This is a genomic window from Hymenobacter gummosus, from assembly GCF_003970915.1.
Lineage (GTDB): Bacteria > Bacteroidota > Bacteroidia > Cytophagales > Hymenobacteraceae > Solirubrum > Solirubrum gummosum.
On record NZ_RXOF01000001.1, the window covers coordinates 226218 to 283888 of the forward strand.

Consider the following 57671-nt stretch of genomic DNA (forward strand, 5'->3'; position numbering starts at 1 on the left):
CGACGGGGGCGTGGAGTACGGCCTCATCGTGCCGGCCGACGTGCACCTGGGGGACCATTGGGACCTGGAAGGCCAGGTGGAAACCAAGCTCAACTACGACCGGGAAACCAGCAAGCACTACCTCGGCGTGGTGCCCTCCGTAGCCCTGGAGCACGACTTCAACGACTTGGTTTCCTTGATGGTGGAGGGCGTTTCGCGCTGGGATGCGCAGAAGCACGACTGGCGCAGCTCCATCAACGTGGCTCCGATTTTCAACGTGACGGAAAACCTGCAGTTCGACTTCGGCGCCCACTTCGCCCTGAACCGCGAAACCGACCGGGAGTTCTTCGTCGGCTTCACCTTCCGGCGCTAAGCTGGTAGCTGGTAGCGGGAAAAACTGCTGGGGGTCGGCGGCCTGCAACCGCGCCTGGAGCCCTGAGCTTTGACCCGAATACTTACGGCCCAGAAACAAAGCGGCCAGCCCTTTCGGGCTGGCCGCTTTTTCGTTGCATCAGTAGTCGGCAGCGTTAGTGCTGCACGCCGGTCATCATGCTGCGGGCATGGTCGCGGCCGCCGTCGTGGGCGTGGGTGCCGACGCCTTTCCAGTCGGTGATAAACCAGACGAGCAGGAACATGATACCCGAGCCAATGAACAGGTTGCGGGCTACGGGTTGGTCATCGGAGAAGCCGAACAGAAAGGGCAACACGATGAACACCAGGCCGCTGACCAGCTCGAAGGCCCCGTGCAGCGGGAACGGAATGACGCGCTTGAAGCTGAGCGGGTAGTCGGTGAGCAGGGCGATGAGCAGGTAGCCGGCGGCCAGCACGTAGAAGGCCGTGGAGTACGGCTGCGGCAGATCGAAGAGCACGGGAGCCATGGCAAAAACCACGACGGTGATGTAATCAAGGACGCCGTGAGCGGCGGGAGACAGGACTTTCATGGGGTGCAACAGGTTGGTTGAACATTGCATGCAGCCCCTTTGTACGCCCTGACAATCAGCGGGATATTGCCCAGCTGGCGTTTTCAGTATTTATACTAGGCCCACCAGCGGCGTCACGCCGGGGCTCAGTATCTGCTGATTATCAGCGCCCAGCCAGTCGTGCAGGATGCTGGCGTAGATGCTGCGAAAGTCCACCTGGTAGCGCAGGTCGCCGGCGTCGAGGTCGGCCAGATCGGGGGCGGCGTTGGCTACGCCGGGCTGGCGCAGCTTGCCGCCAAGCAGCAGCACGTTGTTGGCCGTGCCGTGGTCGGTGCCGTTACTGGCGTTCTGGCCCACGCGGCGGCCAAATTCCGAGAAAACCAGGATGAGCGTGGAGTCGAGGTTGCCGGCCTGCTGCAAGTCCTGCACGAAGGCGCCGAGGCCGTCGGAGAGGTCCTTGAGCAGCTTGCCCTGCTGCTCCTGCTGGCGCACGTGGGTGTCGAAGCCGCTGAGCGAGGCGTAGTACACGCGGGTATCGAGGCCGGAATTGATCAGCTCGGCCGTGGTGCGCAGGCTCTTGGCGAAGTCGGTGTTCGGGTACGGCTGCTTCGACTGGTAGACCTTGCTCTTTTCGTAGAGGTAATCGGCCGAGGAGGCGGTTTCGGCCAGGGTCTTGTAGAGGTAGTCCAGCTCGCCCAGCCCGGTGGCGGCCGGCTCCTGGCTGGCGGCGCGCAGCACGCGGTTGCGCGTCACCTCGCGCAGCTTCTGCGGATTCTTCAGCGCCAGGCCTTTCTTGTGCGCCCCCTTCATGGCCAGGCTCAGCGTATCGTCGACTTCGATGCCGGTGTGGCCGGTGGTGCAGCCTGCGCAGGCCGCGTCGAGGTAGCGGCCAAGCCAGCCGGTGGCCAGGTACTCATCGGCGGCCGAGCCGGTGTGCCAGATGTCCATGGAGCGGAAGTGCGAGCGGTCGGGGTTGGGGTAGCCCACCGAGTTGAGCACGGTGAGCTGGCCCTGGTCGTAGAGGCCCTTCAGCGCGGTCATGTTGGGGTTCAGCGCCAGATCTTTGTCGAGCAGCAGCAGGCCGCTTTGCTCACGCAGAGCCAGGGTGGGCCGGGCTTTATAGTACAAGTCGTTGCGGAAGGGCACGATGGTGTTCAGCCCGTCGTTGCCGCCGCCGAGCTGCACCACCACCAGCCGCCGGCCGCCGGCATCCTGCAGCGCGGGCAGGCTTTGGGCATCGAGCTTGTGCAGAAAGCGCGGCACGAACAGCAGGGTGCTGGCCAGCGCGGAAGTTTTCAGGAAGTCGCGGCGGGAAGTCATGGCGGAGGTGGTGTTGGATGGTAGCTGGCGCCGGTTTAGCAACTGAAAGTTGCGTAACCGGTGCCCGTAATCAGGCAGGCTTTCAGCCTGCGAGTAGCGCCCGGGCGGGCCAAGCCAGCTGGTAAACAACGTTCGACGCAGGTTGAAAACCTGCTTTATGACAGGCACCGGTTTCACTCGCTTTGCTCGCTAAACCGGCGCCAGCTTACATCAGCTGGTACTCGGGCAGGGACAGCAGCACGCCGACCTGCTGGCGCAAAGCCTGCTGGGGGCCGCCCCCAGCCGGGGCCGATTGGCGCAGCAAGGCCAGGTTTTCGGAACGGAGCGGGGCCTGCAGCAGGAAGCGAGCCAGCGTTTCGGGTTGCTGGTCGGCGGGCACTTTCTGCACCAGCGCGGCCACGGTAGCCAGGCTGACGGGCGCGTCTTTGTCTTCTTTGCGGCCGGTGCGCAGCAGCCGCTCGGCGCGCGGCAGCTGCGGGGCCAGGTCGTTTTCGTCTTCCTTCAGCGCCACGCTCACCTCGGCCTGCTTCAGCAGCACCTGCGGCAGCTGCAGGCGCAGCAAGAGCGAGGAAGAATCAATCCAGCTGCGGCCGCCGGGCCAGCCGGCCACGTTCGGGGGCTGAAACAGGGTCTGACCCAGAGCTTTCTGCCAGAACACCAGCTTCTGCCCGTCGGCGGGCGCGAGGCCGGCCTGACGCTGCAGCCCCACCAGCAGCTCCACCGGCGACTTAATGCGCGTGCCCACGTTGCGGGCGTCGTAAAACCAGTCGGCGGAGAACAGGCGCTCCATCAAGTCCTGCACGTCGTAGCCCGACTGGTAGAAGGCCTCGGCCAGCGGCTTGATGTGCTGCGGGTTCGGCTGCTCGTTGACGAAGAAGCGGTAGAGCTTGGTGGTCAGAAACAGGGCCGTTTCGCGGCGCTCGGTGAGCATACGCAGAATGTCCTCGCCTCCGAAGTTGCCGGTCTGGCCCAGAAAGGTCTTGGGTCCCTCATCGTGCTGGCGTGGGCGAAACTGGTACTGACCCTGGGCGTCGTAGCCCCAGCCGGTGAAGGCGCGGGCGGCCTCCTTCACGTCCTGCTCGGTGTAGGGCCCGCGGCCGAGGGTAAACAGCTCCATCACCTCCCGGGCGAAGTTTTCGTTAGGGCGCTGCTTGCGGTTCTGCTGGTTGTTGAGAAACTGCAGCATGGCCGGCTCCTTGGCCACGGCCAGCAGCAGATCCGGGAACTTGCCCAGGGCCAGGCGGCGGATGGTGTTATTGAGCTGCAGGGCGGCATCGGGGCGGCGCACGCGGCAGGCGAAGTGGCCGTGCCAGAAGAAGGTCAGCTTTTCGCGCAGCTGGGCCGGCGAGGTGGCCATGCGCTGCAGCCAGCCGGTGTTCATGGCGTAGAAAGCGTCCCGAATCTGCCGGTTCTGCGCCTTGCGCTGCTCCGCCGTCAGCTCCCCGCGCTTCAGGGCCGGCGCCTGGGGGTCCTGCTTGAGGTCCATCGTGGGCGCCGGGTTCGTCGCCAGCTCCTCGCGGTAGCGCATCTGCGGGCTGTCGAGCGGGGTGGCATCGGCCGAGTCGCGCAGCAGCTGCCGGAGCACTTTGCGCGGCGTGAGGCCCGCCGTGGCATCCTGGGGCCGGGGCCCGAAGCCGGCCCGCCAGAGCAGGTGCTGCACCTGTTGTTGCGTCGTCATGCTGGGTTGGACGGGATTGGGCGAGAAGGGTTTAAGCCGGGCCGGCTTAAAAGGTGAACCAACTCAATAGAACGTCACGCAGAGCGCGTCGACTGAACGACTTACCAGAACGGTCATGTCGAGCTTATCGAGACGTCTCGCGTGCTGATTGCAGGTAGTAAGTTCTTTGTTCAACGAGAAGATTAGCATCCGAGCGAGATGCCTCGGCCACGCCCGGCATGACGGCCTTTATCGTTCATTCAACGAAGCAGTGATAGTTCCCGCCACGACGCCCTGACGGCTCCGGCCCGGCAGCCTCCAAGCCCGACCGTGGCAAACAACCCGCCCCGCCGGCTGTTTTCGCAGCTACTTTCCGAATCCGATGTCAACGACCATAGATCAACTCCCCCTGTCCGTGCTGGAGCTGGCTCCCATCCTGGAGGGCGGCACGCCCGCCGATACTTTCCGCCGCAGCCTCGACCTGGCCCGGCACGTGGAGCAGTGGGGCTACCGCCGCTTCTGGCTGGCCGAGCACCACAACATGGCCAGCATTGCCTCCTCGGCCACGTCCGTGCTCATCGGCCACATTGCCGGCGGCACCTCCACCATCCGCGTGGGCTCGGGCGGCATCATGCTGCCCAACCACGCCCCGCTCATCGTGGCCGAGCAGTTCGGCACGCTGGCCTCGCTCTACCCCGGCCGCATCGACCTGGGCCTGGGCCGCGCCCCCGGCACCGACCAGCTGACCGCCCACGCCCTGCGCCGGGATTTGCAGGGCTCCGTCAACGACTTCCCGCAGAACGTGCAGGAGCTGCTGACCTACCTCTCGGCCGAAAACCGCGGCAGCCGGGTGCGGGCTATTCCCGGCGAAGGACTCGATATTCCGGTCTGGCTGCTGGGCTCCAGCACCTTCAGCGCCCAGCTGGCGGCTTACCTGGGTTTGCCCTTCGCCTTTGCCAGCCACTTCGCCCCGGCCCAGCTGCAGGCGGCGCTGCACCTGTACCGTGAGAATTTCCGCCCGTCCGAGTACCTGCAGCAGCCCTACGCCGCCGCCTGCGTCAACGTCATTGCCGCCGACACCAACGAGGAAGCCGAGCGGCTGGCCACCTCGTTTTTCCAGCTGGCCACCAACATCGTGCGCGGTACCTCCAAGCCTCTGCAGCCGCCCGTGGCCAGCATGGAGGGCCTGTGGAGCGACCTGGAAGAGGAGTCGGTGCGCATGATGATGGCCTACGCCTTTATCGGCAGCGCGGCCAAGGTGCGCAAGCAGGTAGAACAGTTCGTGCAGGCCACCCAGGTGGATGAGCTGCTGGTCGTCTCCCACATCTACGACCACGCGGCCCGGCTCCGCTCCTACGAGTTGCTCCACAACGCGCTGCGGGAGCCAGTAGGTTAGGAGGGAAAGAACGTCATCCTGAGCAACGCGAAGGACCTTCCTCCTGCCCTGTACCGCCGCTGCCTACGAAGTGCAGGCGTTCCGCAAAGGCGGTAAAAAAGAAGCGCAGCCACCAAGACCCGGACGATTGGGCGTTGGTGGCTGCGCTTTTCCGTTTGTGCGGGGTGCGAGGAAGGTCCTTCGGCTACGCCTCAGGATGACGTTCTGTTTGTTGCCGTTCTAATCAGAGCCTCGCTCCTACCACCACCGTCTTCTTGTACTCCTTTTTGCTCCCGCCGCCGGGCTTGTACAGCTCGATGAGCATCACGTAGTAGCCAATCGGCGCTTTGCGGCTGCTGTCGGTGAGGCCATCCCACTGGAAAAAGCCCGTGGTGGGCAGCGTCTCGTTGCGCACCAGGCGGCGGGTGAGGCGGCCCTGGGCGTCGTACACCGTCACGCTGGCGGCGTAGCCGGCCGCGTCGAGGTTGTAGCGCAGCGTCGTGTAGTCCTGCTGCCCGTCGTCGTCGGGAGTGAATACTTCGGGCTCCACCGCAAACTGCTGGCTGTTGGCCGACTCGGCCAGGAACTGCGAGTTGCGCCGCCCCGGCGTGGCGTAGCCCACGCTGCCGGCCGCCGAGTGGAAGTTAGCGCCGCGGCTGGGCCCGTCGGGGCGCAGGCGCTCCAGAGAGACGCCGTCCCGGGTGTCGAGCAGGGCCAGGTGCATGTCCTCCGAGTAGTCGAACCGGTCGATGCGCAGGCCCTGGGCGTTGCTGATGACCACGCTGCCCGCGTCGTCGGGGAAGGTGGGCAGGGTTAGGGCGGGCAGGAAGGCGGCCGGGTCATTGCTGCTCGGATACTGGGCCTGCACCACGTCGGGGCGGGAAGTCAGCACGGCCAGCTGCCCGGGGGCCAGCACGTAGGCGTCGGTAATGATAACCCGGGAGTCGAGGGTGCTGTCGGGCCGCACGCGGGTGATGGTCCAGCCCTGCAGGTCGATGTACTTGTCGGAGCGGTTGAGCAGCTCCACGAAGTCGACGGCCTCGGTGCGGGGGTTGAACAGGATTTCGTTGATAACCACGTCGCCGCGGGCGGCTACTGAGGGCAGGGCCAGCGTGCCCGAGGTGGCCGGGCCGGCGGCGTTGCCCACGCAGTCGGTGGCGCGCTGCACCGTCACGGTGTAGGGCTGATTCACCGTCAGCGGGGCGGCCAGCGTCAGCTCCACCGAGCGGAAGTCGAAGGGCACGGGCGAGGCGCGCTGCACGGCCGGGCCGCCGCTGCCCAGGCTGTACAGGGCGGGGTTGGCGGCCTGGGCGCTGTCGAGCTTTTCGGCGAACTGCAGACGGACAAGCGTGGGCGTGGCGGCCACGGCCCGCAGCAGCGCCGGCGCGGTGCGGTCGGGGTTCGAGGCCCGCACCGAGTTCTGCCGGCCGGGCGTGCCGCCGCTGGCATCGGTGCTGGCCAGCCAGTTGTCCATGCCGCCGCAGGGGTTGCCGGTATCCACCATTTCCAGCGTCCAGCCCCCGTCCTTTTTGCTGTTGTCGCGGTACCAGGTATCGGCGTAGTTCACTTCGAAAATCAGGCGCCCGTCGCGGCCACGCAGCAGCAGCTGGTCCCCGGCGTTGGTCAGGGAGGGGAAGTTGGTCAGGCCGAACACCTTGCCGAAGGCGGCAAACTGCGCCGTGCGGGTGCTGGCGCACACCACCGCGTACTCACCTGGAAGCAGCGTGGCCCCGGCCGCAAACACCGCCGCGGAGCTGGCCCCGGCCTTGGTCAGCCGCACTCCGGCCAGGTCCAGCGGGTTGGTGGCCGAGGGGTTATAGATTTCGATAAACTCCGAGGCCGGCAGCCCCACCTGCGGGGTTTCGTCGGCCAGGATTTCGGTGATGAGCAGCTGGTTCGGGCCGGGCTGAATGGGCGTGCCGCTGTAGCTGAACGTGGCCGTGAGCGGGCCGCTGGCCACGTTGCCGAAGAGGTCCACCACGTTGCGGGCTTCCAGGGTGCTCTGGCCCAGCGGGAAGGTGCCGGCGAAAGTCAGGTGCACCAGCCCGGGGTCGTTGGCGTCGCGCACGGCGCTGGTGGCCGTGGCCCCGCTGGCCAGCCGGAAGGCCGAGGCGGGCGTATTGGCCGCCACGGGCTCGTTGAAGAGCACGTCGAGCTGGGTGCCGCTCTGCGGAGTGGCACTGCTCAGCAGCGGGGCGTTGGTATCCGAAACGCGGAAGTCATCGAAGTAGAAGCTGCGGTTATTGGCCGAAGAATACGTCAGCAGCACGCCCACATACTGGCTGCGCTGGTAAGTGTTGTCGGTGGCAGTGCCCTCGCTCACGTAGGTGGTGCCGCCGGTCAGGTCGCGCTCCAGGTTCCACGCGCCGGCGGTGCTGCGCGTCACCCGCACCCGCACCAGGTTGTTGGTGCTGGAGGACAGCGTGAGGTCGGCGCCGTTGATGACGTAGGTGCCCGAGCCGGTGGCGTCCTTGCGGAACAGGGCCACCTCGTCGGGGGTGCCGCCCAGGCGCACGAAGTAGCCGCGGTTGCCGCTGGCCTTCAGGTCGGCCTGCTCCGAAATCAGCCACACGTCGGCCAGGTTGCCGCCCGAGGTAGCCAGGCGCAGGTTGGCCCAGAACTCCCACACGGTGCCCGTCACGGCCTGCACCGGCGTCACCAGCTGCAGCTGGGTGCCCGTCACGGCCGGGCCGTTGCTTTGCAGCTGCTGGGCCGTCACCTGGAAGGAGGTGGCGTCGCCGGTCCAGGCGGGGTTGGCGGTAAAGTCGCCGTCGGAGAAGTTGTCGGTGAGCTGGGCGGCGGCCGGCAGGGCCGCGAGCAGCGTCAGACCCAGCGCGCAGAGTACGCGTGTGAGCATAGGCAAGGCAGAGTAGTCCCGGAGAAGCGGTTTTGGGGCAGCTGATTCCGCCGGAATCCAATTGAATCCCGGTCGGAGCCTGTTGAACCGATACGCAAGCTAAGCCATTGCCTGCAATTCCGCGCGTTTTTCCCGATTTTTGCGGGCCGCTCCGTCCGGATGCGGTATAGCCCTGATACAGAAGATGAAAGTAGCCGTCGTTGGCGCCACCGGCCTGGTGGGTGGCGAAATGCTGAAAGTGCTCGAGGAGCGCGACTTCCCCGTAACCGAATTGCTGCCCGTGGCCTCCGAAAAATCGGTGGGCCAGCTGATTACTTTCAAGGGCAAACAGTACCCCGTGGTGAGCATGGATGCGGCCATCGAAGCCCGCCCGGCCGTGGCCATTTTCTCGGCCGGCGGCTCGGTGTCGAAGGAGCAGGCCCCGCGCTTCGCCGAAGCGGGCACGGTGGTTATCGACAACTCCTCGGCCTGGCGCATGGACCCGGCCAAGAAGCTGGTGGTACCCGAAGTCAACGCCGCCGCCCTCACGCCCGAGGATAAAATCATTGCCAACCCCAACTGCTCCACCATTCAGATGGTGGTGGCCCTGAGCCGCCTGCACGAAGCCTACAAGGTGGAGCGCGTGGTGGTCAGCACCTACCAGAGCGTGACGGGCACCGGCAAAAAGGCCGTCGACCAGCTTATGCAGGAGCGCGCCGGCCAGGAGCCCACCAATCCCGCCTACCCCCACCGCATCGACCTGAACGTGCTGCCCCACATCGACGTGTTCGAGGACAACGGCTACACCAAGGAGGAGATGAAGATGGTGAAGGAGACGAAGAAGATTATGGGCGACGAGAGCATCCGCGTGACGGCCACCACGGTGCGCATCCCGGTAATGGGCGGCCACTCCGAGTCGGTAAACGTGGAATTCGCCCGGGACTTCGACCTGGCGGAAGTGCGCCGCCTGCTGAGCGAGACGCCCGGCGTGGAGGTGGTCGACGACCCGGCCAACAACCGCTACCCCATGCCCAAGGACGCCCACGGCAAGGACGCCGTGCTGGTGGGCCGCCTGCGCCGCGACGAGTCGCAGCCCAACACCCTGAACATGTGGGTAGTAGCCGACAACCTGCGCAAGGGCGCCGCCACCAACGCCGTGCAGATTGCCGAGTACCTGCTCGGGCAGGGCTGGATTAAGTAAGCTGAGGCTAGAAGCTAGAGCTAGTTCCCCTCCTCAGCTGAGGAGGGGCTAGGGGCGGTTGGCCCTGCTTTAGAACATCATCTAGCGCTAGTATTTCTAACTCTAGTTTTTCAACCACCCCTAGCCCCTCCTCATCTGAGGAGGGGAACTAGCCCTAGCTTTGGCTTACTCCATTTAATCTTTCATTCCTACGCCGCTATTTCGATGCGTTTACCCCTGCTTCTCGGCGGCGCGCTGCTGCTCAGCCTGCCCCTGGCCGCCCAGACGACGCCCGCGCCGGCCCGGGCCGAGCCGATTTATACCTACGTGGAGCAGATGCCGGTGCCGGCGGGCGGGCTGGCCATTGCCCTGCAGCACATTCAGAACCACCTGCGTTACTCGGCCGAGGCCCAGCGGCTGGGCGTGCAGGGCAAGGTGTTCGTGAAGTTCGTGGTGGATGCGGCCGGCAAGGTGCAGCAGCCCACCGTGCTCAAAGGCCTGGGCGCGGGCTGCGACGAAGAAGCCCTGCGCCTCATCCGGGAGCTGGCCGACTGGACGCCCGGCAAGCAAAACGGGCAGACGGTGAGCGTGTACTACACCCTGCCGGTGGCCTTCACCCTGCCCGATAACGCGGCGCCCGTAGCGGCCGGCGCCCCGTCCACGGCCGACCGGGTGTATACCTACGCGGAGCAGATGCCCCAGCCGCCCGGCGGCATCCAGGGGCTGATTCAGTACCTGGGCCAGACGATTCGGTATCCGGACGAGGCGGTGCAGCAGCGCCTAGAGGGCAAGGTGTTCGTGAACTTCGTGGTGGACAGCCAGGGCCGCATTCAGGACGCCAAGGTGACCAAAGGTGTGCACCCGCTGCTCGATGCCGAGGCCCTGCGCGTAATCAGCCAGCTGCCGGCCTGGACGCCCGGGCGGCAGGAGGGCCAGCCGGTGAACGTGTCGTACACGCTGCCGCTGACCTTTGAGCTGCCGGCCGCACCCAAGTACCCCCACGACGTGCCGGCGGAATACCCGGGCGGCATGGATGCCATGCGGCGCGACTTGCGCACGGCCCTGCGCAAAGCCCACATCAAAGCCGAAGGCCGGGTGTTCGTGCAGTTCGTGGTCGACGCGACCGGGCAGGTGCAGGAGCCGAAGCTGCTCAAGAGCCTGGGCCCTGACCTGGACGCCGGCATCCTGCGGGCGGTGCAGACGCTGCGCACGTGGAAGCCCGCCCAGTACCAGGGCCGCCCGGTGCCCGTGGCGTTTACCATCCCCGTGGACTTCGGCCCCGCCGGCCAGTAGCGGGTAGTGGTATTGAGCCCAGGCAAACCAGCCGCGTAGCGGCGCCACGTCAATAGAAATTGGCAGGCAAGAACGTTTCGAGCTCCGCAGGAGCGGCACCTTGCCCGCGCGGTCAGGGTGCCGCTCCTGCGGAGCTCGGGTTCATTTCCTGCAGACGGATGCTATTGACGTGGCGCCGCTACGCGGCTGGGATACGGCAGCAGGCTGGCTGTCCAACCAACTTTAGGGGCTATAGCACGTCCCGCGGCTCGGGCGGCTTACTCTTCCGAGTTGAACACGCGGCCGGCGAAGTCGAGCACGGCGCGGCGCGTCACGGCGGGCTGCTCGAAGAAGCCCACGTGGCCCACGCCGTCGAGGATGAGCACGTGGCTTTCAGCGGGCAGGCTGATCTGCGGCAGCAGGCTGTCGACGGTGACGGCCACGTCGTCCTTGCCGATGATGAACTGCACGGGGTAGTCGGCCTTGCGCAGCACGGCGGTGCGGTCGGGGCGCTGCTTCATGGCCTTGAGGGCGCCGATGATGCTGGCCTCGGGCGTGGCCTTGCCGATTTCTTCGAGGAAGCAGCGCTCATCGACCAGCTTTTCGCGGTTGTCGGGAGCAAACAAGGGGCGCACGAAGGAGTCCATGAACTTCTCCACGCCGTGGCGCTGAATGAAGTCGATGTTTTTGTCGCGGTTGGCTTTGCGCTCCTCGGTGTCGGGCAGGGCGGTGCTGTGGAACAGGCTCAGGCCGGCCACCATGCTGGGGTAGCGCTCGGCAAAGGCCAGGGCCACGTAGCCGCCCATGCTGTGGCACACGAACACGGCCCGCTCGACGCCGCGCTGGCGCAGGTACTCGGCCAGGTAGCGGGCCTGGGCTTCCATCGAGTAGTCGCGGATGTCGTGCACGTTGGTGCCGAAGCCGAGCAGGTTGGGCGTGACGAGGCGGTAGTCATCGGGGAAGTCGCGGGTGAAGGCGGTCCAGACTTCGCGGCTTTCGGCAAAACCGTGCAGCAGCACGATGGTCGGTTGGGCGGTGCTCATGGCAGCGGGGCGTGAAGGGTGCGGGGAAGGCAAAGCTACGGGAGTTGGCCGGGTCTGCGGCGGGGTTGGGGGCTGGCCTCGCACGATGGCGGTGCGCGGGGGCTAGACCTAGGGCCATGAATCCGGCTGCGGGGCGGTATCGGGCGGAAGGCGCGGGTGGGTGCTCGGCACAGCCGAGCTACGTAGGGCTCACTCGGCAATAGCCGAGCGAGTGCGGCGATTGGTGGGTGAGCTGGCGTAGATGCGGGGAAGCCTTGCGGTTGTAGTGAGTGAGCTGGCGTAGATGGTCGGAACGGCAGCGAAGATGGTTGGTAGCGCAGCGCAGGTTCCGGGAAGCTGGCGAAGAGAGTCGGTAACCTGGCGAAGATGCCGGGAAGCTGGCGAAGACGGTCGGTAGCTTGGTGAAGGCTCCGGGAAGCCAGCGAAGATTGTTGGAAGGCTATCGGAAGCGCCGGAAACCGTGTCGGAAGGCCAGAGAAATGTTGCGTAAGGACCGAGTAGCGTGTCGGAAGCGCCGGAAACCGTGTTGGAAGGGTTGAGTGACGTGTCGGAAGCACTGAGTAGAATTTCGTAAGGGCAGAGTAGCTTGTCGAAAGGGCCGGGTAGCGTGTCGTAAATTATTAGCGAGGCGGCATGCCAGGCGGTAGCGGCCAGACGTTTCGGGCGGGAAGTGTAGCTTCGCTCGGGCTACTTGCGTATGCAGGCCGCTTATCTGCTCTCTATGAATCGACTTTTTCCCCGGCTGGGCTGCGGCCTGCTGCTCGTGACTGGTGCTTCTCCCCTGCTGGCCCAGACGGTAACCGATACCACGCGCGTACCCGCGGCGACGCCCGCGCCCGTAGCGGCCCCGGCGCCGGTGGTGGCCACGCCCCCGGTGGTGCAGCCCGCGGCGCCCGCCCCCGCCCGCATCGACGTGACGGACCCGAAAGCGCCGCTGCAGGCCCCGGTGTACGTGCCGCTCGATCCGGACGTGTACCGGCTGATTGACCGCTACGCTATCAAGTACGGGCCGGACTCCCTGGGCGACATTCACACCTCGACGCGGCCGTACAACCGGGCGGCGGTGGCGCGGCTGGCGGCGCGGATTTATGGCTCTACCACTCAATTAACGGGCCTCTCCAACGCAGGAGCGCAGTCTGGTACGGCCGTCAGAACAGAGTCGCCCTTAGGCAAGGCTGACCAGTTCAACATCAACTATTTATTGCAAGACAACTGGTCGAGCCTATCGGGAGGGCTGCCTTTCGATAACATCAGCAAAAGGCCCATTCTCAAATACTTTTACCGCACGCCCAGCGACTTCTACAGCGTCAACACCAAGGACTTCACGCTGCGGGTGAACCCGGTGCTGAACCTGCAGGCGGGCGGCGGCTCCGATGGCTTTCTGTTCCTGAACACCCGCGGGGCGCAGATTGAAGGCACCGTCGACCGGCGGCTGGGCTTCTTTGCCTACGTGACGGACACGCAAATGCGCCCGCCGGGCTACGTGACCCAGCGCGTGGGCCGCGACAACGCCGTGCCGCACGAGGGCTACTGGAAATTCTTCAAGAACCAGCAGAACCAGTTCGACTTCCTCACGGCCCGGGGCTACGTGACCTACGCGGCCACCCGGCACATCAACGTGCAGCTGGGCCACGACCGGAACGTCATCGGCAACGGCTACCGCTCCCTGATCTTGTCGGACTTCGCGGCGCCGTACTTCTTTCTGAAGCTGAACACGCGCGTCTGGAAGCTGAACTACCAGAACATCTTCGCCGAAATGACGGCCGAGCGCCTGAACGTGGACACGCTGTTTCAGAAGAAGTACCTGGCCCTGCACCACCTGAGCTACGACATCACGCCGGGGCTGAACGTGGGCGTGTTCGAGTCGACCATGTTCGGGCGCGGCAAGGAGGGCTTCGAGCTGCAGTACCTGAACCCGCTCATCTTCTACCGCGCCGTGGAGCAGGCCATCGGCTCGAACGACAACGCCCTGCTCGGCGCCGATTTCCGCTGGAACATCAAGCGCCGCTTCCAGCTCTACGGGCAGGTGGTGCTCGACGAGCTGAAGGTGAGCGAGGTGCGCGCCGGCAACGGCTGGTGGGCCAACAAGCAGGCCTTTCAGCTGGGCGGCAAGTACATCGACGTATTCGGCCTCCCGAACCTGGATTTGCAGCTGGAATACAACTACATCCGGCCCTACACCTACCAGCACGAGGACCTGTACCGGGCCTACGAGCATTACGGGCAGCCGTTGGCCCACCCCAACGGGGCCAACCTGCGGGAGCTGTTCGGGCAGCTCAGCTACCAGCCCCTGCCCCGCCTGACGCTGGTGGGCAAGGGCTTCTACACGGTGTACGGGCAGGACGTGGCTCCGGCGGCCGGGGGGCCGCTGCTCAACTACGGCGGCAACGTGCTGCGCTCCTACGAAACCCGCGTGCAGGAATACGGCAACCGCGTGGGCCAGGGCCTGCGCACCGAGCAGCTCTTCGGCGACTTCACCGCCACCTGGATGGCCCGGCACAACCTCTGGCTCGACGCCAAGCTGATTGTGCGCAGCGAGTTGGCCGCGGCCGTGCGCACCACCAACGTGTACCCCTCGGTGGGCCTGCGCTGGAACGCCGCCCAGCGCCTGCACGAATTCTAAATCACGGATTCTTGCGGATTTTTTCGGATTGCACGGATTTTAGCTTCGCTGACCTTCGGTTGTGGACGATTGAACAGGTGGTGCCACGACTTGGAGTCGTGGCACCACTACTTTTAAGCCGCCTTATCTACCACATCCAGCCATGAATGCGCCCACCGACACCATCACTTTGTACCGGCCCGTGAATCAGGCGGAGCTGGATTTGATTGCGCAGAGCGGGTGGCGGGCGTTTCCGCCGCGGCTGCCGGAGCAGCCGATTTTCTACCCCGTCACCAATGAGGCCTACGCCGCCCAGATAGCCCGCGACTGGAACGTGCCCTACTACGGCGTGGGCTACGTGCTGCGCTTCGCCGTGGTGGCCGACTACGCCGCCCGCTTCCCGGTGCAGAACGTGGGCGGCCCCGAGCACGACGAGCTGTGGGTGCCCGCCGAGGAGCTGGCCGAGTTCAACCAACACATCGTTGGGCTGATTGAAGTAACGCAGACCTTCCGGCGGGAGGAGTAAGCAAGCGGCAACACCGGCAGTCATTGCGAGGAGGAACGACGAAACAAGCCTTCCTCTAGCAGCACTGCCGGCTCAATTCCTACTCACTGAAACCGGCTCCATCCGAAACCTTGCGTCTGCTGGTTTTGGGCGGGGCCGGTTTCGGTGAGTAGGCTTTTCGGTTTCTGCCAGTTGTAACGTTTCTGCTGCTAGAGGAAGGATTGCTTCGCTTTGCTCGCAATGACAGCTACCCGACCCGCTTAAGGTATTCGGCTGGCTCGGGCGTCAGCAGGCGTAGCCCCGCCGGGGCGTACCTTTGCCTCTTCGATGAAGACTTACCTCCGCATTCTGCAGTTTGCCCGGCCCTACGCCGATTTTCTGCCGCTGTACCTGATTTACACGGTGCTGGGCATCTTTTTCGGCATTGCCAACTTCGGCATGCTGATTCCGCTGCTCAACATCCTGTTCGACACCACCGGCAAGATGCTGGCCGAAGCGCCCCGCGCGCTGCCCGAGTTCAGCCTCTCGCTGTCGTTTATCACCAACACGTTCAACTACTACTTCCGCAACGTCATCGAGACGCAGGGGCGGCTGAGCGCCCTGGCCTGGGTGTGCACGCTGCTGATCGGGTCGGTGTTTTTCAGCAACCTGTTTCGCTACCTGAGCCTGCGCCTGCTGGCCAAGGTGCGCGCCCGGGTGATTCGCAACCTGCGGGCGGCCCTGTACCAGCGCGTGATGCAGCTGGAGCTGAGCTACTTCACCGCCGCGCAGAAGGGCGACTTGATGTCGCGCTTCACCAACGACGTGCAGGAAGTGGAAACGTCGGTGGTCAACTCCCTGACGGCCGTGGTGCGCGAGCCGCTGAGCATCATCAGCTTCTTTGCGGTGCTGTTTTTCATGTCGGTGAAGCTCACGCTGTTTACTCTGCTGCTGCTGCCCATTTCGGGCGGACTGATTGCGGGTATTTCCAAGCGCCTGCGCAACCAGGCCCGCCAGAGCCAGAGCACCCTGGGCACCATGCTGTCGGTCATTGACGAGACGCTGGGCGGGGTGCGCGTCATCAAGGCCTTCAACGCCGAGGCCCACATTACCGACAAGTTTTACCAGCAGAACGAGGCCTACGCCCGCACCCAGCGCGGCATCGACAACACCCGCGACCTGGCCTCGCCCTTCTCCGAGTTTGCGGGCGTATCGGTGGTGGCGGCCCTGCTCTACTTCGGCGGCTCGCTGGTGCTCGGCGGGCAGTCGGACCTGACGGCGGCCAACTTCATTACCTACATCGTGCTGTTTTCGCAGGTGCTGGTGCCGGCCAAGGCCTTGTCGTCGGCGTTCAGCAACATTCAGCGCGGGCTGGTGGCCGGCGAGCGGGCCCTGGCGGTTATCGACACCGAGCCGCGCATTCAGGACAAGCCCGGCGCCCTGACGCTGCCCGGGTTTCAGCAGGCCATTGAGTTCGAGAACGTGGGCTTCAGCTACGGCGGCGACGATGCCCGCCCGGTGCTCGACGGCATCAACCTCACCGTGCCCAAGGGCAAAACGGTGGCGCTGGTGGGCCCCTCGGGCGGCGGCAAGAGCACCCTGGCCGACCTGGTGCCGCGCTTCTACGACGTGACCGAGGGCCGCATCCGCATCGACGGCCACGACCTGCGCGACTGTACCATCCATTCTCTGCGCGAGCAGATGGGCATCGTCACGCAGGAAAGCATCCTGTTCAACGACACGATTTTCAATAACATCCGCTTCAACAAGCAGGACGCCACCGAGCAGGAGGTTATCGAAGCGGCCCAAATTGCCAACGCCCACGACTTCATCATGGCCTCGCCCGAGGGCTACCAGACGATGATTGGCGACCGGGGCGCGCGGCTGTCGGGCGGGCAGCGGCAGCGCCTGAGCATTGCCCGCGCCATCCTGCGCAACCCGCCCATCCTCATCCTCGACGAGGCCACCTCGGCCCTCGACACCGAGAGCGAAAAGCTGGTGCAGGAAGCCCTGACGCGCCTGATGGCCAACCGCACTTCCCTGGTTATTGCCCACCGCCTGAGCACCGTGCAGCACGCCGACGAAATCGTGGTTTTGCAGCACGGGCGCATCGTGGAGCGCGGCACCCACGAGGAGCTGCTGCTGCGCCCCGACGGCCTGTACGCCCGCCTGAGCCGTATGCAGAACAACCCGGCCCTGGCGTAAGCTGGCGCCGGTTTAGCCGTCGAAGACGGCGTAACCGGTGCCCAACATAAGGCAGGCTTTCAGCCTGCGTCCGGCGCCCGAACGACTGTTCCGGCCGGCTTTATCAACGTTCGACGCAGGTTGAAAACCTGCTTTATGGTAGGCACCGGTTACACTCGCGTTGCTCGCCAAACCGGCGCCAGCCGCCGTCCAGCCGTTCGGGCTTCAACATCCGTAAACGGGCATATATCGCCGCCGACGGTTAGGTTTGCGGCGTTCCACGCCAAACTCCCTCCTGCCCATGCTCGCCCTTCGTCGAATTGTCACCGTCGCCGTGATGGTGTATCTGCTGCTGGCTTTGCTCTTTGCCGTCACCGGCGGCGCCCGCGACGCCATGATGACCCTGACCGGCAACAACAACCCGGCTGAATTCTGGTACGTGATGACCCTGATCGGGGCCGCGCTGCTGCTGCTGATGCTGCTCACCGAAAACGCCTACAACGTGGCCCTGCGCCGCGACGTGACCCGCCACGAGCTGAAAGTAAACGAACTGAAGGCCAAGCTCTACGACCACCAGCTGGAGCGCCCCGAGCCCGGCGCCCGCCCCGGTGGCACCACCGTGCCCCGCCCCGAGCCGGCGCCGCACAGCATCCCGCGCGGCAGCATGGCCCCGCCCATGTCGACGGCCGTGCCCCCACCCTCGGCGGCCGACCTGCCGCCCAGCGCCGAGCCGCCCACCACGCTGCCGCCCACCGGCCCCGCTGACCGCCGCTGATGTACCTTTGCCGCGTGGCAGACAACACCCTTTCCGACCTCATCCGGGCCGAGCTGACCGAAGCCCGCACCGTGCTGGAGCGGTTTCTTTCCGAGCCCCGGCACATCCAATCCATCGAGCAGGCCGCCCGCCTGGTAGCCGATAGCCTCAAGCAGGGCGGCAAAGTGCTGACCTGCGGCAACGGCGGCTCCCTCTGCGACGCCCAGCACTTTGCCGAGGAGCTGAGTGGCCGCTACCGCAACGACCGGCCCGCTCTGGCCGCCATTGCCCTCACCGAAGCCTCGCACATGACCTGCGTGGCCAACGACTACGGCTTCGAGTTCGTGTTCAGCCGCTTCGTGCAGGCCCTGGGCCGCCCCGGCGACGTGCTGCTGGCCATCAGCACCAGCGGCAACTCGCCCAACATCCTGCGCGCCGCCGAAGCCGCCAAGGCTGCCGGTATGCCGGTCATTGCCCTCACCGGCAAGGACGGCGGCCAGCTGGCCCCCCTGGCCGACGTGGAAATCCGGGCCCCGCACCACGGCTACGCCGACCGCATCCAGGAAATCCACATTAAGGCCATCCACATCATGATTATGCTCATCGAGCAGCTGGTGGCGGAATAGGGACAGCAAGAACGTCATCCTGAGCAGAGCGAAGGACCTTCCTCGCCTCTCTCACCACCGCTGATGCCAACGTACAGACGCTCATCAGCTAAAATGGTAACACTACTAAAAGCGCAGCTGCTGACGTCCTGACGTTGGTAGCTGCGCTCTTTCGTTCTGGCCGACCAGCGTCAGTACTCCGTAGGCAGCGGCGGCGCGGGGGGCGAGGAAGGTCCTTCGGCTACGCCTCAGGATGACGGGCTGAATTGGCCCTAAAGCTCCTATCTTCGCCGTCCCTTACTCTTGCACATTACCTCTATGGTTACCAAGACCTACGGCTCGGCCGTGCAGGGCGTTAATGCCTATACCATTACAATTGAAGTCGTTGTATCCCAGGGCATGAACTTCTACGTGGTCGGCCTGCCCGACAATGCCATCAAGGAAAGCCAGCAGCGCATTGAGGCGGCCATGCGGGGCCGCGGCTACAACATGCCGCGCACCAAGGTGGTGGTGAATATGGCCCCGGCCGACATCCGCAAGGAGGGCTCGGCCTACGATTTGCCCATTGCGCTGGGCATCCTGCACGCCTCGCAGCAAATCAGCACCGAGCGGCTGGGCGAGTACATCATCATGGGCGAGCTGGCGCTGGACGGGGAGCTGCGGCCCATCAAGGGCGTGCTGCCCATTGCCATTCAGGCCCGCAAGGAAGGCTTCAAGGGCTTTATCCTGCCCCGGCAGAACGCCCAGGAGGCGGCCATCGTCAACAACCTCGACGTCATTCCGGTGGGCACCATGCAGGAGGCCATCGACTTCGTGGAGGGCCGCACCGAGATTCAGCCGCTGCAGGTGGACACCCGCGACCTGTTTCAGCACACGGCCAACCAGTACGCCGCCGACTTTGCCGACGTGCAGGGCCAGGAAAACATCAAGCGGGCCTTGGAAATAGCCGCGGCCGGCGGCCACAACGTTATCATGATCGGGCCGCCCGGCGCGGGCAAAACCATGCTGGCCAAGCGCCTACCCAGCATTCTGCCCCCGCTGAGCATGCTGGAGGCCCTGGAAACCACCAAGATTCACTCGGTGGCCGGCAAGCTGGGCTCGAACGCCTCCTTGCTGAACACCCGCCCCTTCCGCGCCCCGCACCACACTATTTCGGACGTCGCCCTGGTGGGCGGCGGTGGCAATCCGCAGCCCGGCGAAATCTCGCTGGCCCACAACGGGGTGCTGTTTCTCGACGAGCTGCCGGAGTTTAAGCGCACCGTGCTGGAGGTGATGCGCCAGCCGCTGGAGGAGCGCCGCGTGACGATTTCGCGGGCCAAAGTCAGCATCGATTTCCCGGCCAACTTCATGCTCATTGCCAGCATGAACCCTTGTCCGTGTGGCTATTACAACCACCCCGACAAGGAGTGCGTGTGCGGCCCCGGCGTGGTGCAGAAGTACCTGAACAAAGTCTCGGGCCCGCTGCTGGACCGCATTGACCTGCACGTGGAAGTCACGCCGGTGTCGTTTGACCAGATGGCCGAGACGCGCCGGGCCGAAACCAGCGGCAGCATTCAGGAGCGGGTGGAGCGGGCCCGGCAGGTGCAGACCGCGCGGTTCCGGGACTTCCCCGACATCCACTCCAACGCCATGATGCCCTCGCAGATGGTAAAGGACATCTGCCAGATCAACCCAGCCGGGCGCACCCTGCTCAAGACGGCCATGGAGCGGCTGGGCCTCTCGGCCCGCGCTTACGACCGGATTCTGAAAGTAGCCCGTACCATTGCCGACTTGGCCGGCAGCGAGGAAATCCGCATCGAGCACCTGGCCGAAGCTATTCAGTACCGCTCCCTCGACCGCGAAGGCTGGGCGGGGTAGCCGTTTTCCTGCCGCCCGCCAATTTCTACTGTTCAGAGTACGCTCGATGCGTTTTACTTGCTTTTGCCTGCTCGGCGGGTTGCTGTTCGGCGTCCGCACGCCCGGCAAAGCCCAGAGTCAGCCCGCCCCCGACACCCCACCATCGGCCGAAGTGGAGCGCGTCGTTACGGCCGTTGCAGTCAACTACCTGGGGCTGAGCGCCAGCCAGGAGCGGCGCCTGGGCAGCAGCGTTACGGCCACGTACGGCGTGGGGGCGCATTATTCCTTCTACTCCACCGCCTTCCCAATTGGCGGCACGCGGTTTATCAACGTGGTGGACCCGTTTTTCGGCCGCGACTACCGCACCAGCGCGCTAACGCCCTACCTGCTCGGAGAGCTGCGGCTGTACCACACCCTGTTTCGGCGCACTCAAGCCGGGCGCAACACGCGCCGCAACGCAGCCAACTACTTCGCGCTGTTCGGCGAGGTGCCGCTGAGCAAGAACCGGCTCATCGACGTGCCCAACCTGGCGCTAGCCACGCCGGTGGGGCTGAAATACGGGCTGCGGCGCAACCTGGGCGGGCACCTGTACGCGGAAGGCAGCGCCGGGCTGGCCCTCAAAATCAGCCGGACCCAGCGCACCCTGCTACCCCGCCTCGATGCCGCCCTGGCCTGGTGCTGGTAGCTTCTGCCCTTCGGTATCCCTTCGTCCTTAGTTTCCGGTTCGTTATGCTTCCCCTCTTTCTTCGCTCTATTCGCGTCAATGCGGTGGCCGTGCTGCTGCTGGCCAGCACCGGGGCCGTCGGCCAAACAACAACGCCTCCACCCTTGCCCCCGCTGTCGGCGGCGCGCTACTCGGTGGAAGACACGATTCGGGCCATCCGCCACCTGTTTGGGCAGCGCAGCAAGGGTGCCCGCGGCTACACCGCCGCCGGCAGCGCAACGCTGACCGAAGCCGCCCTGACCACCGCCCTGCGCCCGGCCGGCACCGCGCCGGGCCAGCGCATCGACGACAACCAGGACTACTTGGCCGGCGGGCTGATGCTGGGCTACGGGCTGGCGCGTGGCCGCCGGTTCGGGCCGCAGCAGCGCGAGCAGCTGATTGCGGCCTACACCCAGGGCGAGCCGCTGCCGCCCTACGTGCGTCGCCGCCTCAAGCCCCGGCACTTTCTGTACCGCCCGCTGTAGTCCGGCCCCAGCTACGCCAGGGCGCGTAGCTGGTAGCCCGATGGATTGCCGCGCGGCCGGCCTTAGTTCAGCTTGATGCCTTCCTGGGCGAAGCGGCGGCTGATACCGGCCAGGATTTCGCTCTTGAGCACCTGCTCCTGCCGGATGTTGTTGATCCAGAACAGCACCTTCAGCTCGTAGACCTGCCCCGTCACGCCGCTGAGCAGGATTTCGGGCGCCACTTTGTGCAGGGTATTGGGGTTGGAGAGAATTTCGTCGGTGATGAGCTGCTTGGCGCGGTCCAGGTCGGCGCCGGGGGCCAGCTTTAGCCCCAGCTCCGTGCGGATGTGGTTGTTGCTCAGCGTCCAGTTGATGACGTGGCCCGAGAGCAGGTCGCCGTTGGGCACGATGATTTCGGAGCCCGACTGCGAAATCAGCTTGCTGGCGCGAATACCGATGTCCTTCACACGGCCGGTCTTGCCGGTCACCTCGATGTAGTCGCCCACCTGGAAGGGCCGCTCGAAGATGAGGATGATGCCGGAAACGAGGTTGTTGATGATATTCTGCAGGCCCAGGCCCACGCCCACGCCCAGGGCGCCGACGACGATGGTAATCTTGTCGAGCGGCAGGCCCGAGGCCATGACGGCCAGCAGGAAGCCCACGGCCAGCAGCACCAGCCGGATGGCCACCAGCCAGGAGCCGCGCCTATCTTCCGGGCCGGTGCTAAACTCGTCGTCCGTCTCGCCGAAAAAGTAGCCCACGTAGCGCTGCAGCTGCAGCGAGAGGTAGATAATGAGGAAGAACAGCGCCACGTTGCCCCAGCTGAAGGTGATGCTGCCCAAGTGGTGCGGGGCCGTCAGCAGCTCCTCGAAAAAGCGGAAGATGGGCCGGAAGATGCCCAGGTTGGTGAGGAAGTTCATCAGCCACAGTGCGCACACCAGCACCGACAGCACCAGGCGCAGGCCCTGCTCGATTTTGGGAAAGTTGAAGCGCACGGCCATGCCCCCGGCCAGACGGCTGCGCTGCATCTGCAGGTGAAAGGCTTCGGTGAGCAGGCGCACGAAGGCCGAAAGGGAAATGATTTGCGTCAGGCCGATGATGGCGCTGCTGCTCAGCACCTTGGCCAGGCTCAGCCGGCCGGTGAGGTTGCAGAGCGCGGCCAGTAGGTTCAGCAGCACGAACAAGCCGATGACCGGCGGCACGAAGGCAGCCAGCCGCGGCCCGCGCCGCAGCTCCCGCCAGAAGCCCAGTCCCACGGCCACGGCCGCCAGGTTCAGCCCCAGCATGGCCCAGCGGGTGCCCACGCCCGGCTCGGTGTTGGCGTACACGAAGGTCAGGCCCACGAACAGCCCCACGATGCCCAGCCAGTACCAGAACTGCCGCCGCGGCCAGCTGCGCCCGAACAGCACGCTCAACGACACCACCAGCAGCAGCTCCAGCAAATCGGTGTAGGCGGCGGGCGGGTTCAGGTCGAAGAACGGGGCCACGCTGAACACCACCACCAGCGTGGCGGCCACCGGCACCGACCGCAGGTAGCGGAACGATAGGGGCACGGGCGTTTCGGCGCGCTGCACGGCTTGGAAGTTGCGCCGCACCCAGGTGAAGAAGGCCGCGCCCAGCAGCAGCATCCACACCCCGTAGTGCCAGTTTTGCCCGAAGTAGTAGCGCATCAGCCGGCGCTGGCTGGCGTAGGACTCGCGCACCAGCTGCCCGGCCGCGGCCTGCTGCTCGTCGGCCACCGCCGCGGCCCGCCACAGCGGCTCGATGGCCGGGGCGAAGCTGCGGCGGTTGAAGCGCCGGGCCTGTTCGCGCACCTCGTCCTGCAGCTCCAGGGCCTGAATGTAGGCGTCGGATACGCGCGTCTGCAGCTGCGTGACGCGGCCCTGGTTGCGGGCCAGCAGCTCGGAGGCGCGCTGCTCTTTGCGCTGCAGGCGGGCCGTGCTGCGCCCCAGCGCCGTCGTCGTGTCCGATTGCGGCAGCAGGGCGTGCTGGCGCAGGGAATCCAGCTGCGCCTGCATGCGGCCCAGGCGCTGCCCCTGGCTGGCCAGCTCGGTGCGCCAGGCGCCCAGCTCGGCCTGCATGTCGGTGAGCAGCACCTGGAACATGCGCACCTGCTTGAGGTTGATGACGCGGCTGTACTGGGTGAGGTTCTGGCGGATGGTCTTGAGGTTGGCCTCCACTTCGGGCAGCTCCTCGGTCAGGTCCTCGGTATCGGCCCCGCGCCGGGCCCCGCCGCTGATGCGGCCGAGCACGATGTAGGCCTGCTCCACGCGCTGGGCCGCGTCCTGCTCCTCGGCCTTGGTGGCCGGCGCCGGAGCTTGCTGCGCCGCCGCCCGGGCGGAGTCCGACGGTGGATTCTGGGCCTTTACGCCGGTAGTCAGGCAGCTCAGCAGCACCAGAAGCAGCCAGCGCAGGCGGGTGGTCGGGACGTGGGCCGCGGGGCGCGGCCGGGAGCGGCGGGTAGTCTGGGGGGAGGTCTGGTGCATCAGCGGGCCGGCCGCGCCCGGCTGCCCGCTGGGCAGCCGGGCGCGGCGCATTCGTCATCGGTATGGGGGCGGCAACAGCCCGGCAATATCGGACGACGGCCGCGGGCCGGCAAGTGGCCGCCCGGCCGCCCGCTTCGCCCGGGGCGCCGCCGAGGGCGGCCGGCGTCGGTGCTGAGCCGGCCCGGCGGCCTACTGGAAGAAGCCCAGGCTGAGGCGCCACCACGCGGCGGCGCGGCCCACCACGTGCCGTTCTACGGTGGCGTACAGGTCGCCGAGGGTACGCCAGCCGCCGATTTCCGCGTCGGGCAAATCGACGCCGAAGTGTTGCTCCAGGCGAATGACCAGCTCCACCACATCGAGCGAATCCAGGCCCAAATCGTCCTGCAGCTGCAAATCGGGGGAGGCATCGGTGGCCAGCTGGGGCAGCAAATCCTGGAGCTGCTGCTGCACGGTGTGTTGCAGGGTCACGTTCATGGCGCGAAGTAGTTGGGGCCGGCAAACGGGCGGCAATGGCCGCCACCCCGGCGCGGTGGAGGATGAAGTACCCGCTAATCGGCCGGGCACTATCGAAAGTAGACTGGCCCCTGACGGGCCGAAAAAACTTTCTACCAACGCCCCGAAAAACCGGCTGAAGCCCGCCGTTCCGGCCGGCGTCGGCACCCGGGCTGACGCCCAACGCGGCCGAATACTTTACGCCCCGCGGATTTTTATGCAGGAGCCGGCGCGGCTCAGTGCATGTTGCGCTGCTCGATGAGCTGGTGAAACGACTCGGCGTAGGCGTCGCCGATGGGAATGACCACCTCGCCCATGTAGATGCGGTTTTTGCGGATGGAGTCAATCCAGCTCAGGGCCACGATGTAGGAGCGGTGCACGCGCACGAACTCCGTAGCCGGCAGCCGCTCCTCGAAGGCGCGCAGGGAGTTCAGGGTGAGCATAGGCTTGGCCGCGCCCAGGTGAATCTTCACGTAGTCCTTGAGCCCTTCGAGGTAGCGGATGTCGCGCAGGGTCACGCGCTGGGTGTGGTAGTCGGCCTTCACGAAGATGTACTCCTCGGCCGGCGCGGCGGGCGGAGCCACTGGCGCGGCTGCCGGAGCCGGCGGCGCGGCCGGCTGCAGGCGCTCCTGCACCTTGGTGGCGGCTTTCAGAAACCGGTCGAACGGGATGGGCTTGATGAGGTAGTCCACCGCATCGAGGTCGAAGCCTTCGACGGCGTACTGCTTGTAGGCGGTGGTGAAAACCACGGCCGCGTTGGGCCGGATGGTGCGCACGAAGTCCACGCCGGTCAGGTCGGGCATCTGCACGTCGAGGAACAATACGTCCACCGATTCGCGCTGCAGCACCTGCATGGCCTCGATGGCGCTGCGGCAGGTGCCCACCAGCTCCAGAAACGGGATTCGCTCGACGTAGCCGGCCAGCAGGCGCAGGGCCAGGGGTTCGTCGTCAACTAACAGGCAGCGTAGCATGCGGAAGGGCCAGGGTTAGGGTTACGATATATTCATCGGCGGTCGGCTCGATGTGGAGCAGGTGCCGGTCGGGGTAGAGCAGGCGCAGGCGCTGGGTCACGTTCTGCACCCCGATGCCCGAGTCGCGGGCGGCGGTGAGGGACGGCAGCTGCGGGAAGCGGCGGTTCTGCACCCGAAACAGCAGCTCGTCGCCGAGCACGCGCAGGCTGATGTGAATGAAGGAGGTGTGCTGGTAGCTCACGCCGTGCTTGAAGGCGTTTTCCACGAAGGGAATCAGCAGCATGGGCTCGATGAGCTTGCCGGCGAGGTTGCCCTCCTGGCTGAACTCGATGGCCACGTCGTCGGCCAGGCGCAGGCGCTGCAAGTCCACGTAGTTGCGCAGGTACTCCACTTCCTGCTCCAGAGGCACGCGCGGGTCGTTGGCCTCGTAGAGCATGTAGCGCATCAGCTGCGAGAGTTTGAGAATGGCCTCGGGCGTGTCGTCGGAGCGCAGCTGGGCCAGGGAGTAGATGTTGTTGAGGGTGTTGAACAGAAAATGCGGGCTCACCTGCGACTTCAGAAACGACAGCTCGGCGGTGAGCTTGTCGTGGTGCATCTGCCGGCGCACCCGCTCGTTCTCAAACCACTCGCTGGTGATGCGCAGCCCGCTGCTGACCATCCACACCAGCACCGTAATCAGGATGATGACGGCCTGAAACTGCTGCCGGCCGGCCAGCGTGCCGCCCGGCCGCGGCGGGGGCGGCGTGCCCAGGCCCAGCCAGTGCAGGCTCATGGGCAGGTGCAGCAGCAGCATCAGGGCCAGCACGGCTAGCCCGTACAGCGCCACCCGGCGCCGGGCCAGCAGCCGCGGAATCAGCACCCAGTAGTTCAGGTAGAAGAGCACGGCCATGCGCAGCACCGGCGTGAAGGCGCGCCAGAAGCTGAAGTGCGGGGGCTGCTGCTGCAGAATTGCCCAGGGCAGAAACGGCAGCGACACCCAGAACACCAGGTGGACGAGAATGTGCAGCAGGCGCTGCCGGGTGAAGAATCTGGCCATAGCAAGCAAAACCGGCGGCCCCACAGCGCCGCCGGTTCGGGTAATATCGGGCAATACGCGGCTTCGCGTCCGCGGGGACAAAAAACGGTTCGACGAGCGAAGCGGCGCTTCCCCATCAGTCGGGCCGGCCTGGCGCACTCGCTTTCCCCTTACCATGCGCCCGGCCAGCCCGCTGGTGAAGATTATTCGGCCTGCTCGGGCGCTTTGGCGGGCCGTTCGCCCTTCGGGGGCTTGCCGCCCTTACCGCCTTTCCCGTCGCGGGGGCCGGGCTTCTGCGCCAGGTACTGGTTGTACTGCGCGGCCGACAGCACGGCTTTCAGCTTGGCGTCGGTTTCGCTGTCGAGGCGACGCATCTGGCTCATGCCCTTCTCGCGGTCCGCGTCGCCGCCCTGGCTGTTGCGCAGGGCTTCCATCTGCTGGTGCTGGTTTTTGAGAATGGTCGTCACCTCGTTTTTCTGCTTGCCACTCAGCTTGAGCGACTTGGCCAGCTCCTCGGCGCGCGTCTCGGGGTTGGCGCCGGGGCCGCGGCCGGGTGGCGGGCCCTGGGGCCGGGTCGGCGGCTCCTGCTGGGGCTGTTCCAGGGTGGCGCCCACGGCCGTAGCCAGTAGGCCGCTAATCAGAACGGCGCTCAGGGCGCCGCGTAACCACGCGTTTTGCATGCTCAGAAAGGGTTGAGAGTGGGGCCGACGCGGCAGCTGAACCGCGTTGACGAAGGCAAAGGTGAAGCCGGCGCCCGCCGCCCAAAATTCCTTTCGCCTACCCCACGCGTTTTCTCGACCAACGCCCCGATTCCCTCTATTCCGCCCCGCCCAGCGGCCCGCAGCCCCGAGCGGGGGCCGGCGGGCGCCGCCGGTGCAGCTCCACCCGCCTGACCCTGCTTACCGCCCAAAATTCCGGTGAAAATCAGCCAATACGGGGCGGGCCGTACCCCTTCCCGCTGCTATATTTCGCGCCTTAAATGTGCGTCTGAATCTTCTTCTCTTTTAAGGCCTCGTTGCTTGATACACGTTTTTACTCCTTCATCCTTTTCCGGCCCGATTCTGACCGCCTGCCGCCGCGCGGCCGCCCTGGTGCTGCTCGGCCTGGGCCTGGCTTCGGCGGCGCAGGCCCAGTTCACGGTGGTGTCGCGCCAGCCCGCGCGCCATGCCGTGGCGGCACCCCGGGCGGGCGGCATTACGGTGGGCTTCTCGCAGGCCGTATCGGCCCCGACGGCGGCCAACCTGCGCGTTTACGGCTCCTTGCTGCGCGGCCGGCGCCCGGGTAGCTTCAGCGGCGGGGGCACGGCCACGCTCACGTTCACGCCCGCGCAGGCCTTTGCCCCGGGCGAAGTCCTCAGCCTCAGCCTGCCGCCCACCATCAGCAGCACCGGCGGCACGGCCCTTAGCCGGCAGGTGTACCAGTTTACGGCCGCCACGGGCGGCGCGGGCCGCGGCTTTTTCCTCGACACCACCATCGTGGGCAACACCCGCAACCGCGACCAGGCCCTGGCCGACCTCGACGGCGACGGGGACCTGGACCTGGTGACGACCGGCGCCCTGTTTGGCTGCCGGGTGTTTCTCAACGACGGGCAGGGCCATTACCGCTTCAAGACCGGCCTGGTTACCGGCCCCGAGCCCAAGGGCCTGACGCTGGGCGACGTGGACCTCGACGGGGACCTGGATTTGCTCGTCGACGACGCCGACGACAACACCGTCACCGTCTGCCTCAACGATGGCACCGGCGAGTTCGTCGATGCCATATCCGGCGCCCAGAATGCGCCCGTGGGCAACGGCCCCGTGGGCGTGGCGTTGGGCGACGTAGACGGCGACGGGGACCTGGACTTTGCCACCGCCAATGCCGGCGGGGCCTCCTCCACCATCCGCCTCAACAACGGCAGCGGCCTGTTTACCACCCTGCTGACCGTGAGCATGGGCCCCAGCCCCACCGCCGTAGCCCTGGCCGACATCGACAACGACGGCGACCTGGACCTACTCACCAGCAACGCCGGCAGCGGCAGCAACCCCAGCGGCAGCGTCAGCGTGAGCCGCAACAACGGCACGGGCGGCTTTGGTATCTACACCAGCTACAGCGTGGGCCTGAACCCCACCGAGCTGGTGCTGGCCGACGTGGACGCCGACGGGGATTTGGATTTGCTCACGGCCAACACCGACGCCGCCTCCGTCAGCCTGCGCCTCAACAACGGCAGCGGCACCTTTGGCGCCACCACCACCCTGGCCCTGCCCGCGGGCAGCACGCCCACCGGCCTGCGCGCCGGCGACGTGGACGCCGACGGCGACCTGGACCTCGTGGTGGCCCAGGGCAGCGGCGGCCGCATCATCACCTTCCTGAACACCAACGGCACCTTCACGGCCCAGAACCGGGCCCTGCGCCTGAGCCGCGACCCGAACGCCCCGCTGACTTCTACCGGCGTGGTGCTGGGCGACGTCGACGGCGACCAGGACCTCGACCTCATCACGGCCGACAACATGGGCAACGTGCTGCTGAGCCTGAACCAGGGCCCGCCCGCGCCCCTGCCCGCCCCGGTCATCACGGCGCTCAATCCGGCCTCGGGGCCGGTAGGTGCCACGGTGCTCATCAACGGCACTAACCTTACCGATGTGACGGCGGTGCGCTTCAACGGTACCGCGGCCAGCGGCTTTGTGCTGCGCAACGCCGGTACCGAAGTAGAAGTGGTGGTGCCGGCCGGCGCCAGCACCGGCCCGCTCACGGTGGTAACCGAGGACGCGGGCATGGCCACCTCCCCCACCCCGTTTACCATCACCATTCCGGTGCCGGTGCTGCTTACGGGCATCACGCCGGCCCGCAATGCGCTGGCGGTGCCGGTGGGGGCCAACGTGGTGCCCACGTTCACGGTACCCATCACCGCGGCCACGGCCGACAACCTGCGCGTGTTCGGCAGCCTGCGCCGGGGCCGCCGGCCGGGCACCGTGGCCGGCGCCGGCACGGCCACGCTCACGTTCGACCCGGCCCAGGATTTTGCGCCCGGCGAGCTGGTGAGCGTGGTGCTGCCCGGCAGCCTGCAGACCTTCGACGGCAACCGCGTAACCAAGCAGGTGGTGCAGTTTACGGCCGCCGCGGGCGGTACCGGCCGCCACGACTTCTTCCTGACCAGCACCTTCCCCCTGACCCGGCAAGGCGGCTTTCAGCTCGGCGACCTGGACAACGACGGGGATTTGGACGTGGCGGCGCCGGCCGGCGCGGCGGGCGTACAGCTGCTGCTCAACAACGGCAGCGGCACCTTCGCGGCGGCCCCCGCCCTGGCCACCAGTCCCACCGACGCCGACTACCTGACCCTGGGCGACATCGACGGCGACGGGGATTTGGACTTGATTAGCGGCGCCACCAACGGCCTCGGGGCCGCGTGGCGCAACGACGGCACCGGCCGCTTCAGCAGCGCCGGTCCGCTTACCATCGGTGCCAACCTGCGCAAGCTCCTGCTCACCGACGCGGACGCCGACGGGGATATGGACCTGGTGGCCGTGGCTGGCAGTCAGATCAGCCTGCTACTCAACGCCGGTAACGGCAGTTTCCCCGTCAAGCGCGACCTGTACCCGGGCGTCACCCCGCGGGACGTGGCCGTGGGCGACCTGGACGGCGACGGGGATTTGGATCTGGCCACCGTGGGCCCGAACGTCAACGGCCAGTACACCGCCGTGCTGCTGCTCAACGACGGCGCCAGCACTTTCCCTGCCACTACCACGCTGGTCCTCAGCTACGACCCCACCTCGCGCCTGGCCCTGGGTGATTTGGACGCCGACGGCGACCTGGACCTGGCTCTGCTGACCTTCATCAATTCCCAATACTCGCTGCTGACGCGCACCAACGACGGCACCGGCCGCTTCAGCCCGGGCATCACGCAGCCGGTTGTCGGCGGGGTTTTCGCCCTGGCCGACAGCGACGCTGACGGTGACCTGGACGTGGTGACGCCGGGCTGCGTGGCCCTCAACTCGGGCCGCGGCCTCTTTTCGCAGGTCGTCACTACCACCAGCCCGGGGCCGATTGGGGCCGCGCAGGTGCAGCTCGGCGACGTGGATGGCGACGGGGACCTGGATATGCTCAGCGACGACCAGACCGGCGCGGTGCGCGTGAAGCTCAACCGCCCCGGCCCGCCCCCCACGCTGACGAGCGTGACGCCAGGCAGCGGGCACATCGGCAGCCAGGTGCTGCTTACCGGCGGCTACCTCAAGACGGCTACCAGCGTGGCCTTCAACGGCGTGGCGGCCCCCGCATTTACCGCCCTCTCGGGCACCCAGCTGATTGCCACGGTGCCCGCCGGGGCCAGCACCGGCGCGGTTACCGTTACCACGCCGGCCGGCACGGCCACCACCCCGACGCCCTTCACCGTCTTCCAGCCGGTGGCCGTTACGGGCCTGCAGCCGTTGCGCCACACCATCAACGCCCCGCGCAGCACGGCCGTTAGCGTCACCTTTGCCCAGCCCATCAGCGCGGCTACGGCCGGTGAGCTGCGCGTATTCAGCCCGCGCCGGGGCCGCCTGGCTGGTAGCGTCACGGGTGCCGGCACCAGCACGCTCACCTTCACGCCCGCCCAGGCTCTGGCCCCCGGCGACGCGCTGAGCGTGAGCATCCCCGACGGTCTGACGGCCGCCACCGGCAACCGGGTGCAGCGGCAGACTGCCCAGTTTACAACGGCCGCCGGCGGCCCGGGCACCGGACGGTTTCTGCCCAGCGCCCACGCCGGGCCCTACGCCGGCTACGAGGTGCGCCACGGCCTGGCGGTGGGCGACTTGGACGGCGACGGGGATTTGGACGTCATTACCAGCTCCGGCAGCCTGCGCTTCAACAACGGCACCGGCGTCTTCGCCGACAGCGTCGACTTCCCGCTGTTTGCCCCGACCGCGGAGCCCCGCCGCCTGGCGGTGGGCGACCTGGACGGGGACGGCGACTTGGACGTGCTTACCAGCAACGGGCAGCTGGCCCTGAACGACAATCAGTGGCAGACCACGCCGGTAACTTCCACGCCCGGCCTGGGGGCCGATTTCCGCGACCTGGCCCTGGGCGACGTGGACAGCGACGGGGACCTGGATTTCGTCGCCGCCAACTACGCCCGCGACACGGTGGTGGTCGGCTTAAACGACGGCTTCGGTAGCTTCGCGACCCGGCTGAAAATAGCCGTGGGCAGCCGCCCTGCCGGCCTGGCCCTGGGCGACGTGGACGGCGACGGGGACCTGGACCTGGTGACGGCCAATGAAGGCGGCAACAACCTCAGCGTGGTCCTCAACAGCGGCATCGGCTGGTTTACGGGCGGGCCGACGCTGAGCGCCGGCCCCGGCCTGGCCCGCGTGGTGCTGGCCGACGTGGACGGCGACCGGGATTTGGACCTGGTCACCAATACTGGCCTGGTGCGCCTCAACGACGGCAGCGGCGGCTTCTCGGGCAGCCAAGCCACCACCGCCGGCACCGACGTGGCGCTGGCCGACGTGGACGCCGACGGCGACCTGGACGTGGTGATAAGCGGCGCGGGCGGGGCCACCCTGCACCGCAACGACGGCGCGGGCCTCTTCGGGGCGGCCGAAACAGCGGCCCTCGGAGCCGGCAGCGCCGCCCTCTCCCCCGTGCTGGCCGACGTGGACGCCGACGGCGACCTGGACTTGCTCATGGTCAACTCGACCAGCGAAAAAGTGCACCTGCTGTTCAATCAGCGCATTGCCCCGCCCACCATTACGGCCCTCGCCCCGAACATCGGCCGGCCGGGCGCCGCCGTGCTGCTCACCGGCACCGACCTCATCGGCACCACGACGGTCAGCTTCAACGGCACGGCGGCCCCCGACTTCACCGTGCTGACGGCCACGCAGCTGATGGTGCGCGTGCCGGCGGGCGCCACCACCGGCTCGGTACAAGTAATCAACCCGGCCGGTACGGCTGCCTCGCCCGCGCCCTTCACCGTGCTGCAGGTGGTGCCCGTGGTTAGCCTCAGCCCGGCCCGGCACGCCACCGTGGCGCGCACTGCGCCGGTCAGCATTCAGTTCGGCCAGGCGCTGCCCGTCAACTCGCCCCGCACGCTGGCCGTGTTCAGCCGCCGCGGCGGGGGCCTGCTGGCGGGCACCCGCACCGGCGCCGGCAGCAGCACGCTCAGCTTGGCCCCGGCGCAGCCCTACTTCCCGGGCGACCAGCTGTCGGTCAGCATTCCGGGCTACATCGACGCCAACCAGCGCCAGGTGGAAAAGCAGGTGTACCAGTTCAACGCCGCCGTGGGCGGCACGGGCCGGGGCACCTTCACGGGCCCCAGCGCCATTGCCTCGGGCAGCGGCCGCCCGCCCGTGCTGGGCGACGTGGACGCCGACGGGGACCTGGACCTCATCAGCTACGGCGGCAACCTGGTAGGGCTGCAGCTCAACACCGGCGCCGGCACCTTCGGCAACTTCGTGACGCTGCTGACTTACCAGCGCCAGACCATCGGCGGGGTGTCACTGGGCGACGTGGACGGCGACGGGGACCTGGACCTGGTGGCGTCGGACGTGAAGGATTACCAGCGCAACTCGGTGGTGTACGTGCGCTTCAACGACGGCCGCGGCGCGTTTTCGGGCAGCCTGGAAGTGCCGGTGGAAGAAGGGCCGCACATTGTGGAGCTGGTGGACGTGGACGGCGACGGGGATTTGGACATCGTGACGGGCAACAGCGGGCAGGCCGCTTCGACTACCAGTGTGCGCTTCAACGACGGGCTGGGCAACTTCCCCACCGGCTCCGATGAGCGCCTGACCCTAGGCTCGAACCAGACCTGCCGGCACCTGCTGTTCGGCGACGTGGACAACGACGGGGACCTGGATATGGTGTTCAGCACCAGCTTCGCCAGCACGCTGCGCCTCAACGACGGCACCGGGCATTTCACCCGCTCCACCACGTCCTGGCAGGTGCCCGGCGACTTCACCGCCCTGGCCCTGCGCGACGTGGACCTCGACGGCGACCTGGATTTGATGGTGCTGCGCGTCAACACCGGCCTGACGGTGCACGTCAACGACGGACGGGGCAACTTCCCCACGATTATCGACAGCAGCGGCCCGGTGTGGATCAACGGCGGCTTCGACAGCATGAGCGTGGGCGACATCGACGCCGACGGGGACCCGGACGTGGCCATGCTGGGCCTGTACAACAACAAGTTTCTGGTGATGACCAACAACGGCCAGGGCCGGTTCACCAATGGTCAGAGCTTGTACTCCAGCGCGGCGCGGCCCCTCTGGCCCGTATTCGGGGACGTCGACAATGACGGCGACCTGGACATTGTGCATGCCTGCAGCTTCGCGGCCAATCAAGTGTGGCTGAACACGCCCGGCGTGAACAGCACGGCCGGCCCCAGCGCCCCGAGCAGCTACGGCGTGCAGGTGTACCCCAACCCGGCCCGCGGGCAATTTGAGGTAGAAGTGCCCACCGCCCTGCGACTGGCGGCCGCGCAGTCGAGCCTGCAGCTGTACAACGCCGTCGGGCAGCTGGTGGTGGCGCAGCCGGTGCAGCTGTCGGGGGCGGGGCGCCAAACCCTGTCGGTGGCGCACCTGCCGGCGGGCCTGTACTCGCTGCACCTGCGCGTAGGCAGCCAGACCAGCGTGCAGAAAGTTGTGCTGTACTAAACTCGCTCCCGCAGCGAAAAACCGCCAGCTCCTCGTCGGGGCTGGCGGTTTTTTTGTGGCCGAACGCCGGCTTTCAAGATTGATCCGCCAGCCACTTCCTCCCTTGGCTCGCCCAGCCTAGGCCGAACAGCCGTTGCCCATGTAGCTGCCCTGGTTCAGCCGGACGGCAGCCCCGCTTGTCCGTCCACCAGCATCGGCAGCAGCCAGTCATGCGGCTGCTCGAAGCACCAGAGGGGCAAACCCACGCGCGGGGGCAGACGCATGAGGCCGGGCGCAGGCTAAAACAAATCGTCTTTGGCCGGAGCCGTGTAGGGCTGGGGCTTGCCGTCGGTTTTGGGCAGGCCGAAGTAGAAGTAGAGCGTGCGTTGCTGGCTGCCGCTGAGGTGGTTCAGCTCGCTCTGCGGCCCCAGGTTCCTGGTGTCCGCATCGATGTTCAGCGCCAGCTTGGTGCCCAGCGGCGGAATGGCGTCGAGGAAGGAGAGGTTGCCTGCGGGCAGCTGCGGGTGGGGCTTCACGCCCGAAAGGCCGTAGAAGTCGAACAGGCGCACGTAGAGGCTGGGGTCGGGCGAGGCAACGAGAAACTTGCCCTCCACCGTATTCAGCTCCAGCCAGCGGATGTCGGCGAAGTAGCCCTTGAACTCGGGATAAATCCACGGGGCGGCGCCGGTCTGGGTGTTGTTGTAGGCGTTTTCCCACACGTTATCCGTGACGCCAGCCAGGCGGTTTTTCCACACCCGGTAAGGCCCTTTGCCCAGCCACCGCGCCCCGAGCACGTAGTTTTCCGGGTAGCTGAAGCTCAGGCCCGCGAAGGGCAAGTCGCCGCCGACGGCGTAGGCGTAATCCAGCTGCAGCCAGCCCGAGCCGTACATCTTCCAGCGCAGCGTTTGCAGGTCGCCGGCATAGGTGGCTTCAATGACCTCGCCGTCGGCCTCCGTGCGGCTCGTCAGGCCCCGGCAGGTGGCCGCACCGCCGACCAGCACCGGGCCGTTGCCGAAGGAGAGCTTGTCGCCGTTGTTGCCGCGCAGGCCGCTGATGCGCCCGGTCTGCTTGTTCCAGGTCACGGTGATGCCTGCCGCCTTGAGCGTCAGGGTGGAGTCGGTTTCGGTTTTCGCCACCGCTGCCTTATCCTGCAGGGCCACGATGCCGTCGAGCAGCCGGGCGGGCGGCCCCGTTTGCCACGACCATTTGTACACCAGGTTCTTCTGCGGATCAAAAGCCGAGACGAGCAGCGCGTCGTAGCGGCGCCAGTCCTTGGGCAGCGCCAGCTTTAGCTGCCCGGTGCCCAGCGGGGCCACGCTGGGGCTGCCGGCGCGGCCTTTCTGCTGCGTCACGTAGCCGCTGAAGGCCTCGCCGGGCTTGCGGTAGCTGACCAGCTCCCACTGGAAAAAGCACTGGCTGAGGTTGAGGTAGTGGTAGCGGTTTTCGACGTCGATAATGCCCTTGAAGTTTTCGGGCAGCACGGCAGCGGGCGCGGGCAACTCGCCGGGCTTGCCTTTCCGGGCCTTCGTGCCGGCGGGGCTGGCCGCGGCAACGCGCAGCCGGATGGGCGCGAAGATTTCCCGCAGGGCGAAAAAGCTGCCCTCCTTTTCGCGGTGCGGGCCCAGCACGCCGTCGGGGGCATTCACGCCGTTCACGTCGATGATGCCGCGCTGGTCGGTGCGCACGAGGCCTTCATCCACCAGGGCCCAGATGAAGCCGCCGCCCGAGCGCGGCGCCTGCCAGTGCAGCTCCCAGAAGTCGGCCATGCCCGCGGCGGCCCCGCCGTCGTCCTGCGCGTGCAAAAACTCGGTGGGCATGTAGATGAGCGAGTCGGCCAGCAGCTTCTGGGTGCTGTAGTAATTCTCGTAGTGGTTGCAGTCGATGCCGTTGTGCTGGTTGCCGGGGCGGTGGTGGGCGTGAATTACCGGGCGCTTCGACAGATCATACAAGGCGAAGTCGTCGTCCAGCTCCTTGTTGGTGCCGCCCTCGTTGCCGTTGCTCCAGAACAGAATGCTGGGGTGGTTGCAGTCGCGCTGCACCAGCTCGCGCACCAGCCTGGCGCCGGGCCGGGTGGCGTAGGCCTTCTGCCAGCCGGCCAGCTCGTCGAGCACGTACAGGCCCAGCGAGTCGCACAGCTCCAGGAAGCGCCGGTCGGGCGGGTAGTGCGACATGCGCACCGCGTTCATGTTCATCTGCTTGATGAGCTTCACGTCCAGCAGGTGAATCGAATCGTTGAGCGTGCGGCCGGTTTCGGGCCACCAGCTGTGGCGGTTGATGCCCTTCAGCTTGATCTGGGTGCCGTTGACGAAAACGCCCCGCCCGCGCCGGATTTCGATGGTGCGGAAGCCGAACCGCTCCTCGGTCTGGTACAGCGTTTGGCCGCCGGCCTGCAGCGCCACGCGCACGCGGTACAGGTGCGGCGTCTCGGCGGTCCAGGGCAGCGGCTGCTTCACCGTGGTCTGCACCTGCACCACCGAGTCGGCGGGCTGGGCGGCGCCGCGGGCCGTGCCCACCACCCGGCCGCTGGCGTCGAGGATGTCGGCCTGCACGGCGGTGGCCTGCCGCAGCCCCTGCACGAACACGTTCAGGGCGAAGCGCCCGTCGGCTTTGGCATCAACGGCGGTGCGCGGAATGAACTGCCGCGGCAACGCCTCCAGCTTCACCGGCCGGAAAATGCCGCCGAACACCCAGTAGTCGGCCAGCCGCTCGGCGTTGTTCACCGACGCCTCGGCCGACATCTTGCTGACGGTGACTTCCAGCAGGTTGGCCTGCCCGGCGGGCCCCAGCTTATCGGTGATGTCGTAGCGAAACTCGTAGAAGGCGCCCTGGTGAATGGGGCCGGCCAGCTGCCCGTTCACCTTCACCTCGGTGTCGGTCATGGAGCCTTCGAAGACGATAAATACCTGCTTCTGCTGCCAGTCGGCGGGCACCCGGAACTCGTGCCGGTAGCGGCCCTGCTCGTCGGCGAAGCGGAAGTTCTTGCCGTAGGTTTTGTAGTCGCGGCCGTAGTTGTAGGCCCCGAAGCCCTGCTGCTCCCAGCAGGAAGGCACGGCTATCTTGGTCCAGTACCCGCTCTGCCGCCCGCCCGTGCAGAAGAAGTCCCACTGCACCGTGGGGCGGTTGTCGCGCCCCGAGAGGTACTGCACCTGCCGGATAGGCGCGGCGGACTGAGCCAGCGCGGCGGTCGAGGTCCAGAGCAGCAGCACAAGGCTGATCAGCCAACGGCGGGAGGTAGTACGCATGAGCAGGGGCCACTAGCAAGCATGGGCCGGAAGGTAAGAGGCATGGAGCCAGTGCCCCACGTGCTCCGGGGAATAAGTAGTTGCCGCCGGGCCCGGCCACCTACACCAAGGGCAAGAACGTCGTGCCTGATCCGGCGGCTGGCGTTGCTCTATAAGACCGGGTTACCTCAGACGCGAGCTACAAGGCTATCCACCTAAGGACCGCCACAGTATCCCATCCGTGTACGATGCTTTGGCTCGTGCCTAATTCAAAAGCCCAGGGTTTCAACCCTGGGCTTTTGGTAGATACTCTGACCGAAAACCTGCTCTAGATGGCGTCTAGCCCCGGCAGGCCGAGCACATCAGCGGCGCGCCGCGCCACGTTTTTGACAGTGGCTACATCCAGGCCGGTGATGTTCAGGTGGCCCATCTTACGGCCTACGCGCGCCTGCACCTTGCCGTACAGGTGCAGGTGCGCGCCCGGCAGGCTCAGCACGGTCTGCCAGTCCGGCTGCCGCTGCTGCCCGTCGGCATCAAACCACACGTCGCCCAGCAGGTTGAGCATGATGGCCGCAGAATGCTGCCGCGGCTGCGGCAGGGGCAAGCCCGCCATGGCATGCACCTGCAGGTCAAACTGCGAGGCGTCACAAGCGTCTATGGTGTAGTGGCCGCTGTTGTGGGGGCGCGGGGCCATTTCGTTGACCACCAAGCCGCCGTGCTCCGTGCCGTCGTCTACCACGAAAAACTCCACGCACAGCACCCCCACGTAGCCCAGATGCTGCGCAACAGCCACGGCCGCCTCGCGGGCCCGGTCGGCCAGGACGGGCGGCAGAGCGCCTTCGTAGGCGTGGGTCACGGCCAGAATGCCCGCCACGTGCACGTTGCGCTGCGGAGCGAAGCTGACGACCTGCCCGTCCCAGCCGCGCGCCACCAGCACCGAGCACTCGGCGCTGAGCGGCAGCATCTTTTCCAGCACGCAAGCCGCGCTGCCCAGCTCCGCCCAGGCGGCGGCCAGCTCCTCGGCGGTCCGCACGCGGACCTGCCCCTTGCCGTCGTAGCCCAGGCGGGCGGTTTTCAGGATACCCGGCAGCAAATCGGCCCGCTCGTCCAGAACGGCTTGCAGCTGGCCCGGCGTCTCAATCACCGCGTAGGGCGCGCAGGTCACCCCCGAAATGTCGGCGCAGGCCGCGAAATGGGCTTTTTCCTCGATGCGGTCTTGGGCAATGCCCACCATGGCCGCGCCCGGCGCTACGGGCCGGGTTTGCGCCAGCGTTTGCAGGGCCTGGGCCGGCACGTTCTCGAACTCGGTGGTAATGGCCTGGCACAGCTCAGTCAGCTGCGCCAGCCCGGCCGGGTCGTCGTAGCCGGTCCGCACGTGGTGGTGGCTCACCAGCCCGGCCGGGCTTTGCGCGTCGGGGTCAAGCACGGCGGTGAAGTAGCCCAGGCGCTGGGCGGCGTGCACAAACATGCGGCCCAGCTGGCCACCGCCCATCACCCCGAGGGTAGCCCTGCGGCCCGCGGCGTCCACAGTGCCGGGGAAAACCGGAATCATGGCTGCAGTGTCAGTCCCTTCGCTCATACCGGCAGTTCCATGGCGCGGGCGGCCTCGGTTTGTTCGGCGCGAAACGCCTGCAGCTTGGCCGCCAGGTCCGCGTCGTGCAGGGCCAGCATGCTGACGGCGAACAGCGCGGCATTGGCTGCGCCGGCATCCCCGATGGCAAACGTGGCTACCGGGATGCCCTTGGGCATTTGCACGATGCTATGCAGCGAATCTACCCCCTGCAGATGGCGGCTGGCTACCGGCACGCCCAGCACCGGCACCGTCGTTTTGGCGGCCATCATGCCCGGCAGGTGGGCCGCCCCGCCCGCCCCGGCAATGATGGCCTGCAGGCCGCGCGGGCCGGCCTGTTCGGCGTAGGCAAACAAGTCGTCGGGCATGCGGTGGGCCGACACCACGCGGGCCTCGTGGGCCACGCCAAAGCGGGTGAGAATCTGCACGGCGTGCTGCATGGTGCTCCAGTCGCTACTGGAGCCCATGACCACGCCGATTAGGGGTTTGGGGGTATCGGGGGAGGAAGGTGTATTCATCGAAATCAGTTGGTCGTCATGCTGAGCTTGTCGAAGCATCTCTACCGCTTCGTTGAGGTCAAACTTAGCACGGTGACTTGTTCAGCAACAATGATGGCGTCCAAGCCGGTTGAAGAACCAAAAGTGCATTTGATGTTCCTCCCATCTTCTTCAAGCATCAGACTCAAAAGGACGTTCTGGTGACTAAAGTCGTGAAATGCTATTTCCTGCACCCCGGTGAACTGAAGCTCAATGTCACAACGCTTGGTAAGGCCGCGGTAGCCCGTTTCGTCAACTTTCTTGGCCATTTCGGAAGCAGTCAGCAGGAAAGTGACCGAAGGCCAGAAGCCGGAGTTTGACTCGAAAGTCGCTTTGGTAACTTCAGCATCGTGAAATGCCGGCCAGTAGCCAAAATGCTGACGAACTAGGTCAGCGTTGATAATGCGGCTGATGACTGGATTCTCTACTTCGGCCATACCATGAGCTAGATGCTTGATTTACAACGGAGCGGTAGAGATGCTTCGACAGGCTCAGCATGACATTCTTTTTCAGCTGGGCACTACGACCTGCTCGCGCTCCATCAGGATTTCCGAACCCAGAATCACCATATCCACCCGGCCTTTCAGCGTCTGGTCGATGAAGGGCGTGTTCTGGGATTTGGACTTCATGAACTCCTTCGTAAAAGTCGTTTCCGCTTCGGTATCGAACAGCAGGCACTCGGCCTGCTGGCCGACTTCGATGGTGGGCACCGGCAGGCCCATCAGGCGGCGGGGCTCAGCCGAATAGCGCTTCACCACCAGGTCCCAGCCGAATTTCTCGGGCCGCACGAAGTAGTGGTAGAGCGACACCAGGGCCGTTTCCAGGCCGGTGATGCCGTTGGGCGCGCTGATAAAGTCCTGGGCTTTTTCGAACGGCGTGTGCGGGGCGTGGTCGGTGGCAATGAGGTCGAAGACGCCTTCCTTGAGCCCCTGCAGCAGCGCGTCACAGTCGGCCTGGGTGCGCAGCGGCGGGTTCATCTTATAGTTCGTGTCGTAGTCGCCGATGTGCTCGTCGGTGAACAGCAGGTGGTGCGGGGCCACTTCCGCCGTCACTTTCACGTCGCCGCGGGACTTCCACCAGCGGATGGTTTCCATGCCCAGCTTGCTCGATACGTGCTGGATGTGAATGTGCGCGCCCGTCGCGTGGGCCAGGCGGATGTCGCGGTCGATGATGATTTCCTCGGCGCAGGCCGGCGAGCCTTTGATGCCGAGCCGGTAGCTCATCACGCCCTCGTTGAGGGCGCGCGGCCCGGCCAGCTCCGGCACCTCGCAGTGGCTGGCGAAAAACATCCCGAACTCGGTGGCGTACTGCATGGCCCGCAGCAGCACCGCCGGGTCGCTGGTGGTGTCGCCGTCGTCGGTGAGCATTTTCACCCCGAGGGCGCGCATCCCGTCGATTTCGGCCAGCTCCTTACCCTCGCGGTTCTTGGTGACGCAGCCGGAGGTGTACACCGGAATGCGCGACTTGCTGGCGGCACTTTCCAGCACGGCCGATACCACGGCCGCCGAGTCGATGGCCGGGCGGGTATTGGGCATCATCACCACGCCGGTCACGCCGCCGTTGATGGCCGCTTCGCTGCCGGTGGTAATGGTTTCCTTGTTCTCGAAGCCCGGGGCGCGGAAATGCACGTGGGCGTCGAACATGGCCGGCATCAAGATCCGGCCGCGCGCGTCGATGACGCGGGCCCCCTCGGGCACCGCCAGGTTGCGGCCGATGTCCTGGATTTTTCCTTCGGCAATCAGGACGTCGCCCTCAGTAAGCGCAGGTGAATGTTCGGAGGCGATGCGGGCGTTCTGAAGGAGAAGCATGGATGGTCTCGGTAAACTGGGCAAAGGTGGTGGGAGGTGCTGACTATTGGAGCTGCAAAGAAAGAACGGAATCAGCCGCCGCTTTCGGCGGGCTCGACGCTGCGCGGCCCAAGGCTGGAGCCGACTACTAGGCCGTCAGGTGCGGCAGCGGCGCGAAAGACCGCTCAAAAGTCGGTTCCGACCTCGGGGCCTCCCCGCCCGGCGTGAGCCAGTCGAGCACGGCCATGCGCACGGCAATGCCGTTTTCGACCTGGTTATTAATCAGGCTGCGCTCATAGTCCATCACGGCGTCGCACAGCTCGACGCCGCGGTTGACCGGGCCGGGGTGCATGATATAAAGGCCGCGCTGGCGGATTTCTGTCAGCCGGTCGTTGGTGATGCCGTAGAGCCGGTGGTATTCGCGCAGGCTCGGGAAAAACTGCACGTCCTGGCGCTCCATCTGCACGCGGAGCAGGTACACGAAATCGGGCGCCCAGGCCATGGCTTCTTCGTAGTTGGTGAAGCGACGGATGTTTTCGGGGCCGTACTTGGGCACCAACGAGCCCGGGCCGAGGTAGGCCACGTCGACGCCCAGCTTCTTGAGCAGGGTGCTGGTGGAGCGCGCCACGCGGGAGTGCAGAATGTCCCCGATGATGAGGACTTTTTTGCCCACCGGGTCGGGGAATTTCTCCTTGATGGTAAAAGCGTCCAGCAGGGCCTGGGTGGGGTGCGCGTGCGCCCCGTCGCCAGCGTTGATAACCGAGGCCTTGGTGAGGCGGGCAATCATGCCGGGCAGGCCCGAGCGGCCGTGGCGCACCACGATGTAGTCGGTGCGCATGGCCTGCAGCGTCTCCACCGTCTCACGCACCGATTCGCCCTTGGTGATGGAAGACTGGGCGATGTCGAAGTTCGTTACCTCGGCGGAGAGGCGCTTGGCCGCTACTTCGAAGGAGGTGTGCGTGCGGGTGCTGGGCTCGTAGAACAGCATGAGCACGGACTTGCCCTCGAGGGCAGGGACTTTTTTCACCGATTGGGTGAACAGCTCCTTAAAGGACGTGGATTGGTCGAGCAGAAACTCGATTTCCTCGCGGTGAAGGGAAGCAATGTCGAGCAGGTCTTTACGTGCCATACCGGGGTTGAGGAAAGGTGAGGTCGTTCAGCTAAAACAGACGAGGTGAAGGCTTATCATCCACTGCCCACAACGGAGCAACGGGCCGCCGGGGCGGGTCGGGGCGCTGGTAGCCGCAGCCACCGTCGGGGGCGGAGGCGTTGGTGTCCGGCAAGGGGGTGAGCCGGGCGCCGGAGCTATGATGCGGCGGCGGGACGGCGGCCGCCGAGCTCAACGGGCATAAAAAAACCGTTTCGGAATCCGAAACGGCAGCGGGGCAACACCCAGAAAAAACAACGGAAATGCCAGAGACAAAATCGGAAAAACCGACGGTGGCGAAGACCTTCCGGTCTGCTCGCGGTTCCTTGCCGAGCAGGGCCCCGCGCTTCAGCAACACGTTTTTTGGTTGAAGCACGACGCAAAACTACGGCATTGTTGCGCCCGGTAACACATCGTTGATGTTGATTTTTTTTCGCCCCGCTCTTCTCAATGCTTCTTTTTGCCCCAGCAGGCTAACCGCCGCATCTCTATGCTCCTAAAAACAACAACTCGTATAAACAATTGATTTTCAGAACAAGCTCCGTTATCTATTCCATCTGCCGCAGTTGGTGGGCCGCCACGCTTCAGCCGACTCATTTCCAGCCGGCGCAATGGTATTGAGGTCGGCTGGTTAGAATGGGGAGGGCATCAGGTGAGGTGGTCTAGCTAAGCCGGACAGAATTGGGACGTTGTTTGAAGCTGAGTTTCGAAGTGGTTTGGGGCAAGGTAGCCGAGGGCGGAATGCCGTCGCTCTGCGTTGTAATAGGCGATGTGGTGGCTGATTTCGAGCTTGGCTTCGGCCAAGCCAGGGAAGCTGCCCCCGTCGAGCAGTTCGGCCTTGAAGCGGCTCCAAAACGATTCGGCGTGGGCGTTGTCGTAGCAGTTGCCGCGCCGGCTCATGCTTTGCACGGCCCCGTGACGGGCCAGCAAGTCCTTGAAGCGCGTGGCCGTGTACTGACTGTCTTGGTCGGAGTGGACGACGAGCCCGGCCGGCGGGCGGCGCACCACGAGCGCCCGGCGCAAGGCCTCGCTGACCAGGTCCTCGGGCATGGTGTCGCCCGACGATTCTGCGTGAGCAGCGGTCCAGCCAGACGGCCAGGCAGAGCCAGCCGCCGCCCTGACGGGGCAGGTAGGTGATGTCGCCCACCCACACCCGGTTCGGGGCGGTGGGGGCCAGCTGGCCGAGCAAGCGGTTGGGCGCGGCCCGGACAGCGGGGTCGGAATCGGTGGTGCGCGGCACAAAGGAGCGGGGCTGTTGGGCCCGCAGGCCGTGGGCCTTGAGCACGCGGCGGATGCGCCAGCGGCCCACGGCGTGGCCCTGGGCCTGCACCTCGGCCCGCAGCCGGCGCGTGCCGTAGCGCTGGCTGTGGTGCGCAAAGGCCTCGCGCACGGCCACTTGCCAGGCCGGCTCGGACACGGGGTGGTCCTGCTGCCGACGCCAGGCGTAGTAGGCGGCCGGGGACACGCGCAGCACCCGGCAAAGCTGGCGCACGGGCACCTGTGCCCGACGCTGGGCGATGTGGCGGTAGGTGCTCACCGGGTCGGTTGGCCGAAGATGACCAAGGCTTTTTTTAAAATATCAAGCTCCTGCTCGGCCCGTTTCAACCGGGCCCGCAGGGCGCGCACCTCCGGGTCACGCGCCACTTCTTCACTGCCCACCTCGGCCACGAGTTGGGCTTGCTGCCAGCGGTAGAGCAGCTTGGGGCTAATGCCCAACTGCCGGGCCGCGGCTTGCGTGCTGCAGCTCTCGCTGGCCAGGCGCAGGGCCTCGGCTTTAAATGCCTCGTCGTACTTGCGCCGTTTGTCGGGCGACGCCCCGCTGGGTTTGATTGCCATAACAGAAGAAAGATACGTCCTGCTTCTGTCCGTCTCGCCTAGACCACCTCAGTGAATGACTTTCAATTCCACCTGGTCCGATTGAGGGGTGTACCTGGTTGAGCACGCTGTAGCTGCCTAACCATCTTTCAATTCCACCTGGTCCGATTGAGGGGGCGAAGTTCCCGAAGCTGCCCGTTGTGGTAGTGGACTTTCAATTCCACCTGGTCCGATTGAGGGATACCTTCACGCCGGCCATATCTACAAGGCTTTTCGCTTTCAATTCCACCTGGTCCGATTGAGGGACTCGGAGGGGGTGGATTGATTGCTACCGTCAGACCTTTCAATTCCACCTGGTCCGATTGAGGGCCGGGTGTTGGCGAAAGCTGCCGACGACGACTATTTCTTTCAATTCCACCTGGTCCGATTGAGGGACCTCGGCCCCGAGCGTGTCGGTGGCGGCCGTCAGCCTTTCAATTCCACCTGGTCCGATTGAGGGCAGGTCGCTGTCGCTGCACAGCAGCTTGGTGGAGACCTTTCAATTCCACCTGGTCCGATTGAGGGGTAGGCGCTGGACGTGTGCGCGGTCGTGGTGGCGGCCTTCCAATTCCACCTGGTCCGATTGAGGGGTCAAATTCCAGAATCACCGGCTCGTCTTTGAGCGTCTTTCAATTCCACCTGGTCCGATTGAGGGCTGCCCCTGTACGTGGTGTACTCCCCCGGCATGGTCTTTCAATTCCACCTGGTCCGATTGAGGGGAGTACGCCACGGCCGGCCGCTACACCGTGAAGGCCTTTCAATTCCACCTGGTCCGATTGAGGGTCTTTCACGCCCAGGGCTTCGAGTGCGCCCTGCACCCTTTCAATTCCACCTGGTCCGATTGAGGGGTGCACGCCAACACCGGCGCCGACTGGGTGAACGACATCTTTCAATTCCACCTGGTCCGATTGAGGGATGCTTTACGCTGGCCGCCTCGTTCTTTGACGTATTCTTTCAATTCCACCTGGTCCGATTGAGGGCGGCCTGACGGGCAAGGACGCGGAGAAGGAGGACGCCTTTCAATTCCACCTGGTCCGATTGAGGGCCCTGAACGTTGATATGACCGAGCTGGATAGCATGTCTTTCAATTCCACCTGGTCCGATTGAGGGGGGAATCTCCGCCGCCTTGTTTACCCAGCGGTCGGCCTTTCAATTCCACCTGGTCCGATTGAGGGCGTCATGCCGTTCCTGGATTGCGCCCTCACCATGCTCTTTCAATTCCACCTGGTCCGATTGAGGGGACCGGCCCGGCGGGCTCCGGCAAAACTACCGCTATCTTTCAATTCCACCTGGTCCGATTGAGGGCCTCGTTGCCCAGCGCTTCGAGCTGCGCCACGGTGAACTTTCAATTCCACCTGGTCCGATTGAGGGTTCGGAGCATGAATGTATGCTTCCTGGATATCGACGCTTTCAATTCCACCTGGTCCGATTGAGGGAGTCGATGGCATTACCTACCGCGACCTGCGCAAGGACTTTCAATTCCACCTGGTCCGATTGAGTGCCGTTTAGCTCCGTGCGCCGGCTGCTTTTCCAATGCCCTTTCAATTCCACCTGGTCCGATTGAGGGTTGCTGCTCCGATTGGCACAATATTTTTATTGTGTTCCTTTCAATTCCACCTGGTCCGATTGAGGGCCCCTACCCCGGGCGGGATATACTGATTAGCCAGCCTTTCAATTCCACCTGGTCCGATTGAGGGCAGGCGGCAGGCCCAGGCCGTTGGCCCGGTGATACTCTTTCAATTCCACCTGGTCCGATTGAGGGCGCCGGAGCTGGTAAAATCGGAAGCGGAACGCCGCTCTTTCAATTCCACCTGGTCCGATTGAGGGGTACCCGTCCGGAAGGCTATCGGCGCGATGCTCTCCTTTCAATTCCACCTGGTCCGATTGAGGGGCGCCCGTAAGATCATCACGGCCGAAACGTATACCCTTTCAATTCCACCTGGTCCGATTGAGGGCCGGGCCGAGCGCGCCGCCGCGCAGCACGAATACCACTTTCAATTCCACCTGGTCCGATTGAGGGGGCGTTCCCGGCTACGTTCTCGGGTGGCCCTGGCGACTTTCAATTCCACCTGGTCCGATTGAGGGAACCCAGGCCCGATATCTCGAACCGCGGATTTACCCCTTTCAATTCCACCTGGTCCGATTGAGGGGGCCGCGGTCGAGGAGTTTTACCGCGCAAATTTTTCTTTCAATTCCACCTGGTCCGATTGAGGGTCGGCGGCATTGTCAAAGCTGCTGAACCGATTGTGAACTTTCAATTCCACCTGGTCCGATTGAGGGAAAATCGACCTTTCCGACCTCAATACCCAAATCTTTCTTTCAATTCCACCTGGTCCGATTGAGGGGAGTAGAACTCGCTGGCGCGGAAGTTCTCGGAAAGCCTTTCAATTCCACCTGGTCCGATTGAGGGGGGTGCGCCCATTTACGTGTTCCACGCCGATACCGACTTTCAATTCCACCTGGTCCGATTGAGGGTCGCGCACCAGGCGCTGCTCGGTGTGCCACTCCAGGCTTTCAATTCCACCTGGTCCGATTGAGGGGTGTCCTTTCCGCCCGAGGCAGGCCGCGGCAATTTCCTTTCAATTCCACCTGGTCCGATTGAGGGTGGTGTACTGCTGCCCCGGCTCGTAGCCTGGCCCGACTTTCAATTCCACCTGGTCCGATTGAGGGTGGAGCTAGACAAGGCCAACGGCGTGCTGGACCAGTCTTTCAATTCCACCTGGTCCGATTGAGGGCTGCGCACCTCCAGGCCGCCCTCGGTCTTCCAGCCCACTTTCAATTCCACCTGGTCCGATTGAGGGCTGCTCCTTCTCCTGGCAATTTTGCCCTTCCTCGTCTTTCAATTCCACCTGGTCCGATTGAGGGGCGGGCGCTCATTGGCGGCGGAGCGGGCCGCAGCTTCTTTCAATTCCACCTGGTCCGATTGAGGGAAGCTGGCCCTAACGAACCCCGAACTTTTCGAACCTCTTTCAATTCCACCTGGTCCGATTGAGGGCCAGCTACTGCTTTCGGCGGACCAGCTTACGCTTCTCTTTCAATTCCACCTGGTCCGATTGAGGGGCCCAGAAGTCGGCCGGAAGTCGTCGACGTTCTTTACTTTCAATTCCACCTGGTCCGATTGAGGGGCGGTCCAGGACTAGCTTACCGAAGCGGATACCGCTCTTTCAATTCCACCTGGTCCGATTGAGGGACCCGCCCCGCATAGAGTCCGCCCCGGCCCAGCGCCCTTTCAATTCCACCTGGTCCGATTGAGGGGGCGTCAGCGGCGCGGCCGTCAGCCAGTTCGAGCGTCTTTCAATTCCACCTGGTCCGATTGAGGGTTCCCCCATCGGGGAACGGGACAGCCGCCGCCCCGTCTTTCAATTCCACCTGGTCCGATTGAGGGTTCCCGCTGCTTGCCGTCAATCACGTAGCCTGTCGGCTTTCAATTCCACCTGGTCCGATTGAGGGACGACGCCTCGGCCGTGTGCCAGGTGGACCTGCCCGCTTTCAATTCCACCTGGTCCGATTGAGGGCAAAGGCCTTTTCGGCCTTACGAATTTTCGATACCACTTTCAATTCCACCTGGTCCGATTGAGGGCCGTTACAAAAAGCGGCTCCGGATGATCAAAACTACTATTTCACCGCCAAAGTCTCGAGCCAAAGTCGTCGATTACTAATACCATGATTTCCCCCAGGCAGCGACGACCATTGATAATCAGATTCTTGGGAATAAACCTTCTGCTTTTCAACAGATAAAGGGCCACCTAGGAGCAACAGCGACGACTCATGCCGTTTACAAAAAGGTATCCAGCCGGTTCCGCTCTTGGCCGACCACTTGCTTCTCCAGCCAGTGCTGACTGCGGCTTTTGAAGATCAGCACGCTGTCCTCGTCCAGGTCGAGGAAGCCGTGCGCGTTGGCCAACAGCTCTTTCAGCTTTACCTCTGTAATATCGCCTTCGAAGACCGAGTTCTGAATCCAATTCAGGTAGCGGCGACAGAGCTTGAGCATCTTGCCCACGCGCGCCTGTTTCACATCATAGACCAACAACACGTACATCTTACCACCACGCTTTAAAGGGCTTGTACTCCTCCATCTGCATCAGGTGCTTCGTGAGCTTGTAGCATTCCAGCTTGAGCAGGTGCTGGTAACTGACGCTGCGTTTGAGCGAGCGGTGCTGGATGGTTTCCTTCAACCGCTCCTCAAACACGCGCACCACCGTCTTGCGGGCGGATTCCTTGAGCACACACCGGTCCAGTTCCTGCACAAAGTCCCGCGACTGAATTTCTTTTTTGTTGAGCACGCGGAAGATCAGGCGGTCCACCAGCAGCGGTTTGAACACCTCGGCCAAGTCCAGCGCCAGCGAAAAGCGGCGGGTGCCTGGTTCATGCAGAAAGCTGATGGTGGGGTTCAGCTGGGTGTGGTAGATCTGCGAGAGGCAAGCCGCGTAGCAAAGCATGTTGCCAAACGACAGGAGGGCGTTCAGCTCGTTTTGCGGCGGCTGGGTGGTACGCGTCCCGAAGTGGTACTCGGCCGGTACAAGGCGGTCGAAGGCCCCGTAATAGACCTGCCGGATGTTGCCCTCCAGACCCATCAACTCGTCGACGGCGCCGGCGAAGGGCAGCGCGGCCACGTAGCCGTCGATCTGGTCGATTTCGGTTGCCACGTCGCGGCCGCGGCTCTGGTAGTAGCGCAGGTTCTTGAGCAGGTTGAAGGCCGAGCCCTCCACGAACTTGCGGGCCAGGGCCAGGCGCTTCAAGCGGGAGGTGTAGTGCTGGGTCTGCTGTACCTGCAGCTTGCCGGCCAGCAAGTATTCTTTGGCCATAAACGAGCCGGTATAGTGCTCGTAATAGTCGAAGAAGTGCACCGAGACGCCGTTCTTGCCCAGAAAATTGTAGAGGGCGGAGTTGGCATCGAGCGAGCCGAACACGTAGAGGTCGGCCACATCTTCGATGGGCAGATACTTCACCTGCTCGGGCAGGCCTTGCTCGTCGTAAGCCGTGTACTGCAGGGTGTTGTCCTTGCGGCTCAGCCGGCCGGGGTTGAACAGGTAGTAGGTTTTCCGCATCAGCGCACGGGTGTAGATGAATGAATCAGCTTATGCTATTCCCCAACCGCGGGTAGATGCCGGAAGCACTTGCCAGCCAGCGGTACCAGCGGCGAGGATTCTCAGGCAGCTAACTGCCCGTGCCGCGCAGCTCATTCCCCCACGTAGCAGAACTCGTAGTAGCTGCACTGCTTGCAGAGGGGCTTGTTGATGACGGGTGGGCATACTTCCTGCTCCACGATTCCCGCAATGGCCGCTTCCCACTGCGGAATAGCGGCCCGATCCGCCTCGGTCAGCACCACGGTCTGGGTCTGGCGGAGCTTGGGATACTCCAGCAGCCCGGTAGGTTCCGGCACGCCGTGCCGCTCCAGCACCAGCAGGTAATATTGGAGTTGCGCCACGCTGGCCTGCTCCAGCTTGTTGCTGCGCTTGATTTCGTGCACGACCCGGTCGTGCGGGTCATAAAAATCAATCCGGATGCCGTCGAGCTGAATTTCGCGGTAGCGGGTCGCCCGCTGCGGGTAGGCCGTCTGGTGCAGCAGGGTGCCGTCGGCCACGTTCGCGTGCGTGTGCTGAAAGCTGATGCCGTGGTGAAACAGCCACAGCTTGCGGTGGCAGATATGGTAGTAGTTGACGTGCTTGCCGGTCAGGTGCATGGCCTACAAAAACTATCAGAGCCGCCTTACGGGACGGCTCTGACAAGCGCTTAAGCAATGAGCTGATTCTCGTAATCAAAGGCCCGCAACTGCTGCTGCACGTACTGCTCAGCCTGCTCCAGGGCATCGGCGGCCCCGTAGGCACCGGCTATGTAGCCACCGGCCGCTAAGGACGTGAACAGCCGGGCGCCCGCGTTTTCATCCAGCACCGGCTTGGCGGCGGGGCGCTCGGAGTCTTCGCGCAGCTGGCCCCGAATGGCACCGGCCAGATGGTTAGCATTGTCGCTGATGGCCACGGCCAGGGTTTCCATCAGGCTGAACGTGCGGGCCTGGTTGCTGGTGATGCGCCAGTTGAGCAGCGCGTGGGCCAGGGCCGGCATGTACCGCTCCCGCTCTTCGCGCGGCGCCAGCAGGCACGGACCGAAGGCATTGCGGGTTTCCGTCCAACCCAGGTCCTTCAGCTCGGTTAGTTTACTGGGGTGCAGCTCCGGCTCCAGCGTGTTGGTCGACACGCAAAACAACGTCCGCAAATCCACGCACACGTCGTACACGAACAGGCCCGAGGCGCGGGTGTGGTCCGGAATCCAGATGCGGTTGGGCAGGTTGCGCTTGGTCTTCAGCAGCAGTGCGTCCACGGCCTCTTGGTCTAGCTCGTTGCCGTTTTCGTCGCGCACGCGCACCGGATGCACCGCCGGGTGGGAGGTCCGGTCGAAGGTCAGGTTTTCGCGCTGCTGCTCCAGCCCGCCCAGCAGCGGGTGCAGGGGCCGCATGGCCGAAATGGACAGCGGCGAGCGGCGCTTGATGGTGAATTCGCCCGTTTCGGCCCGCATGTAGCCGCCCAGCAGCTGGTCCACGTGGCGCGGGTCGCAGGGCGACCAGGGCTCCTTCTGTTCAAACACCACGTCGTCCTTCTTGCCCTTCTTCACCTGCCAGTTGAAGGTGATGGGCGCGGGCGGTACGTTCAGGCCGCTGGTCAGCGCATCCATGATGCTGCGCTTCACCTGCTGCCCGCTCGAATAGGCTTGGTTGGTCCCGAATTGTGGGTCGCGGTAATACTTCTGGCCGTCTTGCACGGCAAAGACGGTGTGTTCGGCGTGACGCAGGCCGCGCAGGTAGAGGTAAGGCTTCATCGGAAAAAGGAATTAGGCGTGAGTGGTTTCAGCGGAAGCCAGCGCGGTGGCGCCTTGCCGGGCCACATAGCGGAAGCGGGTCAGAATGATGAACAGAGGGAAATTATCCACCGGCATCCCCATGATGTGGCGCACCACCTCATCGAACACGGAACAGTAAGGCTCCTCGGATTTGACGGTGCTCAGCAGGTCGGTTAGCTTCTCGATGAAGGCGGGCCGATGCTTTACGAATACCTGCTCCACTTGCTGATTCGCGTTGGTTTTGGCCCGTCCCGCGTTGCGGCCGTCGTCACGGTGAGCGAATTGGAGCAGCGCGTCGGCCAGGCGGTCGGCCACGCCGTAGAGTTCCTGATTGTTGAGCATGGCAATAATCCAGAGTTGGTAGATGTCCAGTTGAATGCGGTCGGCTTCGGTTTTGGGGCTGATTTTGCGGTCCTTGCCCGGCATGTACTCCTGCAGCTTGGCCGGCTCGATGGCGGCTAGCCCGATGCTGCCCTGCTCGCAGGCGCGGGCAAAGCTGTAGTGCGTCTCGTAGAGCTTGCGCAACTGCTGCCAGTCGCGTACGGCCGGGGAGAGCTGAAACAGGCGCTGCGCCAGCTGGTGCAAGTCGTCGATTTGCTGCAGTTCCAGCGGCACGAAACCGATGGTACGGTTAGTCTGGGCTAAGCTGTACACATAGGCCGTGAGGCGACGTTGATACCGTTGAGTTAAGGCGAACAGTACATCAATCCAGCGCTGCGTCGTGATAGAACTGCTACCATCCTTGGTGACTAAAGCCGCGTCAAAATGAAAATGGGCTGTAGGTTCGCTTGGATCAAAGTATTCGTCGAAGGCATGGGTGAGCCAGCGGCCGTTCCAGGTATCGATCTGGTTGCCTTTCAGGCCGGGGCGCTGGCTGAGGTAGGCGCGGTAGTGCGGCCAGCCTTCGTACAGCGTCCACAGCACGTCGTCTTCATCCAGCAGCAGCGACAGGCCGCCGCTGACGCCGATGCCCAGCGCCCCGCCAATCCACGAGCAGTAGATGTCGTCGGCGGCTACGACAGGGCCGACGCCCGAAACCTGGCCGGAAGTGGTGCCAGCCGTGCCGGCCGCCGGAAAGCCAACAACGAAGCTGGCATCGGGCGGCAGTTCCTGCACGTTGCGGTGCAGCTTTTCCAGTTGAATAGCAGCGGCCGAAGCCCCGCCGACCAAATCCTTCTGCGCTACTTTCTGCGCAAACGGCGAGTTCGGCACCCATTGCAAATACTTATCGTGGGCGAAGAACAGCGGGTGCAAGTGCTCATCGAAAAACTGCCTTGCCGACAAATCGTGGCCGGTGCGCTCGTTCCACAGCGTGAGGAAGCGCCGGCCGATATAGCTCGTGTACATCGGTTACCGCGTTAGAGAAAGGAATCAGGTTCGATTAATTGCAGGCCCAGCAGTTCGTAGTCGGCCAGCTCCTGCGGCACCACGAAGGGGTTGCTGCCCAGCTCCAAACGGACATAATGTTGTCGGTTACGGTTGAAGCGCAGGGTGCGCCAGCTCACTGGTATTTCCAGCTCGGTGCGCCGGTCCCAGGAAGTAGAGTCCGCCATGTACTCGTCCCGGTCAGCGGCCAGAATGCAGGTGGCCGACTCAATATCCAGCGCCTCGACCAGTACCGAGCGGCTGCGGTTGGTCAGGGCGCTAATTTCAGTGAGTTGCCCCTCGCGCCAGACTACATGCGTGCTGATGTCGCTGACGGCCACCTCGGGGTACACGGTGTCGAGGTGGTGCTGCAAGTCACGCTCCGGCAGCAGGGCACCGTCGGGCAGTTGCGCGTAGCTGCGGGCCACCACGTCTGGGTCGTAGGGCAGGGTGCGCGGGGCTGGCTCCAGCACATGCACCGGGCGCAGGCGGCCGATGTTTTCGGTTGTGCGCCGCCGGTTCACGCGCCCGAAGCGCTGAATCAGTGCATCGAGTGGCGCGGCCTCGGTCAGCATCCGGTCGAAGCTGATGTCCAGACTGACTTCCACCACCTGCGTCGATACCACGAAGCACGGGCCGGGCACGTCGTCAAAGTCCCGTTTCAGCTGCTCTTCCAGCTTGGCTCGGTCCTGCCGCCGAAAGCGGCTGTGCAGCAGCATGGCGCGGATGGCTGGGAAGCGGGCTTTCAAGCGCTGGTATTCGGCTTGGGCACCCAGTACGGTGTTGAAAATCACCAGCACCTTTTCGCCCGCCGCCAACGCTGCTTCCAGCAGGGCGTCGCAGCTGGCGGGCAGGGCGTCGGGGCTTGCTGGGTCGCGCGAAATTTTGTGGACTTCGTGGCGGTTGAACTCGTCCAGCACCGGGGCCGGCAGCCGCACTTCGTACACGGCCTCGGGGCCGCCCAGCCGGCGCAGTACTTCCTGGTACAGCGCCGTGGGCATGGTGGCCGTGCCCACGTGCAGCCGGCAGCCCACCTGCACCAGCACATCCACGATGGCCAGCACCATCGCCTGCGCCTGCTGCGCGTAGGTGTGGATTTCGTCCAGCACCACGTCGCAGCCGCGCACGTCCAGCAGCACGCTTTCGTAGCCCGGCGTACCGAAGGCCACCGCCGCCAGCTGGTGGGGCGTCAGCACTTTCACGGCCGCGCCCACCTTGTCCTGCAGCAGCTTCTCGCTCACGTTGCGCCCGGAACGCCCCTCCACCAGCTTCGACATGGCGTGCCGCATCCGCAGGTGGCCGTTGGGCACCATCCTGCGCACCCGGTCGAACAAGGCATTGATGGATGCCTGAAACGGTAGCGTGTAGAACACCCGCCCCCGGCAGCGCCGAAACAGGTAGTCGGTCTTGCCTGCTCCTGTGGGTGCAACCACCAAGGTGTGGGGCCGCAAGTCATCGGCCGGCACCTGCGACAACGGGTAGAGCGCGTTGTCCAAGCGCAGGAAGTTGCTCAGGTCGGGCTTCTCAAACAGGCCCGCGAGCTGGGGAGTGGTCTGGTGTTGCAGGGCCGAGGCGAAGTGGTCGGCCGCCATCAGCAGGCCCCGCCCTTCCGACCACTCACTGGCTTTGAAGCGGCTTTGGCAATACTTCACGGCGTAGCGGAGGGCCGCTTCCGCTTCCGCCCGTGCAATAGGGCGCGTGGGAATGCCCAGCGCGGCCAGCACTGCTAAGCCATCTGCTGACCACTGCTCCCAACCCAGCAGGTGGTCGGTCAGCCAGGGGCCGCCCTGCTTCTGCAAATCCAGGATGCCCCGCTCACGTGGGTCGTGGCGGATGGGTTTGTGGTGCGCTACCACCAACTCAATCAGCCCGTCCCAATCAGCCGCGTCGAATAAGGGCAAAAAGCCCAACGACGACAGCTCGTGCCGGTGCGGAAACTGCTCGTGCGGCGGTAGCTCGTGGCCGTGGACTTTGTGCTGAAAATGGCCGTGGGCTTTGCCCAGGTCGTGCAGGGCGGCCCCTAGCCGCGCTAGGCGCACGTCGTAACCGAGGGCAATGGCAATGGCCTCGGCAGCGGCTACCACGTGCTGCGTGTGCTCCAGCAGCGTCAGGGCGCCGCCCCCACGGCCGGCGCTTTTGGCCAGAATTAGGGCCTGGCTCATCGTTCCAGCACGGGTTTGGCCACCGGATTGCCGCTGATTTCCAGCCGGCCGTACATGGGTGCTCCGTCGGCGAAGCGGTTGTACCCGACTAGAAAGGCACCGGGTTCCGCTCCTTCGGTGAAGCGTAGCTCGAATCCAGGCAGTCGCGCAAATTCCTCCTCGCTCATGGCTTGCCATCCGAGGGGTAGCAACACGTCTTCATTCCGGCACAGGCACAGGTGCTGGGACGCCGCCAGCACCGCCTCCGCCTCTGTCGCGAAACCCAAGTGTAGGAGGGGGTTCAGCATCACCCCGCGCACCAAAATGGCGCGTGGGCGACTCATCTGCTGCTTTTTCTTCTCGTGTATCCACCCGCGCGGCTGCGTTTGTTCCTGCTGCATACTCAAGCCCATGTAGGTGAGTTTGTGTCGCAGGATGTGCGCTACGCCCAGCTTGCGTTTCATACCCTCTATCACAGAAGGAGTTAAAAACTGCTGGGAGTATGTTTCTCCGTCTCTAACAGCCGTCCAAGGCTTTAGATAACCGAATGGACCAGCGTAAGTAACTAGGTACACGTATTCAGGCATCGATAATCAGTTTAAAGGCCAAAGTGGGAGCATTCAAGTGCTACAATGGTAGAGAATTTTATCTATTCTCCCATACGAGTACATTTGGGAGTTCAGAAGAGGGCAGTAAAAATTTGTTATTATTCTGAGTAATCTGGTAATACCTTTGTAACGGTCCCGGGCGTGATATGACGGGAACCATATTGAAATATACGGGGCCATTTGGGTCTTCCTCTCAATCGGACTGGCTGGAATCAGTTCATCAAGATTTACCAGAACAAAAGATTCTGGGACAACATTTTTTGACCACTAAACCTGATGTTCTGATGGACGACGCGTTCCAATTCGTTTATGCCTTGCATCTCAATGCGGCTATTTTGCAAGAGAAACAAGGGATTTTACCACGTGAGTTGATGGCTTGTGTGGAAAGAATCCGACAAGCTTTTGAGCCAGTGCTTCATGGGCACCACGGCCAATTTGTATGTCCTTCACCTAAGCACCGAAAGCTATTGGTATCATTCGTTCGCATGGGTAACCGCGTCATTATTGTAGATGCCAAAGTGATTCGGCCAACCAGTTTCTACAAGAAAGCTGCGTAAGCTCATTCCAAAGCCCCGCAGCCCAGCCCCGTGCTATTGCCCACGCCCACGCACCAGGCAAAGCGAATCTGCTCGGCGGTGCCCGTGACGATGACCGGGCACTGGCTGGCGCGGCACTGCACCTTTTTGTAGCGGAACAGCTTGGTTTTGGCGCCGGGGTAGTCGCGGTCGAAGCGGACGGCGGCGCCCGCGTCATCGAGGCCGGCCTGGCGGAGCTTGTGGCGCAGCGTGGCCGTGAGCAACTCGTCGGTGCGCGGGTCGTGGTAGGTGAGGTGGTCGGCGGGCTTGCCGGGCTCGGTTTCCCACTTCACGAACACTGGGCTGAGTACGCGAAACCACTGCTCCCCGTCCTGAAAATGAGGTGGCGTGAGGATACGGGCGTCGCGCACACGCAGGCCGGCGCCTAGGTCCGGCTCACGAATGACGCCGCCGACGAGAGCGTGGATCAGCTGCGGATCGTGGGCGGAGATGAACCAGTGAGCACCGTCGCGGAACCAGAGGCCACCGCGCCCGCCCCGGCCGCCGCGCAGCCAGGAGAGGGAATAGAGCGAAAGGCCGTCGTGTAGGTCATCGTTGTGGCCGATCCAGCGGTGGAAAGCCCCTTTTAGCTCAGGCAGGTGGTCGAACGGGACGGAGCCGGAAGCGGTCAAGAACAAGGATAATCGCATTAACAAACGCAGGTTAGATATGAATCAACCCCGAAAGGCATCGCGCCAAGGTGCTTATAATTTTCTACAAATGCTAACTGGGTTGGCATAAAAAACACCTGCTCCTAGAGACTATTATTGACTGCTGGAACTGTAATGGGCATTTCGCTGGCTTGCCTCCGCAACGCAGGTAGCCTGTAGAGCAAAAATGCTGTTTACGTGCTGTAACAGGCCTCTAATGCGCTAGGCCCATGTCCACAAACCGCAATAGTAGGATTTAGCACAATACATTGTATCCTTGCCTGGCCGCGGAACGGTATGGCGTCTTGAGGGTACCTCGTTTTGCTTTTACCCTTGCAGCCGTCGTTGTTCCTGCTGGATAAACAGTTGCAGCTCGGTCCCGCTGGGTAGGCTGATGCGATATTTACTGACGAACAACTGCTAAGAAAGGCCTGCTGTGGCATAGCGCACCAACGTGTCGTTCTTCTGCGCGCACAGAATGATGCCAACGGGCGGATTGTCGCCTTCGCTCATTTCGTGCTCGCGGTAGTAATTCAGGTACACGTTCATCTGCCCAGCGTCAGCGTGGCTGAAGGCGCCGATTTTCAGCTCTACCAGCACATGGCATTTCAGCAAACGGTGGTAGAATACCAGATCGACGTGGAGGTGCTCGTTATCGAAGGTCAGGCGCTTCTGCCGCGCCTCGAAGCAGAACCCGGGACCAAGCTCCAGCAGGAACGTCTGCAGGGCGTTTTGCGGCCGCCGGCCCCCGGCCAGGCGGTCAGACCAAGCTCCAGCAGGAACGTCTGCAGGTGATCTATAATGGCCTGCTCCAGGTCGCATTTCGCTGTAGCTGGCTCGTTGCTCCAGGCCCAGAAACTCCAGCACGCACCACATCGCCAACCTGCAGCGGCTGCGCACCCGTATGGTCAGCCAGTACTACCGCCTTATCCGTGGATAGCCCTGTTCGCTCATACAGGGTGGATTGAATCGCTCGTTTAAGTTCTCGCACGGACCAATGGTTCTGCACGGCCTGCACTTCGTAGAACGCCCGTTGCAGGGGTGACTCAATGGCTACCAGCTCGATGAAATGCAAGAAACTCAGCCGCTGGAGAAGCATGGACCCCTCCATGCCGGACAGCGCAGCTGGTGCGGGCAATTGGTCAGACACTGTCTGACCAATTGCCAGTAGAGGTAGCCCCGATGCCTGCAGCAGGGATGCTTGCGCGGTAAGCAGCTGCGGGTAAATGGAATAGAGTTGGCGGCACAGTTTCAGGTTCGTGTGGGAAAGGCCTGTCACCCCTTGGGCGCGTAGCGTCCGGGCAAGTTCCACCAACAACCGGTCGCCGTACGTCGCGCGGTCCCGACCGGCTTGCTCGTATTCGGCCAGATAATACCCCACCAACCAGTTGCGAGCCGTGAGCCAGTAGTTGACCTAATGCAGCGCGGCATGTTGCGCCGCGGTGTGGATCTGCGCGAGTTGAGCTGCGAGCGCAGGAAAGGTGGTGTCAGGCATGGCCCCAAAGATACAGCCGCACCCCTAGTGGCTCACCAAGGCTTGCAAGTGCTTGCGATAGCGTTTGACGCTGGAGAGGCTGATACCGGTGAGGGCAACAGTTTCGGTAACCGATAGCCCTTTGTCCAGT

The 57671-nt window shown here is 64.6% G+C and carries 42 protein-coding genes, 2 pseudogenes and 1 CRISPR repeat array (2 of these 45 cut by a window edge); of the genes and pseudogenes, 14 read left to right on the forward strand and 30 right to left on the reverse strand.

Going from position 1 to position 57671, the window contains the following annotated elements; all coding sequences use genetic code 11:
* Positions 1-352: the end of a transporter gene (locus tag EJV47_RS01065; protein WP_126691288.1), read on the forward strand. It extends 509 nt beyond the left edge of the window; the window shows 352 of its 861 coding nt (coding positions 510-861); its start codon lies off the left edge, out of view; it ends in the stop codon at positions 350-352.
* 154 nt (positions 353-506) lie between these two features.
* On the opposite strand, the gene EJV47_RS01070 is transcribed toward EJV47_RS01065, so the two are convergent.
* The 3 genes from EJV47_RS01070 to EJV47_RS01080 all read right to left on the reverse strand — a co-directional run bounded on the left by EJV47_RS01070 (position 507) and on the right by EJV47_RS01080 (position 3897).
* Complete coding sequence (locus tag EJV47_RS01070; protein WP_126691289.1) at positions 507-920, reverse strand: SPW repeat domain-containing protein; 414 nt, start codon at positions 918-920, stop codon at positions 507-509.
* A 90-nt stretch (positions 921-1010) separates the two neighbouring features.
* A complete protein-coding gene (locus EJV47_RS01075) occupies positions 1011-2219 on the reverse strand; it encodes a DUF1501 domain-containing protein (RefSeq protein WP_126691290.1) in 1209 nt (402 codons plus the stop codon).
* 205 nt (positions 2220-2424) lie between these two features.
* A complete protein-coding gene (locus tag EJV47_RS01080; RefSeq protein WP_126691291.1) occupies positions 2425-3897 on the reverse strand; it encodes a DUF1800 domain-containing protein in 1473 nt (490 codons plus the stop codon).
* 361 nt (positions 3898-4258) lie between these two features.
* Between EJV47_RS01080 and EJV47_RS01085 the strand changes: the two genes are divergently transcribed.
* Positions 4259-5272, forward strand: coding sequence for an LLM class flavin-dependent oxidoreductase (locus EJV47_RS01085; RefSeq protein WP_126691292.1), 1014 nt, complete (start codon positions 4259-4261; stop codon positions 5270-5272).
* 223 nt (positions 5273-5495) lie between these two features.
* Here EJV47_RS01085 and EJV47_RS01090 read toward each other — a convergent pair whose 3' ends face one another.
* Complete coding sequence (locus tag EJV47_RS01090; RefSeq protein ID WP_126691293.1) at positions 5496-8108, reverse strand: lamin tail domain-containing protein; 2613 nt, start codon at positions 8106-8108, stop codon at positions 5496-5498.
* Between the two features lie 184 nt (positions 8109-8292).
* Between EJV47_RS01090 and EJV47_RS01095 the strand changes: the two genes are divergently transcribed.
* Together EJV47_RS01095 and EJV47_RS01100 are read left to right on the forward strand one after the other, a co-directional pair.
* Positions 8293-9288 carry an aspartate-semialdehyde dehydrogenase gene (locus tag EJV47_RS01095; RefSeq protein ID WP_126691294.1) on the forward strand — a complete coding sequence of 332 codons (996 nt, stop codon included), beginning with the start codon at positions 8293-8295 and terminating at the stop codon, positions 9286-9288.
* 204 nt (positions 9289-9492) lie between these two features.
* Positions 9493-10560, forward strand: coding sequence for an energy transducer TonB (locus tag EJV47_RS01100; protein WP_126691295.1), 1068 nt, complete (start codon positions 9493-9495; stop codon positions 10558-10560).
* A gap of 257 nt (positions 10561-10817) precedes the next feature.
* Here the strand turns inward: EJV47_RS01100 and EJV47_RS01105 are convergent, their stop codons facing one another.
* Complete coding sequence (locus EJV47_RS01105) at positions 10818-11582, reverse strand: alpha/beta fold hydrolase (protein WP_126691296.1); 765 nt, start codon at positions 11580-11582, stop codon at positions 10818-10820.
* Between the two features lie 721 nt (positions 11583-12303).
* Between EJV47_RS01105 and EJV47_RS28335 the strand changes: the two genes are divergently transcribed.
* The 8 genes from EJV47_RS28335 (at position 12304) to EJV47_RS01150 (ending at position 21235) form a co-directional block, all read left to right on the forward strand.
* Positions 12304-14205, forward strand: a complete 1902-nt coding sequence (locus tag EJV47_RS28335; RefSeq protein WP_207895807.1) for a hypothetical protein — start codon at positions 12304-12306, stop codon at positions 14203-14205.
* Between the two features lie 142 nt (positions 14206-14347).
* Positions 14348-14710, forward strand: coding sequence for an ADP-ribosylation/crystallin J1 (locus EJV47_RS01120; RefSeq protein ID WP_126691299.1), 363 nt, complete (start codon positions 14348-14350; stop codon positions 14708-14710).
* Between the two features lie 306 nt (positions 14711-15016).
* Positions 15017-16873, forward strand: coding sequence for an ABC transporter ATP-binding protein (locus tag EJV47_RS01125; RefSeq protein ID WP_126691300.1), 1857 nt, complete (start codon positions 15017-15019; stop codon positions 16871-16873).
* A 280-nt stretch (positions 16874-17153) separates the two neighbouring features.
* Positions 17154-17627: a hypothetical protein gene (locus tag EJV47_RS01130; protein WP_126691301.1), complete on the forward strand. Its 474-nt coding sequence runs from the start codon at positions 17154-17156 to the stop codon at positions 17625-17627.
* A gap of 14 nt (positions 17628-17641) precedes the next feature.
* Complete coding sequence (gene lpcA / locus EJV47_RS01135; RefSeq protein ID WP_243650965.1) at positions 17642-18232, forward strand: D-sedoheptulose 7-phosphate isomerase; 591 nt, start codon at positions 17642-17644, stop codon at positions 18230-18232.
* Positions 18233-18529: 297 nt separating this feature from the next.
* Entirely contained in the window at positions 18530-20068 is a 1539-nt protein-coding gene (locus EJV47_RS01140) for a YifB family Mg chelatase-like AAA ATPase (RefSeq protein WP_126691303.1), read from the forward strand.
* Positions 20069-20114: 46 nt separating this feature from the next.
* Positions 20115-20732: a hypothetical protein gene (locus EJV47_RS01145; protein WP_126691304.1), complete on the forward strand. Its 618-nt coding sequence runs from the start codon at positions 20115-20117 to the stop codon at positions 20730-20732.
* A 44-nt stretch (positions 20733-20776) separates the two neighbouring features.
* Complete coding sequence (locus EJV47_RS01150) at positions 20777-21235, forward strand: hypothetical protein (RefSeq protein WP_126691305.1); 459 nt, start codon at positions 20777-20779, stop codon at positions 21233-21235.
* Between the two features lie 62 nt (positions 21236-21297).
* On the opposite strand, the gene EJV47_RS01155 is transcribed toward EJV47_RS01150, so the two are convergent.
* From EJV47_RS01155 to EJV47_RS01175, 5 genes are all read right to left on the reverse strand, one after another.
* Positions 21298-23751, reverse strand: coding sequence for a mechanosensitive ion channel domain-containing protein (locus EJV47_RS01155; RefSeq protein ID WP_126691306.1), 2454 nt, complete (start codon positions 23749-23751; stop codon positions 21298-21300).
* Between the two features lie 138 nt (positions 23752-23889).
* Positions 23890-24174, reverse strand: coding sequence for an acyl carrier protein (locus EJV47_RS01160; protein WP_126691307.1), 285 nt, complete (start codon positions 24172-24174; stop codon positions 23890-23892).
* A 254-nt stretch (positions 24175-24428) separates the two neighbouring features.
* A complete protein-coding gene (locus tag EJV47_RS01165; RefSeq protein WP_126691308.1) occupies positions 24429-25163 on the reverse strand; it encodes a LytR/AlgR family response regulator transcription factor in 735 nt (244 codons plus the stop codon).
* Complete coding sequence (locus EJV47_RS01170; RefSeq protein ID WP_165903566.1) at positions 25141-26199, reverse strand: sensor histidine kinase; 1059 nt, start codon at positions 26197-26199, stop codon at positions 25141-25143. The genes EJV47_RS01165 and EJV47_RS01170 overlap by 23 nt, the downstream gene beginning before the upstream one ends.
* Positions 26200-26381: 182 nt before the next feature.
* The gene (locus EJV47_RS01175; RefSeq protein WP_126691310.1) at positions 26382-26858 is read right to left on the reverse strand and encodes a hypothetical protein; all 477 of its coding nucleotides are present in this window, start codon (positions 26856-26858) and stop codon (positions 26382-26384) included.
* Between the two features lie 339 nt (positions 26859-27197).
* On the opposite strand from EJV47_RS01175, the gene EJV47_RS01180 reads away from it, so the two are divergent.
* On the forward strand, positions 27198-33779 hold the full coding sequence (locus tag EJV47_RS01180) for an FG-GAP-like repeat-containing protein (RefSeq protein WP_126691311.1): 6582 nt from the start codon (positions 27198-27200) through the stop codon (positions 33777-33779).
* 278 nt (positions 33780-34057) lie between these two features.
* Here the strand turns inward: EJV47_RS01180 and EJV47_RS01185 are convergent, their stop codons facing one another.
* The 16 genes and pseudogenes from EJV47_RS01185 to EJV47_RS01260 all read right to left on the reverse strand — a co-directional run bounded on the left by EJV47_RS01185 (position 34058) and on the right by EJV47_RS01260 (position 54677).
* Positions 34058-37000 carry a glycoside hydrolase family 2 TIM barrel-domain containing protein gene (locus EJV47_RS01185; RefSeq protein WP_126691312.1) on the reverse strand — a complete coding sequence of 981 codons (2943 nt, stop codon included), beginning with the start codon at positions 36998-37000 and terminating at the stop codon, positions 34058-34060.
* 307 nt (positions 37001-37307) lie between these two features.
* Entirely contained in the window at positions 37308-38531 is a 1224-nt protein-coding gene (locus EJV47_RS01190) for a 5-(carboxyamino)imidazole ribonucleotide synthase (RefSeq protein WP_126691313.1), read from the reverse strand.
* A 23-nt stretch (positions 38532-38554) separates the two neighbouring features.
* Positions 38555-39067, reverse strand: coding sequence for a 5-(carboxyamino)imidazole ribonucleotide mutase (purE, locus tag EJV47_RS01195; protein WP_126691314.1), 513 nt, complete (start codon positions 39065-39067; stop codon positions 38555-38557).
* Between the two features lie 41 nt (positions 39068-39108).
* The gene (locus EJV47_RS01200; RefSeq protein WP_126691315.1) at positions 39109-39522 is read right to left on the reverse strand and encodes an Imm50 family immunity protein; all 414 of its coding nucleotides are present in this window, start codon (positions 39520-39522) and stop codon (positions 39109-39111) included.
* A gap of 72 nt (positions 39523-39594) precedes the next feature.
* On the reverse strand, positions 39595-40893 hold the full coding sequence (locus EJV47_RS01205; RefSeq protein ID WP_126691316.1) for a dihydroorotase: 1299 nt from the start codon (positions 40891-40893) through the stop codon (positions 39595-39597).
* A gap of 127 nt (positions 40894-41020) precedes the next feature.
* On the reverse strand, positions 41021-42001 hold the full coding sequence (locus tag EJV47_RS01210; protein ID WP_126691317.1) for an aspartate carbamoyltransferase catalytic subunit: 981 nt from the start codon (positions 41999-42001) through the stop codon (positions 41021-41023).
* A gap of 684 nt (positions 42002-42685) precedes the next feature.
* The gene (locus tag EJV47_RS29080) at positions 42686-42919 is read right to left on the reverse strand and encodes an integrase core domain-containing protein (protein WP_424321749.1); all 234 of its coding nucleotides are present in this window, start codon (positions 42917-42919) and stop codon (positions 42686-42688) included.
* 39 nt (positions 42920-42958) lie between these two features.
* Positions 42959-43556 (reverse strand): annotated as a pseudogene (locus tag EJV47_RS29085) (IS3 family transposase); the annotation flags it as partial.
* The gene (locus EJV47_RS01225) at positions 43553-43855 is read right to left on the reverse strand and encodes a transposase (protein ID WP_126691319.1); all 303 of its coding nucleotides are present in this window, start codon (positions 43853-43855) and stop codon (positions 43553-43555) included. The pseudogene EJV47_RS29085 and the gene EJV47_RS01225, both read right to left, overlap by 4 nt.
* Positions 43856-43914: 59 nt before the next feature.
* Positions 43915-47453: direct repeats of the CRISPR family, unit length 29 nt; unit sequence CTTTCAATTCCACCTGGTCCGATTGAGGG.
* Between the two features lie 195 nt (positions 47454-47648).
* Positions 47649-47912, reverse strand: coding sequence for a CRISPR-associated endonuclease Cas2 (cas2, locus tag EJV47_RS01230; RefSeq protein ID WP_126691320.1), 264 nt, complete (start codon positions 47910-47912; stop codon positions 47649-47651).
* 1 nt (position 47913) lies between these two features.
* Entirely contained in the window at positions 47914-48921 is a 1008-nt protein-coding gene (cas1b, locus tag EJV47_RS01235; protein ID WP_126691321.1) for a type I-B CRISPR-associated endonuclease Cas1b, read from the reverse strand.
* A 131-nt stretch (positions 48922-49052) separates the two neighbouring features.
* Positions 49053-49556 (reverse strand): CRISPR-associated protein Cas4, encoded by a 504-nt coding sequence (gene cas4 / locus EJV47_RS01240; protein WP_126691322.1) that lies wholly within the window; start codon positions 49554-49556, stop codon positions 49053-49055.
* A gap of 50 nt (positions 49557-49606) precedes the next feature.
* Positions 49607-50686, reverse strand: coding sequence for a CRISPR-associated protein Cas7 (locus tag EJV47_RS01245; RefSeq protein WP_126691323.1), 1080 nt, complete (start codon positions 50684-50686; stop codon positions 49607-49609).
* Between the two features lie 12 nt (positions 50687-50698).
* Positions 50699-52054 carry a hypothetical protein gene (locus EJV47_RS01250; RefSeq protein WP_126691324.1) on the reverse strand — a complete coding sequence of 452 codons (1356 nt, stop codon included), beginning with the start codon at positions 52052-52054 and terminating at the stop codon, positions 50699-50701.
* Between the two features lie 11 nt (positions 52055-52065).
* Positions 52066-54234 (reverse strand): CRISPR-associated helicase Cas3', encoded by a 2169-nt coding sequence (cas3, locus tag EJV47_RS01255; RefSeq protein WP_126691325.1) that lies wholly within the window; start codon positions 54232-54234, stop codon positions 52066-52068.
* Positions 54231-54677: a hypothetical protein gene (locus EJV47_RS01260; RefSeq protein WP_243650966.1), complete on the reverse strand. Its 447-nt coding sequence runs from the start codon at positions 54675-54677 to the stop codon at positions 54231-54233. The genes cas3 and EJV47_RS01260 overlap by 4 nt, the downstream gene beginning before the upstream one ends.
* Before the next feature lie 290 nt (positions 54678-54967).
* On the opposite strand from EJV47_RS01260, the gene EJV47_RS01265 reads away from it, so the two are divergent.
* Positions 54968-55378: a hypothetical protein gene (locus EJV47_RS01265; RefSeq protein ID WP_126691327.1), complete on the forward strand. Its 411-nt coding sequence runs from the start codon at positions 54968-54970 to the stop codon at positions 55376-55378.
* A gap of 2 nt (positions 55379-55380) precedes the next feature.
* Here the strand turns inward: EJV47_RS01265 and cas6 are convergent, their stop codons facing one another.
* The 4 genes and pseudogenes from cas6 to EJV47_RS01285 all read right to left on the reverse strand — a co-directional run.
* Positions 55381-56028, reverse strand: coding sequence for a CRISPR-associated endoribonuclease Cas6 (cas6, locus tag EJV47_RS01270; protein WP_165903567.1), 648 nt, complete (start codon positions 56026-56028; stop codon positions 55381-55383).
* Between the two features lie 438 nt (positions 56029-56466).
* Positions 56467-56913, reverse strand: a complete 447-nt coding sequence (locus tag EJV47_RS01275) for a PDDEXK nuclease domain-containing protein (RefSeq protein ID WP_243650967.1) — start codon at positions 56911-56913, stop codon at positions 56467-56469.
* Positions 56843-57448, reverse strand: a pseudogene (locus EJV47_RS29090) (DUF1016 N-terminal domain-containing protein); the annotation flags it as partial. The pseudogene EJV47_RS29090 and the gene EJV47_RS01275, both read right to left, overlap by 71 nt.
* Positions 57449-57565: 117 nt before the next feature.
* On the reverse strand, positions 57566-57671 hold the end of the coding sequence (locus EJV47_RS01285) for a recombinase family protein (RefSeq protein WP_126691330.1). Its footprint extends 467 nt past the window's final position; only the last 106 of its 573 coding nucleotides appear in the window; its start codon lies beyond the right edge, outside the window — the gene reads right to left on this strand; the stop codon is at positions 57566-57568.

What these genes read in the sequence shown, in the direction of transcription:
- EJV47_RS01160 (WP_126691307.1), bottom strand. Translation starts at nt 24,174, where the DNA reads ATGAACGTGACCCTGCAACACACCGTGCAGCAGCAGCTCCAGGATTTG.
- purE (WP_126691314.1), bottom strand. Translation starts at nt 39,067, where the DNA reads ATGAATACACCTTCCTCCCCCGATACCCCCAAACCCCTAATCGGCGTG.
- EJV47_RS01250 (WP_126691324.1), bottom strand. Translation starts at nt 52,054, where the DNA reads ATGTACACGAGCTATATCGGCCGGCGCTTCCTCACGCTGTGGAACGAG.
- EJV47_RS01075 (WP_126691290.1), bottom strand. Translation starts at nt 2,219, where the DNA reads ATGACTTCCCGCCGCGACTTCCTGAAAACTTCCGCGCTGGCCAGCACC.
- EJV47_RS01170 (WP_165903566.1), bottom strand. Translation starts at nt 26,199, where the DNA reads ATGGCCAGATTCTTCACCCGGCAGCGCCTGCTGCACATTCTCGTCCAC.
- EJV47_RS01205 (WP_126691316.1), bottom strand. Translation starts at nt 40,893, where the DNA reads ATGCTTCTCCTTCAGAACGCCCGCATCGCCTCCGAACATTCACCTGCG.
- cas1b (WP_126691321.1), bottom strand. Translation starts at nt 48,921, where the DNA reads ATGCGGAAAACCTACTACCTGTTCAACCCCGGCCGGCTGAGCCGCAAG.
- EJV47_RS01140 (WP_126691303.1), top strand. Translation starts at nt 18,530, where the DNA reads ATGGTTACCAAGACCTACGGCTCGGCCGTGCAGGGCGTTAATGCCTAT.
- EJV47_RS01200 (WP_126691315.1), bottom strand. Translation starts at nt 39,522, where the DNA reads ATGGCCGAAGTAGAGAATCCAGTCATCAGCCGCATTATCAACGCTGAC.
- EJV47_RS01260 (WP_243650966.1), bottom strand. Translation starts at nt 54,677, where the DNA reads ATGAAACGCAAGCTGGGCGTAGCGCACATCCTGCGACACAAACTCACC.
- EJV47_RS01225 (WP_126691319.1), bottom strand. Translation starts at nt 43,855, where the DNA reads ATGGCAATCAAACCCAGCGGGGCGTCGCCCGACAAACGGCGCAAGTAC.
- cas2 (WP_126691320.1), bottom strand. Translation starts at nt 47,912, where the DNA reads ATGTACGTGTTGTTGGTCTATGATGTGAAACAGGCGCGCGTGGGCAAG.
- EJV47_RS01185 (WP_126691312.1), bottom strand. Translation starts at nt 37,000, where the DNA reads ATGCGTACTACCTCCCGCCGTTGGCTGATCAGCCTTGTGCTGCTGCTC.
- cas4 (WP_126691322.1), bottom strand. Translation starts at nt 49,556, where the DNA reads ATGCACCTGACCGGCAAGCACGTCAACTACTACCATATCTGCCACCGC.
- EJV47_RS01120 (WP_126691299.1), top strand. Translation starts at nt 14,348, where the DNA reads ATGAATGCGCCCACCGACACCATCACTTTGTACCGGCCCGTGAATCAG.
- EJV47_RS01105 (WP_126691296.1), bottom strand. Translation starts at nt 11,582, where the DNA reads ATGAGCACCGCCCAACCGACCATCGTGCTGCTGCACGGTTTTGCCGAA.
- EJV47_RS01080 (WP_126691291.1), bottom strand. Translation starts at nt 3,897, where the DNA reads ATGACGACGCAACAACAGGTGCAGCACCTGCTCTGGCGGGCCGGCTTC.
- EJV47_RS29080 (WP_424321749.1), bottom strand. Translation starts at nt 42,919, where the DNA reads ATGAGCCGGCGCGGCAACTGCTACGACAACGCCCACGCCGAATCGTTT.
- EJV47_RS01175 (WP_126691310.1), bottom strand. Translation starts at nt 26,858, where the DNA reads ATGCAAAACGCGTGGTTACGCGGCGCCCTGAGCGCCGTTCTGATTAGC.
- EJV47_RS01085 (WP_126691292.1), top strand. Translation starts at nt 4,259, where the DNA reads ATGTCAACGACCATAGATCAACTCCCCCTGTCCGTGCTGGAGCTGGCT.
- EJV47_RS01145 (WP_126691304.1), top strand. Translation starts at nt 20,115, where the DNA reads ATGCGTTTTACTTGCTTTTGCCTGCTCGGCGGGTTGCTGTTCGGCGTC.
- EJV47_RS28335 (WP_207895807.1), top strand. Translation starts at nt 12,304, where the DNA reads ATGAATCGACTTTTTCCCCGGCTGGGCTGCGGCCTGCTGCTCGTGACT.
- EJV47_RS01165 (WP_126691308.1), bottom strand. Translation starts at nt 25,163, where the DNA reads ATGCTACGCTGCCTGTTAGTTGACGACGAACCCCTGGCCCTGCGCCTG.
- cas3 (WP_126691325.1), bottom strand. Translation starts at nt 54,234, where the DNA reads ATGAGCCAGGCCCTAATTCTGGCCAAAAGCGCCGGCCGTGGGGGCGGC.
- EJV47_RS01130 (WP_126691301.1), top strand. Translation starts at nt 17,154, where the DNA reads ATGCTCGCCCTTCGTCGAATTGTCACCGTCGCCGTGATGGTGTATCTG.
- EJV47_RS01095 (WP_126691294.1), top strand. Translation starts at nt 8,293, where the DNA reads ATGAAAGTAGCCGTCGTTGGCGCCACCGGCCTGGTGGGTGGCGAAATG.
- EJV47_RS01210 (WP_126691317.1), bottom strand. Translation starts at nt 42,001, where the DNA reads ATGGCACGTAAAGACCTGCTCGACATTGCTTCCCTTCACCGCGAGGAA.
- EJV47_RS01150 (WP_126691305.1), top strand. Translation starts at nt 20,777, where the DNA reads ATGCTTCCCCTCTTTCTTCGCTCTATTCGCGTCAATGCGGTGGCCGTG.
- EJV47_RS01100 (WP_126691295.1), top strand. Translation starts at nt 9,493, where the DNA reads ATGCGTTTACCCCTGCTTCTCGGCGGCGCGCTGCTGCTCAGCCTGCCC.
- EJV47_RS01190 (WP_126691313.1), bottom strand. Translation starts at nt 38,531, where the DNA reads ATGATTCCGGTTTTCCCCGGCACTGTGGACGCCGCGGGCCGCAGGGCT.
- EJV47_RS01155 (WP_126691306.1), bottom strand. Translation starts at nt 23,751, where the DNA reads ATGCGCCGCGCCCGGCTGCCCAGCGGGCAGCCGGGCGCGGCCGGCCCG.
- EJV47_RS01070 (WP_126691289.1), bottom strand. Translation starts at nt 920, where the DNA reads ATGAAAGTCCTGTCTCCCGCCGCTCACGGCGTCCTTGATTACATCACC.
- EJV47_RS01265 (WP_126691327.1), top strand. Translation starts at nt 54,968, where the DNA reads ATGACGGGAACCATATTGAAATATACGGGGCCATTTGGGTCTTCCTCT.
- EJV47_RS01125 (WP_126691300.1), top strand. Translation starts at nt 15,017, where the DNA reads ATGAAGACTTACCTCCGCATTCTGCAGTTTGCCCGGCCCTACGCCGAT.
- EJV47_RS01245 (WP_126691323.1), bottom strand. Translation starts at nt 50,686, where the DNA reads ATGAAGCCTTACCTCTACCTGCGCGGCCTGCGTCACGCCGAACACACC.
- EJV47_RS01090 (WP_126691293.1), bottom strand. Translation starts at nt 8,108, where the DNA reads ATGCTCACACGCGTACTCTGCGCGCTGGGTCTGACGCTGCTCGCGGCC.